Origin of the sequence: Mycobacterium sp. 1165196.3 (genome assembly GCF_001673415.1) — a bacterium.
Classification (GTDB): Bacteria; Actinomycetota; Actinomycetes; order Mycobacteriales; family Mycobacteriaceae; genus Mycobacterium; species Mycobacterium europaeum_A.
Genome location: NZ_LZLU01000085.1, coordinates 1 through 56,783, shown reverse-complemented (window position 1 = coordinate 56,783; position 56,783 = coordinate 1). Strand labels below are relative to the sequence as shown.

Sequence of the window (56,783 nt, the reverse complement as noted above, 5' to 3'; positions counted from 1 at the left end):
CCGGGGTGCCGTACATCGTCTCCATCGGAGACATGACCAGGCGGTTGCGCACGCTCATGGCGCCGATGCGTCCCGGCGCCATGAGGTGGCCGAAGCCGGTCACTGAGCGGACGCGGCTGACAAGTGGTTACCGGTCGGCGTCGGTGAACCGGATGACGCCGCGAATGTTCTTGCCGTCCAGCATGTCCTGGTAGCCGTCGTTGATCTGCTCCAGCTTGTACTGGCGGGTGATCATGTCGTCCAGGTTCAGCTTGCCGGCCTTGTACATCGACAGCAGCTGCGGGATGTCGTACTGCGGATTGCCGCCACCGAAGATGGTGCCCTGCAGGTTCTTCTGCATCAGGGTCAGCATCGCCAGGTTCAGGTTGACGTTGGTGTCCAGCAGGCTGCCGATGGCGGTCAGCACGCAGGTGCCGCCCTTCTGGGTGATGTTCAGGTAGTTGTCGACGTCGGCGCCCTGCAGCTCGCCCACGGTGACCACGACCTTGTGGGCCATCAGGCCGTAGGTGACCTCGGCCATGCCCGCCATCGCCGCGAAGATGTCGGGGTAGACGTGGGTGGCGCCGAACTTCAGCGCCTGGTCGCGCTTCCACTCGACCGGGTCGATCGCGAAGATGTAGCGGGCGCCGGCGTTGACGGCTCCCTGCAGCGCCGCCATGCCCACCCCGCCGACGCCGACGATGGCGACGTCCTGGCCCGGGCGGATGTCAGCGGTGCGGACCGACGAGCCGTAACCGGTGGTGACGCCGCAGCCGACCAGCGCGGCGACCTCGAACGGGACTGACGGGTCGATCTTCACCACCGAGCTGCGGTGCACGACCATGTAGGGGGAGAACGTTCCCAGCAGCGTCATGGGGTAGACGTTCTGGCCGCGGGCCTGGATGCGGAAGGTGCCGTCGGACACCGCGGCGCCGCCCAGCAGGCCGGCGCCCAGGTCGCAGAGGTTGCGCATGCCGGCCTGACAGGTCGGACACTGCCCACACGACGGGATGAACGACAGCACGACGTGGTCACCCGGGGCGATGTCGTCCACGCCGGGACCGACCTCGGTGACGATGCCCGCGCCCTCGTGGCCGCCGAGCACCGGGAAACCGGCCATCGGGATGCCCCCGGTGACCAGGTGATGGTCGGAGTGGCACATGCCCGCCGCTTCCATCTGGATCTTGACCTCATGGGCTTGCGGGTCGCCGATCTCGATTTCCTCGATAGACCAGGGCTGGTTGAACTCCCAGATCAGTGCGCCTTTTGTCTTCACGATGGTCCTGACCCCATTTCGCCTTTGAATTGATCAGAGCTGACCGGCCCCTTCATGCCGGCCAGCTAGGTGACGAGTGCCACAGGCACCCTTGTCGCGTCAGCATAGCGCGTGCAACAAATCAAATGCTTGGTTGGCTCCCCCTCACCAGATGGGGACGGGAGCCTCGCCAAGCGGGTAGTAGCCGGGCAGCTTTTCCCCGGCGACGCTGCGCTCGATGCGCTTCTGCATGCCGTCGCTCAGATCCCCGGACTCGATGAGCTTGCCGAACATGTACGCGACGTGGCCGAAGTCGAAGAAGTCGCGCTGCCACTCGATGAGCCGGTCCTCGTTGAGTCGGAACCAGCTGCCCCCGATGCCGTAGATCTCGTCCCGGGTGCCGTCGTTCTTGTTGACGATCTGCTTCCAGAAGCCGACGATCTCGCCCTGCTTCTCGTCGATGAGCACCTTCTGGTATTCGTACACCCAGTTCTCCAGCCCCTCCATCTCCAGGCCGAGCGCGATGTCGCGGATCTCGTCGATCCCGACGCACATCACGTCCTCTTTGGGGCCGATGTTCCAGCCGTAGGTGGCGTCTTGGGTGTAGAAGTCGGCCAACGGCCGCCAGTCACCGGCCTTTTCGCAGTCCTTGTTGGCCTGCAGCCAGCGGTCGACCCATGCCTCGAGGTCTTCGCGTGAGTGTGACGTCTTGGAAGTCATGGGTCCTCAGTCTTCTTTCTCTTTGATGAACAGTGCTTGCGTGGGACACATATCGACCGCGCGCTCGACCTCGTCGCGGGCGTCCTCGGGCGGTTCGGGGTCGACGATCTCGACCTTGCCCCGCTTGGGCACCCGGAAGTAGTCCGGCGCCTCCAGTTCGCACATGGCGTGGCCCTGACACAAATCCAGATCCGCTTCGATCCTGAATCCGCCCATTGGACTTACTCCCTTACGCGCTGCGCTTGCGGTAGCGCACCTTGGCCGGGCGCGCGAGCTGCACCACCATCTTGGAGTGATCGTTGTGATAGCTGTCTGCCGGCTGAGCCATCTCAAATTCATACTCGCGCAACAGGACCGAGAAGATCGCCTTGATCTGCATCTGGGCGAACGCGGCGCCGACGCAGCGGTGCCGGCCCGCGCCGAAGGGAATCCAGGTCCACCGGTTGACGATGTCGGCCTGCTCGGGCTTGTTGTAGCGGTCGGGCTTGAACGCGTCCGGGTCGGGAAAGTCCTCGGGGATCCGGTTGGAGATCGCCGGGGAGGCCGCGACGTAATCACCGGTGTGAATGGGAAAGCCCTCGACCTCGAACTCGCCCTTGGCGACGCGCATCAGGATGATCAGCGGCGGGTGCAGGCGCAAGGTTTCCTTGACCACGTTGTCCAGCTTTGGAATCGAGCGCAGCGCATGGAAACTCACCTCCTGGCCGTCGGCGTAGAGCTCCTCGAGCTCGGCCAGCACCTCGGCGTACACCTCGGGATGGCGGATCAACTCGATCAACGTCCAGGCCGAGGTCCCCGAACTGGTGTGGTGCCCGGCGAACATCAGCGAGATGAACATCCCGGTGACCTCGTCGGCGGAGAACCGGGGCCGGCCGTCCTCGTCCTTGATCGAGACCAGCACGTCGAGCATGTCGCGGTCGGCCTTGTCCTTCGGCGGGTTGGCCAGCCGCTGATCCATGATTTCTTGCACCAGCGCAACCAGTTTCACGCGCGCCTCGTCGCGGCGCCGGAAGCTGTCGATCGGCAGGTAGGGGTCGACGTAGCACAGCGGGTCGGTGCCGCGTTCCAGCTCGTGGTAGTACTCGGCGAACCGGTGGTCGAGCTGCTCACGAAACTTCAGCCCGATCAGACACGCGGTCGAGGTGTAGATGGTCAGCTCGGCGAAGAAGTCGAGCAGCTCGATCTCGCCCTCGTCGCCCCAGTCGGCGATCATCTTCTTGACTTCGCCCTCGATGGTGGCCGCGTGCCCCTTCATCTGCTCGCCGCGCAGCGCCGAGTTGTGCAGCATCTCCTTGCGCCGCTCCGGGCTGGCGTCGAACACGACGCCCTTGCCGAAGATCGGCGTCATGAACGGATACGCCTCGGCCTGGTCGAGGTCCTCGTCGGCGGAGCGGAAGAAGAACTCGTTGGCGCCGGCACCGGACAGCAGGATGACGTGCTTGTCGACCAGTTGGAACCAGCCGACGTCCCCGCATTCCTCGCGGACGCGCTTCATCAAACCGATTGGGTCGGTGCGGAATTCCTCGAGGTGGCCGTGCTCTTCCTCGCCGCCGGAAACCCGGGGCACCGTAGCTGTTGTGGTCATGACGGCATCCCCTCTTCGCCGAGCGCGAGTTTCTGGCGGTCTTTATTGTCGGCCAGCGGTGCTTCGGGCTGAAGCTCCATGTTGGCGATGAAGCCACCGCGCGGCGTCTCGGCGACGAACGTGATGGCGCGTCCCAAGTCCGCCGCGCGCAGGAAGTAGTCGTGGCGGGCCTGGCCCCACTTGGCCCAGTCCTCCAGCGCCGGCCCGATCTTCTCGGCCGGCAGGCTCCAGCCCATCGACGTCTTCGTGGGGCCGGGGTGCACGATCGAGGCCCGCACGCCGGTGCCCTCGAGTTCCATCTGGAAGTTGGTGACCATCGCGACCAGCGCGGCCTTGGCCGCGCCGTAGGCGCCCATGTGCGGGCGCTGACGCAGGGCAACATCGGATCCGACGAAGATCAGGTCGCCGCGCTGTCGCTCGAGCATGCCGGGCAGCACCGCGGTGGCCAACCGGTTGGCGCCGACCAGGTGGATCTGCAGCTGCGACTCGAATTCGTCGGTAGTGATCTCGGCGAGCTTGCCGAAGTAGGTGTCACCCGCTCCGGCCACCAGCACCTCGATGTCGCCGAGCGCATCGGTCGACTGTGCCACAAAGGATTTCACCGAGTTCGGGTCGGTGACGTCCAGATGGAATCCCACCGCCTCGCCACCGTCGGCGTTGATCTTTCCGACGATGTCCTCGAGCTTCTCCACCCGGCGGGCGCCCAGCGCGACCGGGAAGCCGTGCGCCGCGAGCTCGATGGCGGTGGCCTCTCCGATGCCGGAGGAAGCGCCGGCCACGATCGCGGGCCGGCGTTCGGGCAAGGGTTCAAAGCGGGGCATTCAGCGGACCTCCACGCTCATTGGTAGGTGAGCGAATCCGCGGACATTGCTCGAGTGGACGCGGACGGCGTTGGCCTCGTCCACCTCGTAGCCGCGGATTCGCTTGAACAACTCGGTGAGCGCAACCCGGGCTTCCATCCGCGCTAGATGCGCGCCCAGGCAAAAGTGTGCGCCGCTACCGAAACTCAATAGTTTGGGCCCGATTTCGCGCCCGATGAGGTAGTCGTCAGGGTTGTCGAAGACCCGCTCGTCGCGATGCCCGGACCCGGGCAACAGCAGCAGGACGTCGCCCTCGGGAATGGTGGTGTCATACAGGGTGAGCTCCCCGGACACGGTACGAGCCAGGATCTGGCTAGAGGTGTCGTAGCGCAGGGTCTCCTCCACCCACAGCGGCACCCGCGTCAGGTCCTCGTAGACCGGCGTCAGTTGATCCGGGTTCTTGTGACCCCAAAACGCGGCATTGGCAAGCAGTTTGGTGGTGGTCTCGTTGCCGGCGATCACCATCAGGAACATGAAGCCGAGGACCTCGTCGTCGGTGAGCCGGTCGCCGTCGATCTCGGCCTCCAGCAGCGCGGAGGTCAGGTCGTCGGTCAGCTGCTCGCGCCGCTCGGCCACCATCTGCTGGTAGTAGACGATCAGGTTGAGGGAGGCTTCGACGGCCTCCGGCGGCACGTCGGTGACGCCCTCCTCGCGGTGCATCACCCCGTCGGCCCAGGCCCGGACCTGATCCCGATCCGGCTCGGGGACACCCATCAGCTCGGAGATGACGTCCATCGGCAGCTTGCCGGCGAACTCGTCGACGTAGTCGACGGTGCCGCCTTGCGCCTTTTCCATCATGGTGTCGAGATGCTGCGTCGCGATCTCGGTGACCCGCGGCTCGAGTTCGCGAATCCGCCTGGGCGTGAAGCCCTTTGAGACCAGAGTGCGCAGCCGCAGGTGGGCCGGGTCGTCCATCGCCAGGAAGCTCATCGTCTTGCTGGCGTGCGGCCCGCGCGACGCCGGATCCAGCGAGACGCCGAACTTGTTGGAAAGCGTTGTGCTGTTGCGGAATCCCTGCAGCACGTCCTGGTGGCGCGACAACGCCCAGAACTTCAGCTCGTCGTTGCGATACAGCGGGGCCTCGTCGCGCAGCCGCTGGTAATACGGGTACGGATCTTCGTGGAAGTCGTAGTCGTAGGGGTCGAGGACCAGCTCGTGGTCGCCCACATGGACGGTCATTTAGGTTCGTGTCTCCTGGTTTGTCTCGCCGGGGCCGGGCAAGATCAGATTCACCACATAGGCCAATTGGTCGGCAATCTGGTGATAGGTGAACTGGCCACTGGCCGCCTGGACCAGTGCGCCGAAGAACATCATTTCGAGCGCGGTCACGGTGTTAGGGTCGGCCCCGGGGCCGATGGCGGTCGCGATGCGGCGGTGGATCTCGGCGCCGATGCGGTCGCGCACCGCACCCACCGCGGGATCGGTCCCGCCGCCGAGCAAGGCCGTCGTGCATGCGGCGCCGACCTCCGGCTCGTCGGCGACCACCAGCGCCAGGTGCCGCAACACCTTGTCCACCCGGACCGGCATCGGGTCGTTGACGTCGGTGAAGAACGGAACCTGGCGCACCAGGTCCAGATAGACCTCGGCGATCAGGTGGTTCTTCGACGAGAAGTAGGTGTACGCGGTCGCCGGTGCGACCTTGGCCCGCGCCGCGACCGCCCGCACCGTCAGGTCGGCGTAGGACTTCTCCCGCAGGGTTTCGATGCCCGCCGCGAGCACCTTGCGGAACGTCTCCTCCTGGCGACGGTTGCGCGCCGGCTGACCGGCCTGGCGGTCGCCGCCGGAGGTGATCGTCACCAGTGCATCGCTGGACACATGTCCAAGCTAGAGGATCGGATCGGCGCGAGGCAACCCCGCAGCCGAAATACGCAGCGTAATACCCATTTCAACCCTCTCGGCGAGGGATGCCCGAGATCGGCTCTTGCACCGCCGACGGCCTGGCGGCTATGGTTCGATCGGACAATATCGGACAGCTGTCCACTAGATTGGCGTGCCGGGTTGGCGCACACAGACGGGAGCGGAACATGGCCTTGTTGGCCGACGGCGTGAGTGAACTGTTCATCGACGGCAAGCTGTCGGCCGGCGGCGCCGGCAACTTCCCCACGGTGAACCCGGCGATCGAGGAAGTGCTGGGCGTCGCCGCAAACGCGGACGCCGGCGACCTGGACCGCGCGATCGACGCCGCGCGGCGCGCCTTCGACGAGACCGACTGGTCCCGCAACACCGAATTGCGGGTGCGCTGCATCCGGCAGCTGCGCGACGCGATGCGCGACCACATCGAAGAGTTGCGCGACATCACCATCGCCGAGGTCGGCGCCCCGCGGATGCTCACTTCGGCCGCGCAACTGGAGGGACCGGTCGGTGACCTGAGCTTCGCCGCCGACACCGCCGAGTCCTACGAGTGGAACCAAGACCTCGGCCAGGCGTCGCCGATGGGCATCCCGACCCGGCGCACGATCGCGCGCGAAGCCGTCGGCGTCGTCGGCGCCATCACGCCGTGGAACTTCCCGCACCAGATCAACCTCGCCAAACTGGGGCCAGCGCTGGCCGCCGGCAACACCGTGGTGCTCAAGCCCGCACCGGACACGCCCTGGTGTGCCGCGGTGCTCGGTGAGATCATCGCCGAACACACCGACTTCCCGCCCGGCGTCGTCAACATCATCACGTCCGACGACCACCGGGTCGGCGCACTGCTCTCGAAAGACCCTCGGGTGGATATGGTTTCATTTACCGGGTCGACCGCGACGGGCCGCAGCGTCATGAGCGACGCCGCCGCCACCATCAAGCGGGTTTTCCTGGAGCTCGGCGGCAAGTCGGCGTTCGTCGTTCTCGAGGATGCCGACCTGGGCGGGGCGTGCTCGATGTCGGCGTTCACCGCGGCCATGCACGCCGGGCAGGGGTGCGCCATCACGACGCGGCTGGTGGTGCCGCGAGCCCGCTACGACGAGGCCGTCGCGATCGCGGCGGGCACCATGGGCTCGATCAAGCCCGGCGACCCCAACGACTCCGGAACCGTTTGCGGGCCGGTGATTTCGGCGCGGCAGCGGGAGCGGGTGCAAAGCTACCTCGACCTGGCGATCGCCGAGGGCGGGACGTTCGCCTGCGGCGGCGGCCGCCCGGCGGACAAGGACCGCGGCTTCTTCATCGAACCGACCGTGATCGCCGGCCTGACCAACGACGCCCGGCCTGCCCGTGAGGAGATTTTCGGACCGGTGCTCACCGTGATCGCCTACGACGGCGAAGACGATGCGCTGCGCATCGCGAACGACTCGCCATACGGCCTGTCCGGCACCGTGTTCAGCGCCGACCCGGAACGCGCGGCCAACTTCGCGTCGCGGATGCGGGTAGGCACCGTCAATGTCAACGGCGGTGTCTGGTACTCCGCCGACGCGCCGTTCGGCGGATACAAGCAATCCGGTAACGGCCGTGAAATGGGCGTGGCCGGCTTCGAGGAATACCTGGAAGTCAAAACCATCGCCACCGCTGTGCAGTGACCGCGCCATTAGGCGACCGAGAGGAAAACATGCGATTCGAGAACAAAGTCGGCATCGTCACCGGGTCCGGTGGCGGCATCGGGCAGGCGTACGCCGAGGCGCTGGCCCGCGAGGGCGCGGCGGTGGTGGTCGCCGACATCAACGCCGAAGCCGCCGATGCGGTCGCCAAACAGATTGTCGCCGACGGTGGAACGGCCATCAGCATTCCGGTCGACGTGTCCGACCCGGCGTCGGCCAAGGAGATGGCCGACCGCACGCTCGCGGAATTCGGCGGCATCGACTATCTGGTCAACAACGCCGCGATCTTCGGTGGCATGAAGCTGGACTTCCTGCTCACCATCGATCCTGAGTACTACCGCAAGTTCATGAGCGTGAACCTGGACGGCGCGCTGTGGTGCACGCGCGCGGTGTACAAGAAGATGGCCAAGCGTGGCGGCGGCGCGATCGTCAACCAATCATCCACCGCCGCATGGCTTTACGCGAACTACTACGGCCTGGCCAAGGTCGGAATCAACGGCCTGACCCAGCAGCTGTCCCGCGAACTGGGTGGCCAGAAGATCCGGATCAACGCGATCGCCCCCGGCCCCATCGACACCGAGGCCAATCGGACCACCACCCCGAAGGAGATGGTCGACGACATCGTCAAGGGCCTGCCGCTGTCGCGGATGGGCACGCCCGAGGACCTGGTCGGCATGTGCCTGTTCCTGCTCTCCGACGAGGCCTCGTGGATCACAGGACAGATCTTCAATGTCGACGGCGGACAGATAATCCGGTCGTGACGGGAGGCGATGCCAGATGACTGATCAGCTGAAGCTTGGCTACATCGGCCTGGGCAACATGGGCGCGCCGATGGCCACCAAGATGACCGAATGGCCGGGCGGAATAACGGTTTACGACATCCGGACCGAGGCGATGACCCCGCTGGTGGAAAAGGGCGCCGGCCTGGCCGACAGCGTCGCCGACGTCGCGGGCGCCGACCTCATCCACATCACCGTGCTCAACGACGCCCAGGTGCGCGAGGTGGTCGGCGAGCTGGCCGCGCACGCCAAGCCCGGCACCGTCATCGCGATCCACTCGACCATCAGCGACACCACGGCCGTCGAGCTCGCCGCCGAGCACAAGCCGCACGGCATCCATATCGTCGACGCGCCGGTCAGCGGTGGCGCGGCCGCCGCGGCGAAGGGTGAACTCGCCACCATGGTGGGCGCCGAGCGGGAGGTGTACGAGCGGATCAAGCCGGCCTTCAAACATTGGGCATCGGTGGTCATCCACGCCGGTGAGCCCGGGGCGGGCACCCGAATGAAGCTGGCCCGCAACATGTTGACGTTCACCTCGTACGCCGCGGCCTGCGAGGCCATGAAACTCGCCGAGGCCGCCGGCCTGGACCTGCAGGCGCTGGGCCGGGTGGTGCGCCACACCGACGCGCTGACCAGCGGCCCGGGTGCGATCATCGTCCGCGGCAACATGAAAGACCTTGAACCGGACAACTTCTTGTACCAGTCCTTCCTGCACGCCCGCGAGCTGGGGGAGAAGGACCTGAGCCTGGCGTTGGCTCTCGGCGAATCGGTGTCGGTCGATCTGCCGCTCGCCCAGCTGGCCTACCAGCGGTTGGCCGCGGGCCTCGGGGTACCACACACGGAGAAAGAGGCGTAATGGACGAGCTGCGCAGCAAGGGCCTCGCGAAGATGAACGAGGTCTACGGCTGGGAGATGCCGAACATCGAGGGCGACGCGTACTTCGACCTGACCGTCGACCACCTGTTCGGCAACATCTGGACGCGACCGGGATTGTCGATGCGCGACAAGCGCATCATGACGCTGACCGCGGTGACCGCGATCGGGAACCGCGACCTGGCCGAGATCCAGATCAACGCCGCGCTTCTCAACGGCGAGCTCACCGAGAACGAGCTCAAGGAGATGGCGGTCTTCCTCACCCACTACCTCGGCTTCCCGCTGGGTTCGGCGCTCAACGGCGCCGTCGACGCCGTGGTGGCCAAACGCAAGAAGGCCGCGGCGAAGGGCGCCGGGGAGGACAAGAAGGGCAACGTCGACGCCGCGCTGAAGATGCACTCGGGCAACAAGGACGACTAAGCGTGGCGTGAAGCCTCTTGTGCAAGTTGCACTCTCGAGCTGATACCCAGCTTGGAGTAGACGTGGCTCAGATGCGTCTGCACCGTTCGCGCGGACACGAACAGCCGGCCGGCGATGGCTTTGTTCGGCAGCCCCTCGCTGACCAGCCTCACCACGTTGATTTCGGCGGGGGTCAGTGAATCCCATCCCGTTGCCGGTCGCTTGCGCTCGCCGCGCCCGCGTTGCGCGTAAGCGATCGCCTCCTCGATCGACAGCGCCGCGCCCTCGGCCCATGCCGCGCGGAAGTCGTTCTCGCCCATGACCTTGCGCAGCGCTGCCACCGACGTGTCATAGGCGGCGTCGTAGATCTTGAAGCGCACATACCCGGTGCGGCCGCGAACCGCATCTGCGGCGCCGAAGAGGCGACCGGCTTCTCGGTTCGCCCCGGCGCTCGCCGCAAGGATGGCCAGGCATTCGAGGACGTCGGGGACCACGTAATACCCCTTCAGGTCCCCGGCGCCGGTGAGCGCATCACGCGCATCACGCGCCGCCTGCTCAACATCGTTTTGCGCGATCGCGATTCGCGCCCGCTTTGCCAGCGCGAGCAGCAGGTGCATGCCGGGGGCGATGGTGACGGCATCGTCGGCCAAGCGGCGGGCCACCGTCAGGTCACCCCGCGCGAGGGCAACGTCCGCGAGTGGGATGACGTTGACCGCGGCCAGTTCGGGTTGGGCCTTCATGCGCTCCCACGCCGCCTCGCCGGCGGCGGCCGCTGCTTCCACGTCGCCCGCGGCCAGGTTTGCCACCGCCAGCGCGGCATAGGCGAAGCCCTGATTGAACGCGCTGAAATCCGCGGCGGCTTCGACCGCCGCGGTGGCCGCGGCCCTGGCCTCGTCCGGGTCGCCCGCGAAGGCGAGATAGTGGCCCAGGCTGACGAGGCTTGACATCCGCCATGTTTCGTCGTGCGCCGCCTCGGCCTCCGCGACCAGGGCCCGGAATTGCGCTACGGCTCCGGTGAGATCGGCTTCCCACTGCTGCGCCAAGCCAATACACCACCGGCACGCGCGGGAGGTGTAGCCATCACCGATCGCGTCGGCGATGTCACGCCCTTCTTCGCCGGCCGCACGCGCCGCGATCGCGTCACCCTTGCCGGTAACCGCGGCGAACGCTTGGAACGCCAGGATTTGGCTCAGGCTCCTGTCATCGCCCACGGCGCGGGCCAGTCCGAGCGCTTCGTCAAAGTACGAACTGGCAGCAGCCGCGTCAAAGGCGGCGATGATGCCGCAACCGGCGAGCGCGCGAACCAGCAGCGCCGGATCGTCGATCTCGCGGGCGAGTGCCAGGGCCTCCAATGCCTTGTCCATGTTGTCGTGAATGGTCTGCGCGCCCTCGAGAGTGGCGTTATCTGCAAGCGCGCGGGCGCGGACGGCAGGCGGCACCTCCGCGTTGCGCGCCGCCGCGTCGGCGAGCGCCGCTTCGAACCAGGCCGTCCCCTCCCGAACACGGCCGCGAGTGGTCCAAAGCGGTTGCAACGCCGATGCGAGGCGCAGCGCCTCGGAGATCTCGCCACTCTCCCGGCACCACGCGAACGCTGCGCGCAGATTGTCCATCTCTGTTGCCGCGCGCTCGACCCTGCTCTGATAGCCGGTGCGGCCGGGCTCGTCGAGCAGGGCGGCCATTGAGGTGTAGTGGTCGCGGTGGCGCGCGCGCACGGCGTCGGCTTCGCCGGACTCGCCGAGCTTTTCCAGCGCGTACTGACGAACCGTCTCCAGCATCCGGTATCGGGTTCCGAAGCCGCCGTCTTCTGCCGCAATGAGCGATTTGTCGATGAGCAGCGTGAGCTGGTCGAGAATTTGGTAGCTCTCGACGTCGGTGTCACCGCAAACCTGTTGTGCTGCATCGAGTTCGAAACCGCCGTGGAATACGGCTGCCCGGCGGAACAGGACGCGTTCCGGCTCGGTCAACAGAGCGTGCGACCAGTCGACGGACGCCCGCAACGTCTGCTGGCGGCGCACGGCGGTGCGCGCGCCGCCGGTCAGCAGGCGGAAACGGTCGTGCAGGCTGTCGAGGATCTGCGCCAATGACAGCGCGCGGACCCGCGCGGCCGCCAACTCGATCGCCAAGGGTATGCCGTCGAGGCGCTCGCAGATCTCCGCTACGGTGGCAGAGTTCTGTTCGGTCACAACGAAATCAGGCCGCACTTGGTGCGCGCGGTCGGTAAACAACGTGATCGCCTCGTCAGTCAGCGACAGGGAGGGCACCCCCCAGGCGACTTCGCCGACCACCCGGATCGGCTCGCGGCTCGTGGCGAGAACAGTCACTTGGGGGCACGCCCCCAGCAGCGCCTCGGTCAGCGTGGCGCACGCGTCGATCAGGTGCTCGCAGTTGTCCAAGACGACGAGGATGCGCCGCCCGCCGATGGCCCGGGTAACCGTGTTCATCGTCGAAAGCCCTGCTTGGTCTGGCAGCCCCAACGCCCGCGTCACGGCGACCGGTACGACGGCGGGATCGGTGATCGGCGCCAGATCGACGTACCACACGCCGTCGGTGAACTCGGTGTCCATCCGGTCCGCGATCTGTACTGCTAGACGCGTCTTGCCCACACCGCCCGCGCCGGTCAGCGTCACCAACCGGTTGCCCACGACGATTTCCCGCACGGCCTCGATTTCCGCGCCGCGTCCGACGAAACTCGTGAACTGCGCCGGAAGGTGTTGTTTCCCAGCGCTTTTCGATGCGCGAAGCGGTGGGAAGTCGTTGTGCAGGTCGGCGTGGCAGAGCTGCGTTACGCGTTCGGGCCGGGGCAGATCCCGCAATGGGTGCGTGCCGAGGTCGAGCAGCCACGCTTCGGTGCCAACCGCGTCGGCGAGCAGGTCGGCTGTGGTCGCCGACAGCACCGTCTGGCCCCCATGGGCGAGATCGCGCAGCCGTGCCGCGCGGTTGATGGTCGGCCCGATGTAGTTTGCTTCGTCGCGCAGTTGCACTTCGCCGGTGTGCAGTCCGATCCGCAGACGGATCGGCGTCAGCGGTGTGCGCTGCAACTGCAGAGCAAAGGCGGCGGCGTCGCTGGCACGGGCGAAGGCGACCACGAAGCTGTCGCCCTCGCCCTGCTCCACCGGGCGCACCCCGCTGTGCCGGGCAACCAGGTCCGATACCGCCCGATCCAACCGTGCGATCGCGGCGCTCATCTGCTCGGGCTGGGTCTGCCAGAGCCGCGTCGAGCCCTCGACGTCTGCGAGCAGCAACGTCACCGTTCCGGTCGGGAGCTCGGTTACGCCCAAGTCGCTCCAGTTCAATGGTGGCGTGTCCACGCGTTGGTCCGTCTCAGCCATGTTAGCCAGCTTGAGCTGGTTGGAGGCGGCAAACATCGGCACAAAGACGTAGAAAGCCACTCGGTCGTCCGCCCGCGCGCCTAGGCCCTTTGGCGGATGTTCCTTCACTCGCCGCGATCCATAGTGAGGTCACCAACGAATGGAGGCGACACATGAACAGCCAGGCAAGTCTTGCCGCAAACCATGCCGGAATCGATGCCCACTTCACCACGGGCGTATTACATGGCCACTACGACAGCCGCTTCGAGGATCTCGTCGCCGCGCTGGCTGACGAGGTCACCACAGGTGGCGAGTTGGGCGCCGCCATCGCTGTCGATATCGGCGGCGAGCTCGTGGTCGACATCTGGGGCGGGTATGCCGATCGAGCGAAAACCCGGGAATGGTCTCACGACACAATCGTCAACGTCTTCTCCAGCACCAAGAATGTGACCGCGCTGGCGGCGCTGATGCTGATCGACCGCGGCCTGCTCGACCCGTTCGCCCCCGTCGCCAAGTACTGGCCCGAGTTCGCCGCCAACGGCAAGGAGCGCATCGAGGTGCGCCACGTCCTCAGTCACACCTCGGGGGTGTCCGGGTGGGAGATGCCTTTCAGCCTCGAGGACATTTACGACTGGGACAAGTCCACGTCGCAACTCGCCGCCCAGGCGCCTTGGTGGCCGCCGGGGACCGCCTCGGGCTACCACGCGATCACCATCGGTCACCTCGTCGGTGAACTCGTCCGCCGCGTCACCGGTTCGACGCTGAAAGACTTTGTGCGCGAGCAGATCAGCGGACCGCTCGGCGCCGATTTTCAGATCGGTGCTCGGCCCGAGGATGACGAGCGCATCGCCGAGCTCGTTCCGCCACCGCCGCTGGACGTGCCCCTCGACGCGGTGCCCGACGACCATCCGATGCGCAAGACGTTCGCCGCCGTGCCACCCACCTCAGCGGCCGCGCTGGCCGCGGAGACCACCGCATGGCGCCGCGCGGAGATCGGCTCGGCCAACGGGCATGGCAACGCCCGCTCGTTGGTGCGCTCATTGTCGCCGATCTCGTTGGGCGGCAGCGTAAACGGCGTGCGGCTGCTTAGGCCCGAGACGATCGACCTGATCTTCGAGGAGCAGGCCAACTGCACCGACCTGGTGCTGGCCATGCCCGCACGATGGGGCATCGGCTTCGCGCTACCGCATCGGGAGGCGGTGCCGGACATGCCCGATGAACGAGTCTGCTACTGGGGCGGCTGGGGCGGCTCAATGGCGGTCATGAATCCCTACTGCCGCACCACATTCGCCTACGTCATGAACAAGATGGGGCAAGTCACTCCAGCCGGAACGGAGCGGACCAGGATGTACACCCGCCTGATCTATCAGGCACTTTCGATGACCTCGTCGCCGATTCAGTACGGCTGAACGCCTTCGGGCATCACGTATTCCGAGATCGGCGCGGTGACCCCGTTGACGGTCGTTCCGCCGTTGATGATGCCCGGAGCCATCTCCAGCATGTTGTGCGGGAAGCCGAAGCTCGGCTTGGTCAGGGCGTCGAGCCGGGCCAGCTCGTCGGCGCCGAGGGTCACGTCGACGGCGCGGACGTTGTCCTCGAGCTGGGAGAGCCGGCGCGCGCCGATGATGACGGACGAGACGGCACGCTGTGCGCGCACCCAGGCCAGCGCGACGCTGGCGACGTTGGTCTCGTGTGCCTTCGCGATGGCCTCGAGTTCGTCGATGACGGCGTAGGTCTTCTCGTTGAGGAAGGCGTCGACCAGGGCGCCGCGGTCGGCGTTGTGCCGGCCGCTGTTGGCTCGGGTGTACTTACCGCTCAGCACGCCGCTCTTCAGCGGCGACCACGGGGTGATGCCGAGCCCGAATTCGGCCGCCATCGGCACCAGGTCCTGTTCGATGGCGCGCTCCAGCAGCGAGTACTCGACCTGCAGCCCGACGAACGCAGACCAGCCGCGGAAACCGGCGATCAGGTTGGCCCGGGCGATCTTCCACGCCGGGGTGTCCGAGACGCCGATGTAGCGCACCTTGCCGGCCCGGACGAGGTCCTCGAGCGCCGCCATCGTCTCCTCGATGGGGGTGTTGGCGTCCCAGATGTGCAGCCAGTACAGGTCGATGTAGTCGGTTTGCAAGCGCCGCAACGAGTTATCGCAGGCGTTGATCAGCGACTTGCGGCCCGAGCCGCCGCCGTTGGGATCACCCGGATACAGGTTGCCGCTGAACTTGGTCGCGATCACCAGCCGATCGCGACGGGCGGGGTGGCGCCCGACGTGGTCGCCGATGATCTTCTCGGAGTGGCTCCGGGTGTAGAAGTTGGCGGTGTCGATGAAGTTGCCGCCGAGTTCGAGGTAGCGGTCGATGATCTGTTGGGACTCTTCCACACTGGTGCCCCAGCCGAGGTCTTCGCCGAATGTCATCGCGCCCAGGCACAAGGGGCTGACGCGCAGACCGGATCGCCCGAGTGTCACATATTCATCCAGCGGCATGCTGCCCACTTCCTGGTAAGTTGTTCGACCATGCGGTTGTTCAAAACAAAACTAGTTCATACCTGAACGATCTGGCAAGTCGATGTCTGCGGTCGATGCGGCCAAGATCTGGTCACTGAACTACCGGGTGCTGCTCTCGGTCATCTCGTGCGCCGAGGCCGACATCTGCGCGCTGGGCCTCGAGTCCAAGGAACTCTTCCTGCTCGCCGAGATCGACGAGCACCCCTACCCGGCCGCGCTGGCGGCGGCGTTGAGCATGCCCAAGGCGACGGTGACGCTGTACCTGAAGCGGCTCGAGGCGGCGGGCTTCGTGCGTCGCGAGATCGACCCGTCCGATCTGCGCCGGCACCGGCTGCTGCTCACCCCGGCCGGGCGTCAGGCGGCCAAACACGGCCTGAGATTGCTCTCCGACGAGTTCGACAAGCGCCTCGGGCGCCTCACCGCCGCACAGCGCAACGACCTCAAGGCGCTGCTCGAGAAAATCCTTTAGAGACTGTGGGTGCGCGCCGCAGCACCAGCTAGTCTGACGTGTCGTGCGTGTCCTGGTGATTGGTTCCGGTGCCCGTGAGCATGCGTTGCTGCTGGCGCTTCGCAAAGATCCCCAGGTCACGGGGTTGGCGGTCGCTCCCGGCAACGCCGGCACCGCGCGGCTGGCCGACCAGCACGAGGTCGATATCACCTCGGCGGACGACGTCGTCGCCCTGGCGCGCGAGGTCCGCGCCGACCTGGTGGTCATCGGTCCCGAGGTGCCGCTGGTGCTCGGGGTGGCCGACGCGGTGCGAGCCGCCGGCATTGTCTGCTTCGGCCCCAGCAAGGACGCCGCCCGCATCGAAGGCTCCAAGGCCTTCGCCAAGGAGGTCATGGCCGCGGCTGGGGTGCGCACCGCAACCAGCGAAATCGTCGATAACCCGGCGCATTTAGACGCTGCCCTGCAGCGGTTCGGCCCGCCGGCGGGGGATGCGGCCTGGGTGGTCAAGGACGACCGCCTGGCGGCGGGCAAGGGCGTGGTGGTGACCGCGGATCGCGCCGTCGCCCGCGCGCACGCCGCCGGGCTCCTCGAGGCGGGACACCCGGTGCTGCTGGAGTCCTATCTGGACGGCCCGGAGGTGTCGCTGTTCTGCGTGGTCGACGGCGAAACCGTGGTGCCGCTGCTGCCGGCGCAGGATTTCAAGCGCGTCGGCGATGGCGACACCGGGCCCAACACCGGCGGGATGGGCGCCTACGCCCCGGTGCCGTGGCTGCCCGACGAGGTGTACCGCGACGTCGTCAGCAACATCGTCGAACCCGTTGCGGCGGAGATGGTTGCGCGCGGCAGCGCGTTCAGCGGATTGCTGTATGCCGGGCTCGCGATCACCTCCAACGGCCCCGCGGTGGTCGAATTCAACTGCCGCTTCGGCGATCCCGAGACGCAGGCGGTGCTAGCCCTGCTCGAATCACCGCTCGGCCAGTTGTTGTACGCGGCCGGCAGCGGCAACTTGGCGGACTTCGGCGAGCTGCGCTGGCACGACGGCGCCGCCGTGACGGTGGTGGTGGCGGCGGAGAGCTACCCCGGCCGTCCGCGGGTGGGTGACGTGATCGTCGGCTCGGAAGCCGACGGGGTGCTGCACGCCGGGACGGCCCGGCGCGACGACGGGGAAATCGTCTCCTCGGGTGGCCGGGTGCTGTCGGTGGTGGGCACCGGCGCGGACCTGGCCGCCGCGCGATCCATGGCCTACGAAGTCGTTCGTTCGATCCGGTTGCCGGGCAGTCATTTCCGCAGCGACATCGCCCAGCTGGCCGCCGAGGGCAAGATCCGCGTCTAGAAGGCGGCGGCCTGACCGTCCCGACGCGGATCGCTGGCCGCGATATAGCCGCCGTCGAGGCGCCAGATCGCCTGGCAGCTGCCGAATTGGTTGTAGTCGTCGACGGCGACCAGGTCGTGCCCGCGGCGGCGCAACTCGTCGAGCGTTGCGACCGGGAACCCCGTTTCGCAGCTGACCTGCATGCCCTCCACCCACCGGAACCGCGGGCCGTCGCACGCCGCCTGGGGGTTCTGCCCGTGGTCGGCGATGCGCACCATCACCTGCACGTGCCCCTGGGGCTGCATCATTCCGCCCATCACCCCGAAGCTCAGCACCGGTTCGCCGTCTTTGGTCACAAACCCCGGGATGATGGTGTGGTAGGGGCGCTTGTTCGGGGCCACTGCGTTCGGATGCCCTTGGGCGGCAGTGAAATTCGCGCCCCGATTTTGCAGCGAGATCCCGGTGCCCGGCACCACCACGCCCGAGCCGAACCCCATGTAGTTCGACTGGATCATCGACACCATCATCCCCGCGGCGTCGGCGGCGGTCAGGTAGACGGTTCCACCCGCCGGGGCGCCGGCGGATGCCGGCCTGGCCCGTCGGCGGTCGATCAGTGCCGCGCGCTGCTTCAGGTACTCCTGGTCCAACAGGCGCTCGGGCGACAGCGGCATGTGCTCGATGTCGGCGACATACGCCTGGGCGTCGGCGAACGCCAGCTTCACCGCCTCGATCTGCAGGTGCACGCTGTCCGCGGAATCGACCGGCAGCGAGGCCAAGTCGAAGTGTTCCAGGATGCCCAGGGCGATCAGCGCGACGATGCCCTGGCCGTTGGGTGGTATCTCGTGCACCGTGTATCCGCGGTAGCCGCCGTCGACCGTGCCCACCCAGTCGGCGCGGTGGGCCGCCAGATCGTCGGCCCGCATGGCCCCGCCGTGCGCCAGTGCGTGCGCCTCGAGCCTGGCGGCCAGTTCGCCACGGTAGAACGCCTCTCCGTTGGTCGCGGCGATCGTTTCCAGCGTGGCCGCATGGTCGGGCAGGCTGAATCGCTCGCCGGGCCTGGGCGCCCGCCCGCCGGGCAGAAACGCCTGGGCGAACCCCGGCTGGTCTTCGAACAGCGGCACCTGGGCGGCCCACTGCTGCGCGACCGTCGGTGAAACCAGAAAGCCGTTGCGGCCGTAAGCTATTGCTGGTTCGAACAGCCGCTCGAACGGGAGCGTGCCGAACTTCGCGTGCAGTTCGGTCCAGGCCGACACCGCGCCGGGCACGGTCACCGAATTCCAGCCGAGGATCGGAACGTCCTGCCCGCCAAAGTATTCCGGTGTCCAGGCGGCCGGTGAGCGACCCGAGGCGTTCAACCCGTGCAATCGCGCGCCGTCCCACACGATGGCGAAGGCGTCCGAACCAATGCCGTTGGACACCGGCTCCACAATCGTCAGGGTGATGGCTGTGGCGATGGCCGCGTCGACCGCGCTGCCGCCCTGGGCGAGCATCCGCAGGCCCGCCTGGGCGGCGAGCGGTTGCGACGTGCACACAACGTTTTCCGCCAGGATGGGCTTGCGTGGCCAGGCGTACGGCAGGGTCCAGTCGAAAGGTGCGGTCACCTCCGCGAGCGTATCTCCTTACGCCGTCAGCAGCGGTGCCATCCAGGTCAGCTCGGCGGGCAACTGCGAGCTCCAGAACGCGCCGTCGTGCCCGCCGGGCGAGAAGCCGCCGGCCGGCGGGTTGGGCAGCTGCGCGATGAACTGCTTCGTCGCCGAGTAGAACGGATCGCTGTCGCCGCAATCGATTCGGATCGGGATCGAGGCCAGCGCGGGCATGCCGAACACCGAATTCGCGGCGAAATCATCGGGCCCGTCGAACGCCCCCGGCGCCGCGGCACCCGAGGACATCCACAGGGCCGGGCTCACCGCACAGATCGCCGCGGTACGGGCTGGCCCCAGCCGGCCGCCCAGCAGCAGCGCGCCATAGCCGCCCATCGACCAGCCCAGGAACGCCACCCGCGAGGTGTCCAGATTCTGGTTTCCCAGCATCGGGATGAGCTCGTCGAGCACCATGGCGCCGCTGTCCTCGCCGGACGACCGCTTGTGCCAGTAGCCGCCGCCACCGTCGACGGCGACCACCGCGAACGGCGGCAGTCCGGCGTCGACGGCCTGCGCCAAACCGTGTTCGACGCCACCGGCCATCACCGTGGACGCGTCACTGCCCTTGCCGTGCAGCGCGATCACCGGCCGCAGCGGCTTGGTCTGGCCCGGCGGGCGGGCGATGGCCCAGTTGGTGTTGGCCCCGCCGCGGGCGGCGGAGGCGAAGGAACCGGTCACCATGGTGGGGGCGGGCGCCGCCGGCGGAGCCGGATCGCGGGGCGGGCCGGGCGACGGGGCCAACGGCATCCCGGTGCCGGCCGTCGATACCGGCACGGCGCGAGATGTCCGCGGTTCTAACAGGATGTCGAACCCGTAGGCGCCAACCGCGCCGAGGGCCGCGCCGGCGCCGAGGCCGAGCAGGGCGCGTCGGCTCAAGTCGGGCATGCGGGCCATTATGCCCCGGCCGTTTGGCCGAAATGGCAATGCAGTACCACTTTGGCTGGCACGATGGCTACTCGTGACAGCAGCGGTTACTCCAAAAGGAGAACGTCGACGGTATGCGCTCGTCAGCGCCGCCGCCGAGCTGCTGGCCGAGGGCGGGTTCGAAGCGGTGCGGCACCGGGCGGTGGCGCGGCGGGCCGGATTGCCGTTGGCTTCCACCACTTACTACTTCTCGTCCCTCGACGATCTGATCGCACGCGCCGTCGAACACATCGCGATGATCGAGGTGGCGCAGTTGCGGTCGCGGGTCAGCGCCATGTCGCGCCGGCGCCGCGGACCGGAGACCATCGCCGAGGTGTTGGCGGACCTGCTCGTCGGCGACGTGTCCGGACCGGGCCTGACCGATCAGCTGATCTCGCGCTACGAGCGGCACATCGCGTGCACCCGGCTGCCCGCGCTGCGCGAGACCATGCGTCGCAGCCTGCGCCAGCGCGCCGAAGCGGTGGCCGAGGCGATCGAGCGCTCGGGCCGATCGGTGCACATCGAACTGGTGTGCACGTTGATCTGCGCGGTCGATGGCTCGGTGGTGTCGGCCCTGGTGGAGGGGCGCGACCCGCGCGCGGCGGCGCAGGGCGCGGTGGTCGACCTCATCGAGGTGCTCGCGCCGATCGATCAGCGGCCCGTGCAGATCTGAGCGCCCGTTACGCGTGGGTCGGGTCCACCGGCAGCGACGGCGTCACGATGTAGCCGGTGTCGAGGTCGCCGTAAATGGTCACGTCCTGCGGGCGGCGCTGCGCGTACAACGCCACGTAGGCACAGACCACGGCATCGACCGGGTCTTCGGCGCGGCGCAGTTCGCTCTTGCGTTGCGCGGTCGTGACGGCCCGGCGCAGCGCGACCCAGCCGTCGTGCCCGGCCACGCGTAGCGGCACCGGGGCCCGCGCCAGCCGCTCGACGCCGTCCATGAGCAACAACAGCTCGGACCTGAGCCGCTCGACGGTGCGGCCGGGCTTCGCCTTGTATTTCAGGGTGCGCTCGAGGCGAAACAGCGTGACGGTGGCCGCGTGGGGGTAGACCTCGATGGCCCGGCGCGCGGCCGGTGATCGCGGGTCCGCGTCCAGGCCGAGCGCCGCGGCCAGCCGGCCCGCGCGGGGGCCGTCGACGAACTCGGGTTTGCCGGTATTGCAGGGGTGCGCGCCAGCCTCGTACCTGCGGAAATCGCGGTTGAGCGCCGCCTCGGCGGGACGCTGCCCGGTCGGATTGTTCACCACCAGCGGCGCATCGAAGGCGACCACGCAGTCGCCGCGGACGTAGGGAAGCAGGGCGGCCAGGATCTCGTCGTCGTCGCGGACCGCGCACACCCTCACCAGGGCGCCGCCGGAGTCGACGACGGCGACGCCGGTCGGGTTGCGACCCGCCCAGGCGAGGTCGACGCCGGCGAAGTACATCCGCATAGGCTATGGCCGCGACCGTAAGCTGTGTGTTCGTGAGGACCAAGTGAGCATTCCGAATGTGCTGGCCACCCGGTACGCCAGTGCCGAGATGGTCGCGATCTGGTCGCCGGAGGCCAAGGTCATCGGCGAGCGCCGGCTATGGCTGGCCGTGCTGCGCGCGCAGGCCGAACTGGGCGTCGCGGTGCCTCCCGAGGCGATCACCGACTACGAGCGGGTGATCGAGGACGTCGACCTGGCCTCGATCGCGGACCGCGAACGGGTGCTGCGCCACGACGTCAAGGCGCGCATCGAGGAGTTCAACGCGCTGGCCGGTCACGAGCACGTGCACAAGGGCATGACCAGTCGTGATCTGACCGAGAACGTGGAGCAGCTGCAGATCCGGCGCTCGCTGGAACTGGTCTTCGCGCACGGCGTGGCGGTCGCGGCGCGGCTGGCCGAGCGGGCGGTGGCGTATCGCGACCTGGTGATGGCCGGGCGCAGCCACAACGTCGCCGCGCAGGCCACCACGCTCGGCAAGAGGTTCGCCTCGGCGGCCCAGGAGACCTTGATCGCGTTGACCAGGCTGCGCGAGCTGATCGACCGTTACCCGCTGCGCGGCATCAAGGGCCCGATGGGCACCTCGCAGGACATGCTCGACCTGCTGGACGGCGACGCGGCCAAGCTCTCCGAGCTCGAGCGGCGCGTCGCCGAATTCCTGGGCTTCGCAACGGTATTGACCAGCGTCGGGCAGGTGTATCCGCGTTCGCTGGACCACGACGTGCTCTCCGCGCTGGTGCAGCTGGGCGCCGGACCGTCGTCGCTGGCGCACACCATCCGGCTGATGGCCGGCCATGAACTGGTCACCGAGGGATTCGCGCCGGGGCAGGTCGGTTCGTCGGCGATGCCGCACAAGATGAACACACGCAGCTGCGAACGGGTCAACGGTCTGCAGGTGGTGCTGCGCGGTTACGCGTCGATGACCGCCGAACTGGCGGGTGCGCAGTGGAACGAGGGTGACGTGTTCTGCTCGGTGGTGCGCCGAGTCGCGTTGCCGGACAGCTTCTTTGCCATCGACGGCCAGATCGAGACCTTCCTGACGGTGCTCGACGAGTTCGGCGCCTATCCGGCGGTGATCGACCGCGAGCTGGACCGCTATCTGCCGTTCCTGGCCACCACCAAGGTGTTGATCGCCGCGGTGCGCGCCGGCGTGGGCCGCGAGGCCGCCCACCACGTGATCCGCGAACACGCCGTGGCCACCGCGCTGGCCATGCGCGAGCACGGCGCCGAGCCCGACCTGCTGGACCGGCTGGCCGCCGACGATCGGCTGCCGCTAGACCGGGCGGCGCTGGACGCGGCGCTGGCCGACAAGAAGGCCTTCACCGGCGCCGCGGGTGACCAGGTGGACGAGGTGGCGGCGCAGGTGGACGCGCTGGTGAACCGCTACCCGGACGCGGCCAAGTACGCCCCGGGTGCGATCCTGTGACGCTGGCCGGCGCGCTCGCTTCGATCGACTTCACCGATCTGGACAACTTCGCCAACGGTTTTCCGCACGAGCTGTTCGCCATCCATCGGCGAGAGGCGCCGGTGTACTGGCACGCACCGACCGACAACACCCCCGATGGTGAGGGCTTCTGGTCCGTCGCCACCTACGCGGAAACGCTTGAGGTGCTCAAGGATCCGGTGACCTACTCCTCGGTCACCGGTGGCGCCAGGCCCTATGGCGGGACGCTGCTGCAGGATCTGGCGATCGCCGGCCAGGTGCTCAACATGATGGACGATCCGCGGCATTCGCAGATTCGGCGACTGGTCAGCTCCGGCCTGACGCCGCGGATGATCCGCCTGGTAGAGGACGACCTGCGGGGCAGGGCGCGCCGGCTGCTGGACGCGGTGGTCCCGGGTGAGCCGTTCGACTTCCTGGTCGACATCGCCGCCGAGCTGCCGATGCAGATGATCTGCATCCTGCTGGGAGTCCCTGAATCCGAACGGCATTGGTTATTCGAGGCCATCGAGCCGCAGTTCGATTTCGGGGGTTCGCGCAAGGCTTCCCTGTCGCAGCTCTCGGTCTCCGAAAGAGACGCGGCGGCCGGGTCGCGGATGTACGAATACGGTCAGCAGCTGATCGCGTCCAAGCGTGCAAACCCGACCGATGACATGTTGTCGGTGGTGGCCAACGCGATGCTCGATGACGCTGAGGGATCGGCCCTGTCCGACCTCGAGCTGTACCTGTTCTTCAGTCTGCTGTTCAGCGCCGGCGCGGAGACCACCCGCAACGCGGTCGCGGGCGGCCTACTGGCGCTGGCCGACCACCCGCACCAAATGCGGTCGCTGCGCGGCGATCTCGGGGCGCTGCCCACGGCCGTCGAGGAGATGGTGCGGTGGACGTCGCCGTCGCCCTCCAAGCGGCGCACCGCCACCCGCGACGTCACCCTCGGCGGTGAGTCGATCGAGGCGGGGCAGAAGATACAGATCTGGGAAGGCTCGGCGAATCGCGACGCCGGCGTGTTCGAGCGTGCCGACGAATTCGACATCGCCCGAAAGCCCAATCCGCACTTGGGTTTCGGCCAGGGTGTGCACTATTGCCTGGGCGCCAACCTGGCCCGGCTGGAGCTGCGGGTGCTGTTCGAAGAGCTGCTGTCCCGGTTCGGCGGGGCGCGGGTCGTCCGGCCGGTCGAATGGGCCCGCAGCAACCGGCACACCGGCATTCGGCACCTCGTCGTGGAGCTTCACGAGGAGCCGTGACGATCCGGTTCGCCGATGTCGAGCCCTCACCCGATGTGTTCGCGGCGGTGATGGCGACGGGAATCTTGTCGATCGGCGCGCACAATCACGGCTACCGGTTGATCAGCGACACCATGGGCGTCATCGCCACCCTGGCGCTGTTGTTGCTGGTCGCCCTGGTCGTGGCGAAGGCCTGCGAACCGGGCCAGGGGCTGGGCTGGGATCTGACCGATCCCGACGTCACCCTGCGGCTGATCACCTTCGTGGCCGCCTGCGCGGTGATCGACACGCGCTTGTCGTCCAACGTGTGGGTGGCGCGGGCGCTCGGCGTGGTCGGCTTGACATCCTGGCTGGTACTGATCCTGTTCAGCGCGCGAAACATGTTGGCCCACCGGTGGCCGGAGTTGCGCGACCGGGCCCACGGCGCATGGCAACTGGGCAGCGTGGGCACCTCGGGTCTGGCGATCGTGATCGCGCGGGCGGCCCGACAGACCGGCCATCACTGGTGGCTGGCGGTGGCCGTGGCCGGCTGGGTGGCGGCGCTGTGCATCTACGGCCTGATGACCTGGCTGACGATGTGGCGGGTGGTCAACGAACGGCAGGACCGGGACGGCTTCGAACCCGACACGTGGATCCTGATGGGCGGCATGGCGATTGCGACGTTGGCCGGCGACACCATCCACGCGGTCGCTCCCGGCTGGCTGGCCGGGCCGGTGCGTGCGGTCACCGTCGTGACGTGGGTGACGGCCACCCTGTGGATACCGCCGCTGATCTACTTCGCGCTGCACCGCATCAGGCGGCACCCCAACATGCTGCAGTTCGCCGGTGTGTGGTGGGCGTTCGTTTTCCCGTTGGGCATGTACTCCGCGGCCAGCTTCGCCATGGCCATCGAGATCGGGCAGCGGTCGCTGCTCACCGTTTCGCTGGTGTTCTTCTGGGATGCGTTGGCCGCATGGATCATTGTGGTCGTCGCCGGGCTGCTGCTGTTAGCGCGGGCGATGCTGCTACGCCCCGCGGATCGCGATGCCGGCCGACCGTAATTCGAGCGCGACCAGCGCGCCGATGGTGACCGGATCCTCGCGGCGCCACCCGCCGACCGGGTCCGCGCTCACGGCGATCAACTTCCGGGCCGGCCGGTTGGTCAGCGCCCGCAGCGCCAGCAACTGCGCCCCGGCCGGCGTCGCGGCCAGAGCGGTCACCGTCAACTTGCGCCGAAAGAATCGAAGCCGCAGAAAAAACCACGGGAGCACCGCGATGAGGATCGGGACCGCGACGACGGCCATCGCCAGCAGCACCGCGAGCCAGCTCGCCGCGCTGTCCAGATCGTGGCCCGCGCCCGCGATGTCCAGCGCGGCATGGCTCGCGGAGTTGAGCGGCTTGCTGACCGTGTCGCCCACCACCGGAATGTGCTGCGCCTCGTGGCCGGCGGACGCGAGGTTGCCGGCGATGCCCTTCGCGCCGCTCTCGACCTGCCGCCCGGCGTCGGCGATGGTGGCGATGGCGTCGTAGACGGCCAGCCCGACGAGCAGCCACAGCAGGGTCCACACGACGACGGCGAGATCGCTGAACAGCTGGACGGCCAGCCGGCCGGGTCGGGTTGAGTAGGGCAGAAACCGCGGTGTCATAGCCCCGATCCCAGCACAAACCCGGTTTGCAGGTGCCCGATAGGCTGACCGGATGCCCGCACTGTCCGACTATCAGCACCTGGCCAGCGGCAAGGTCCGCGAGCTGTATCGCGTCGACGACGAGCACCTGCTGCTGGTCGCCACCGACCGGATCTCGGCCTACGACTTCGTCCTGGACAGCACCATCCCGGACAAGGGCCGCATCCTGACCGCGATGAGCGTCTTCTTCTTCGGCCTCGTGGACGCGCCCAACCATCTGGCCGGGCCGCCCGACGATCCGCGCATCCCCGACGAGGTCCTGGGCCGCGCGCTGGTGGTGCGTGAGCTCGAAATGCTTCCGGTGGAATGCGTGGCGCGCGGCTACCTGACCGGCTCGGGATTGCTGGACTACCAGGCGACCGGAAAGGTCTGCGGCATCCCGCTGCCGCCCGGATTGGTCGAAGCCAGCAGGTTCGCTGAACCGCTGTTCACTCCGGCGACGAAAGCCGCACTGGGCGACCACGACGAGAACATCTCCTTCGCGCGGGTGATCGAGCTGGTCGGCGCCGTGCCCGCCAACCAGCTGCGCGACCGCACCCTACAGATCTACGTTCAGGCCGCCGATCACGCGCTCCGGAAGGGAATCATCATCGCGGACACCAAGTTCGAGTTCGGCACCGACCACGACGGCAACCTGCTACTGGCCGACGAGATCTTCACCCCGGATTCGTCGCGGTACTGGCCGGCCGACGAGTACCAGGTCGGCGTCGTCCAGAACAGCTTCGACAAACAGTTCGTCCGCAACTGGCTGACCGGCCCCGAGTCCGGCTGGGACCGCCACGGTTCCCAGCCCCCGCCGCCGCTACCGGAGGACATCATCGCGGCCACCCGCGGGCGCTATATCGAGGCCTACGAACGCATTTCCGGATTGAGCTTCGCCGACTGGATCGGTCCCAGCGCATGACCGAAACCCAACGAAACGGGTCGGTGCCCCCCGTCGCCAAGCGGGTGGAGACTCGGCGCGAGCATCACGGCGACGTCTTCATCGACCCGTATGAGTGGCTGCGCGAAAAGACCAATCCCGAAGTCATCGCCCATCTCGAGGCGGAAAACGCCTACGTCGATCAGATGACCGCGCACCTCGAGCCGCTGCGGCAGCAGATCTTCGCCGAGATCAAGGCGCGCACCAAGGAGACGGATCTGTCGGTGCCCACCCGGCAGGGCCAGTGGTGGTACTACGCGCGCACCTACGAAGGCAAGCAGTACCGCGTCCAGTGCCGTTGTCCGATAAGCGGACCCGACGACTGGGACCCGCCGATCCTGGACGAGGACACCGAGATCCCCGGCGAGCAGATCCTGCTCGACTCCAACGCCGAGGCGCAGGGCCACGAATTCTTCTCCCTGGGCGCCGCGACGGTCAGCCTGGACGGGAACCTGCTGGCCTATTCGGTCGATACCCTGGGTGATGAGCGGTACACGTTGCGGTTCAAGGACTTACGCACCGGCGAGCTGTACCCGGACGAGATCGCCGACATCGGGGCGGGCGCCACCTGGGCCGCCGACAACCGCACCGTGTACTACCTGACCCTGGATGCCGCCCACCGTCCCGACAAGGTGTGGCGGTATCGGGCGGGCTCGGGTGCCGAACCGGAGCTGGTGTATCACGAAGCCGACGAAAAGTACTGGCTGGGCGTGGGTCTCACGCGCAGCGAGGCCTACGTCTTCATCGCCTCGGGATCCTCGATCACCTCGGAGTATCGCTACGCCGACGCCGCCGATCCGCAGGCATCGTTCACGGTCGTGCTGCCGCGCCGCGAGGGTGTCGAGTACGCGGTGGAGCACGCGGTCATCGGCGGGCAGGACCGGTTCCTGATCCTGCACAACGACGGCGCGGTCAACTTCACTCTGGCCGAGGCGCCGGTCAGCGATCCGACACAGCAGCGCACCCTGATCCCGCACCGCGACGACGTCCGGCTCGACGGGGTGGACGCTTTCGCCGGCCACCTCGTCGTCGGCTATCGCCGGGAGGCGCTGCCCCGGCTGCAGCTGTGGCCCATCAACGCCGACGGCACCTACGGCCGGCCCGAAGAGTTTTCCTTCGACTCCGAGCTGATGTCGTCCGGGCTGGCCGGCAATCCCAACTGGGCTGCGCCCAAGCTGCGGATCAGGGCCGGATCCCTGGTGATCCCGGCGCGTGTGTATGACATCGACCTGGCCACCGGTGAGCGCACGCTGCTGCGCGAGCAACCCGTGCTCGGCGACTATCGGCCCGACGACTATGTGGAGCGCCGTGACTGGGCGGTCGCCGACGACGGAACCCGGGTCCCGGTGTCGATCGTGCACCGCGCCGACATCGAATTCCCGGCGCCCGCATTGCTTTACGGCTACGGCGCCTACGAGCTGTGCACCGACCCGAGCTTCTCCATCGCCCGGCTGTCGCTGCTGGACCGCGGCATGGTATTCGCGATCGCCCACGTGCGTGGGGGCGGTGAAATGGGCCGGCTGTGGTACGAGCACGGCAAGCTGCTGGAGAAGAAGAACACCTTCACCGACTTCGTCGCCGTCGCAAGGCATTTGGTGGACTCCGGTGTCACCCGGCCTCGTCAGCTGGTCGCGTTGGGGGGTAGCGCCGGCGGTTTGTTGATGGGCGCGGTGGCCAACCTGGCGCCGGAGCTCTTCGCCGGAATTCTCGCGCAGGTCCCGTTCGTCGACCCGCTGACCACCATCTTGGACCCCTCCTTGCCGCTGACCGTCACCGAATGGGACGAATGGGGAAACCCATTGGCGGACAAGGACGTCTACTCCTACATGAAGTCCTATTCACCGTATGAGAACGTAGCGGCCAAGCGGTACCCGGCGATCTTGGCGATGACGTCGCTGAACGATACGAGGGTCTATTACGTCGAGCCGGCCAAGTGGGTCGCGGCGCTGCGACACGCCAACGGCGACGGCAGTCCGGTCCTGTTGAAGACCCAGATGAACGCCGGGCACGGTGGCGTCAGCGGCCGCTACAAGGCGTGGGAGGAGGCGGCGTTCCAATACGCGTGGCTGTTGGATGCCGCCGGGGCCCAGTCGTCGACCTAGGCCGCCGCGCGTCAGTCGCCGACCGGTTTAGCGTGTGGCGTCTTGGGCAGAAACCACGCCGGAACAATCGTGACCAACACCAAAATGAATGACAGCGTGAACACCGTCGTGTAGGCATGCGTGAGGTTGTGCGACAAAATTGTCAAGAGATCCGGTGTCAGGCCCGGTCGCGGGATTTTTGCAGGGTCGAGCGACGCCCCACGCTGGCCAGCGGCATGCTGCACCGACGTCACATTGTTGGCGGCGATTAATTTGTCATTGCGGTTGACCTGGTTGGTCAGAATCACCGCCAACAACGCAACACCCGCTGACCCGCTAACCTGCTGGTTGACCGCCATCAACGTCGTACCCCGTGCGATCTGTTGGGGGGCGAGCGCCTGGATGCCTGCCGCGGAGAGTGGTGTGGTGGTGCAACCGATCCCTAGGCCGGTGACGAGGAGACCAACCAGCAATGTCGGCATATAACGAGCTTCAGTGGCGACGCCGAAGGTGAAGATTCCCAAACCAACCGCGATCACTGGGAGCCCGACCAGCACAATTTTACCCGGCCCGTGTCTATCCATGAATGCGCCGGCGATTGGGAGCGTCAATGCTGCTCCTAGCGCCAGGGGGATCATGTGCATTCCGGACTGCATAGGTGTTTGCTGCAGCACCATCTGGAAATAGCTGGGAAGTAGCACGCCGATGCCAACAAACGCCGCCCCAAATACCAGCAGCGTCACATTCGCCTGAGTGACCACCTTGTTTTTGAATAGATTCAGGTCGATAAGGGGATGATCCGCGTGGAATCGGGCGTGAAAGACAAACGCCGTGATCAACGCCAGACCGATAATCACTGGAGCCAATACGTAACGATCGGCAATGGTGTGACGCGAGGGGATCGACGATATACCGCATAGGAGTATCGCCACCCCGGGCGACAGCAATAACATTCCGATAACGTCCAGGGTTTCCGACGGAGACGGGCGCTCCTTCGGAAATATGAACACCGCTAGGGCGATGACCGCCAACCCGATCGGCAAGTTGACCAGGAAAATCCACTTCCAGCCATACGCGTCGATGAGCCAGCCACCCAATATCGGCCCAGCGATGGGAGCGAGGATGATCGGAATTCCCCCGAGCGCCATCAGGCGACCGACCCGCTGGGGACCCGACTCGCGGGCCATGATCGTGAAGGCGAGTGGTATCAACATACCGCCGCCGATTCCCTGCACTACACGGAACAGGATGAGTAGCCATATATTTGGCGCAACTGCGCACAACAGCGAACCCAACGTGAAGAGCGCAACCGATCCTATGAAGGGTTGTTTGGTGCCGAATCGGTCGGCTGCCCACCCGGTTACCGGGTTCACGGTTGCCAGCGCCAACATGTAGCCGGCGATCGTCCACGAGACGATGGCCTGAGTGGAACCGAACTCATCCATGAAAGTGCGTTGCGCCACGGCGACCACGGTGCTGTCCAGCACACCCATAATGCAGGCCAGGCCACACACCGCCGCAATCCTGAGCAGTGCGAAATCAAGCTTGTCGGGGTACTCACGTCCGCTGTCGTCCGATTGGCCGAAGGCGGCGAAGGGCGCTAGAGCGTCGCGCGCGGTCCCGACCCTTTGCGGAGGCTGGCCGACCATATCGCTATCGGTACCCTTCTTCGGAAGCTTTCAGACGTCTACTTTCTCAGACGTCTTCGGGCAGTCGCTGACTGGTGTATCCGGTTGTCGGCTTACCGACAACGCTGGATGTGGTGGATTCTTGGCGCCTCGGCAGCCTCGCCTATTCCAACAGCCGGCGGTGCCGCCACGCCCGTGCTGAAGGCACGGAATATCCGTGCTGGCTAGTAGATGCGTAACCCAGAATTTCCTTGGTTTCTCCGCTGTCGTCGACTTCCCAGCCGCTTGTGCGAGGGGCGGGCACGCCGAGACGTTTCGCAGTGGTCGACCTCACAGCGTCAGATCGGATTAGCGTCCTCCGCACCGGTGGACCTTGAACTGATTGCCCCGGCATGTAGGCAGCGGTACGACGTTGAGCATAGTGCCGCCGAGCATATCGACATCGGTGCTCTCTTGCGGAGGCTTTTCGGCGTTTGAAGTCGACCCCCGCAGGATGCGTGGACGCATGCGTGTTGCCTAGGAGGCCCGGCGCCTATTAGCGCGTCCCCGCCGTCGAAGGCGAGTGCACCTTGACAACCGGCTGGCGGTCCTACCTGGGCGAACAGCTTATTCGCCGGCGGTTTCGCTCGCGGGTTTTTTGGGCAGAAACCACGCCGGAATGAAGGTGCAAACCACCAGCACGACGGCAATCACGAATACCGCCGTATACGCGTGGGAAAGGTCGTGAGCCACATTGCTCCAAAAGTCCGGGGCGAGCGCCGCACGGGGTATCGCGGTCTGGTCGACCGGCACCCCGTCGACCGCCGCCTTCTGGTTCAGCGCGGCGAGCTTGTTTGCTGCGCGGATGTCGGGGCTCCGATTGAACTGATTCGTCAGGATCATCGACATCAGCGCCGTTCCCACCGAGCCGCCCACCTGGTGGCTGACGCTCATCAGCGTCGTTCCCCGGGCGATCTGGTGGGGCGCCAGCGCCTGCACCGAGGCCACCGACAGCGGCATCATGGTGCAGCCCATGCCCAGGCCCATGATCGCGAGCCCGACCAGCAGCGTCGGCAGATAGTGGGCCTGGGTGGCCACCCCGAAGGCGAAGGCGCTCAGGCCGGCGGTGATCAGCGCGATGCCGACCAGCACGATCTTGCCGGGGCCCTGCCGGTCCACCAGCGGACCGGTCAGCCGCATGGTCAGCATGGCGCCCAGCCCCTGGGGGATCATGTGCACGCCCGCCTGCATCGGCGTGTGGTGCAGCACCTGTTGAAAATAGCTCGGCAGCAGCAGGCCGGCGCCGAAGAACGCCCCGGCGAACACCAGCATCGTCACGTTGGCGTGGGTGAGCACGGGATTGCGGAACAGCCGCAGGTCGATCAGGGGATGATCGGCGTGCTGCCAGGCGTGCGCGACGAAGCCCGCGATCAACGCCAGGCCGATCGTCGCCGGTATCACCACGTGGCGGTCGGCCACGGTGCCCCGGCCCGGGACGGAGGACACCGCGAACAGGAACATCGCCAGGCCCGGCGACAGCAGCAGCACGCCGATGGCGTCGAAGGTTTCCGAGCGCGCGGGATGATCGCGCGGGAACACGATGGCGGCGAGTGCGACCGTGAGAAATCCGATCGGCACGTTGATCAGAAAGATCCACCGCCAGCTCGACGTGTCGATCAGCCAGCCGCCCAGGATCGGCCCGCCGATCGGGGCGAGCAGCATCGGGATGCTCAGGATCGACATCAGGCGCCCCAGCCGGCCCGGGCCCGCTTCGCGGGTCAGGATCATGAATCCCAACGGCAGCAGCATGCCGCCGCCGATTCCCTGTACCATGCGAAAGACGATGAGCTGCAAGATGTTCGACGCGATCGCGCACAGCAAGGAGCCCAGGATGAAGGCCACCACCGAACCGATGAAGAGGCGCTTGGTGCCGAACCGGTCGGCGGCCCACCCGGTTATCGGGATCACGGTCGCCAGGGCGAGCGTGTAGCCGGTCATCGTCCAGGCCACGACGGCCTGCGAGGAGGCGAACTGATCGATGAAGGTTCGTTGGGCGACGCTGACGACCGTGACGTCCAGGATCGCCATCACCGTGGCCAGGATGCACACGCCGGAGATCCGCAACAGCGCGGCATCGAGCTTGTCGGGATATACCCGTTCCTCGACGCCCGGCTGCCCGGTCGGGTGGTGGGACGGCGGCGTCTTTGCCGCCGCGTACGACGCCTCATCCATGGCGTTGCTTAGCATATCGAACTGATCACCTGGCCCGACGTTTGCGGCCTGCGCGGGTTCGCCCTACCGCCGAAATCAGTGAGCACGCATGGGCGCCTGCATATCGCCTGCTGTCTGCGTGTCCTTCACCGTTCCGACACTTGGGATCGGCAAACTGCTGGTGTGTCTGGAAAATTGATCGTCTCGGTCTCGGGGATCGGTGAACGCACCCTGCCCGACGTCGAGGCGTTCTGCACGCAAATGGATGCCCGCAAGGTGCCGGTGTCGTTACTGGTGGCTCCCCGCCTGTCCGGCGACTACCGGCTCGACCGCGACCCGGGAACCGTCGAGTGGCTGACCACCCGTCGCGCGGGCGGTGACGCCATCGTGTTGCACGGCTACGACGACGCGGTCACGAAGAAGCGCCGCGGCGAATTCGCGATCCTGCGGGCGCACGAGGCCAACCTGCGATTGATGGCCGCCGACCGGGTGCTCGAGCACCTCGGGCTGCGCACCCGCCTGTTCGCCGCACCCGGCTGGGTGGTGTCGCCTGGCGTTGTGAAAGCGTTGCCGGACAACGGGTTCCGCTTGCTGGCCGATCTGCACGGGATCACCGACCTGGTCCGTCACAGCACCGTGCGCGCCCGGGTGCTCGGCATCGGCGAAGGCTTCCTCACCGAGCCGTGGTGGTGCCGGATGGTGGTGCTGTCCGCCGAACGGATCGCTCGGCGCGGCGGCGTTGTGCGGGTTGCGGTCGCGGCACGTCACCTTCGCAAACCCGGGCCGCTGCAGGCGATGGTGGACGCGGTCGACCTGGCGTTGATGCACGGCTGCACCCCCGGCGTGTACCGCTGGGACCAGGCCAGGGCCGTGCTCGACGCCGCCTGAGGCAGCGACCGCCTGACCTGCTCGTCGGGGCACTACCCTGGTCCGACATGAGCGATTCTTCGGTTTCGGGGTTCCACGCCGATGCCATCGTCGTCGGGGCGGGACTGGCCGGCCTGGTCGCGGCTTGCGAACTGGTGGATCGCGGCTTGCGGGTGCTCATCGTCGACCAGGAGAACAGCGCCAACCTGGGCGGGCAGGCGTTCTGGTCTTTCGGTGGGCTGTTCTTCGTCGACAGCCCCGAGCAGCGCCGGTTGGGAATTCGCGACAGCCATGAATTGGCGCTGCAGGACTGGCTGGGCACGGCGGCGTTCGACCGGCCCGAGGATTATTGGCCACGCCAATGGGCGCACGCCTACGTCGATTTCGCCGCGGGGGAGAAGCGCAGTTGGTTGCGTTCGCGGGGGCTCAAGCTTTTCCCGTTGGTCGGCTGGGCGGAGCGCGGCGGGTATGGCGCACAGGGGCACGGCAATTCGGTTCCCCGCTTCCACATCACCTGGGGTACCGGGCCCGCGTTGGTGGAGATTTTCGCCCGTCAGTTGCGCGACCGCTCAGCCGTGCGGTTCGCGCATCGCCATCAGGTCGACGAGCTGATCGTCGAGGGTGAGGCGGTGACGGGCGTGCGGGGCACCGTGCTGGAGCCCTCCGCCACGCCGAGGGGCGTCGCGTCGTCGCGAAAAGCGTTAGGACAGTTCGAATTCCGTGCCGACGCGGTTATCGTCACCAGTGGCGGCATCGGGGCCAATCACGAACTGGTGCGCAAGAATTGGCCCAAGCGGATGGGCCGCGTCCCCGAGCAACTGCTGAGCGGGGTGCCGGCCCATGTCGACGGCCGGATGATCGGCATTGCGCAGCGGGCCGGGGCGCGGGTGATCAACCCCGACCGCATGTGGCACTACGTCGAGGGCATCACCAACTACGACCCCATCTGGCCGCTGCACGGCATCCGCATCATCCCCGGCCCGTCGTCACTGTGGCTCGATGCGAACGGCAATCGGTTGCCGGTGCCGCTCTATCCGGGCTTCGACACGCTGGGCACCTTGGAATACATCACCCAATCGGGGTTCGACTACACCTGGTTTGTGTTGAACGCCAAGATCATTGAGAAGGAGTTCGCGCTCTCCGGCCAGGAGCAGAATCCCGATCTGACCGGGCAGAGCATAAAGGAGCTGCTGCGCAACCGGGCCAGTTCCGGGCCGCCCGGACCGGTCCAGGCGTTTGTCGACCGGGGCGTGGACTTCGTCAGCGCGAACTCATTGCGCGACTTGGTGTCCGCCATGAACAAGCTGCCCGATGTGCAGCCGCTGGACTACGCGACGGTGGAGGCCGAGGTCACGGCGCGGGACCGGGAGGTCGCCAACAAGTACAGCAAGGATGGACAGATCACGGCGATCCGCGCCGCCCGAACCTATCTGGGTGATCGGCTGGGACGGGTGGTGGCCCCGCACCGGCTGACCGATCCCAAGGCGGGGCCGATGATCGCGGTCAAGCTGCACATCCTGACCAGAAAAACATTGGGCGGCATCGAAACCGACCTGGCCTCGCGGGTGCTGAAGGCCGACGGCACGCCCCTGACCGGGCTGTACGCCGCCGGCGAGGTGGCCGGATTCGGGGGCGGCGGCGTGCACGGCTACCGCGCGCTTGAGGGCACCTTCCTGGGCGGCTGCATCTTCTCCGGCCGCGCCGCCGGCCGCGGCGCCGCCGACGACATCACCTAGCGGGGCGGCGCCAACCGGCCGCTAGAACGTGACGGCGTCTTCTTCGGGGAGCACCTGGAAGTCGGTGCTGGTCATCTCGGTGAGCCGGCCGTAGTAGATGCCCCGCGCGTCCGGGGCGATGATCCCCTGGTGAATCGGGACGGCGCGCTGGGGGGCCACCGCGCGCAGGTAATCGACCGCCTCGGACACCTTCATCCACGGCGCGGCCGCGGGCGTCGCCAAGACGTCCACCGGTTCGTCGGGCACGAACAGCGCGTCCCCGGGATGCATCAACCGGGCGCGATGGTCGGCATCGCCCACCAAGAACGAAATGTTCTCTATCACAGGGATTTCCGGGTGGATGACCGCGTGCTTGCCGCCGACAGCGCGGACGGTCAGCTCACCGATGTGCAGCTCGTCGCCGACATGGACCTCCCGGCAGGGCGCGCCCAGTTGCGCGGTGGTCTGTGGGTCCGCGTAAAGCGCCGCGTCCGGGTTACCCTCGAGCAACGCCGGCAGCCGTTTGGCGTCGACATGGTCGGGATGCTGATGGGTGATCAAGATGGCGGTCAAGCCGGTGATTCCCTCGAAGCCGTGCGCGAAGGTACCGGGGTCGAAGAGCAGGCGGGTGTGGTCGAACTCGGCAAGTAGGCACGAATGGCCGAAATGCGTCAGTTGCATATCTACGATTGTGCCTTGATGGACAAGCTGCCGATGCGCGTGATCCTGGCCACGATGCTGGTCGCCGGCGGTTTCGCGGTCGCTCTAGTGGTCGTCATTCCTGCGCACGCCGAACCCGAGACTTGCCCGGGGCTGTGCGACCGGATCCCGAACACCGCGTGGATCGATCAGCACGCCGTGCCGCTGGACGCGGTGTATCACTGGCCCGCGCTGGCCGGCCAGGCGGTGCAGACGACCGGTTCGGCGCCGGGGCCCCATTTCCGGTTCGAGGAGCTGTGCGCGGCGCCGGCGATGCCGCAGGACCCCCGCGACTCGGCCGTCGCGGCTCGCGCGACGGTCCAGCATCCCGACGGGCAGTGGCAACTGCAGGCCCAGGTCCTGCACTGGCGTGGGGACACCGCCCGCGGTGGTGCGACCGTGGCCACGGCGTTCAGCAATGCCGTCGCCGCGCTGCGCGCCTGCCAGCAGCGCGCACCGCAGGAGTCTCCGTCGCTGACCAGCGACGAAACGACCCGGATGGCCGCCGTGATCAGCGGCCCGGTGGTGATGCACACCTATCTGTTCGCCCACCCGGCCAGCAGCACGATCAGCGAGGTCACGCTCTGGTCAACGGCGCCGCCGCAAGTGTCCTGGCCGGCCATGGGCGACGATGCGGTGCTGGGCGCGATGAGCGCACCGCTGTGCGAGGCCTACATTGCCTCGTGCCTGTAACCCCGAGCTGCGCTTTCGCCGGTAGAGTTGGCGCCGAAACGCCAACTTCTCAGGAGGACCGCCGGTGGCCCGGGTGATCGTGAGCGTGATGCCCAAAGCGGAGATTCTCGACCCGCAGGGTCAGGCGATTGTCGGTGCGCTCGGTCGCCTCGGACATCCGGGAATCTCGGAAGTGCGGCAGGGCAAACGTTTTGAGCTCGAAGTCGACGACAGCGTCGATGATTCGGCGCTCGCCGAGATTGCGGAATCGCTGCTGGCGAACACCGTGATCGAAGACTGGACCATCAGCCGGGAGACACAGTGACGGCACGCATCGGCATCATTACCTTTCCCGGCACGCTCGACGACGTCGACGCCGCCCGGGCCGCGCGCCGCGTCGGGGCGGAGCCGGTCAGCCTCTGGCACGCCGACGCCGATCTCAAGAGCGTCGACGCCGTGGTGGTGCCCGGCGGTTTCTCCTACGGCGACTATCTGCGGGCCGGTGCGATCGCCAGGTTCGCCCCGGTGATGACCGAGGTGGTGGAGGCCGCACGGGGTGGCCTGCCGGTGTTGGGCATTTGCAACGGTTTTCAGGTGCTCTGCGAGGCGGGGCTGTTGCCCGGGGCGCTGACGCGCAACGTGGGTCTGCACTTCATCTGCCGCGACGTGTGGCTGCGGGTTGCCTCGACCTCGACGGCGTGGACGTCGCGCTTCGAGCCCGACGCCGACCTACTGGTCCCGCTGAAATCCGGCGAGGGACGCTACGTGGCGCCCGCCGAGGTGATCGAGGAGCTCGAGGGCGAGGGGCGGGTGGTGTTCCGCTACCACGAAAACGCCAACGGCTCGCTGCACGACATCGCCGGGGTGAGCTCCGCCAACGGACGCGTGGTGGGTCTGATGCCGCATCCCGAGCACGCCATCGAAGCGCTGACCGGGCCGTCGGATGACGGCCTGGGCCTGTTCTATTCGGTGCTCGACGGCGTGCTCGCCGGCTGAGCGGAAACGCCTGCGGCATCGCGTAATTCGGCAAAGGACGCGCCGATGGCGTCGGTGGCCTCGTGCGGGTCGTGGAAAGTTTGATCGTCGGTGAGCACCGCGACGCCGAGCCGGTCCACGTAACTCCACACGGTGATGTTGACCGGGGCGCCGGGAGACAGCACGCCGGTGGAGTAGATCTCGCTGACGGCCGCGCCACCGAAGTGGCCCCGTTCGCGCGGGCCCACCACGCTGGACACCGCGACGTTCATCAGCTTGTTCGGCGCGTCACGCAGGCCCAGCCATCGAAACGCGGCGGGCGCCAACGCGGTCGGCAGGTAGGCCATCATCTTCCCGTACAGCTCCGGACCCAGGACTTCGTGGTCTTCCTTGGCGATCTTGGTGGCCAGGGCGACCAGTCGGGCCCGTTCCACCGGGTCGGCGACGTGGACCGGCAGCGAGATCATCAGCCCGCTGATCTCGTTACCGGTGATCCGGTCCGACTTGTCGGTGGCCGTCGGCACCGAGGCGATGATGGGGCGATCGGCCGCGCCGTCATAGGCCAGCAGCAGCGTGCGCAACCCGCCGGTCGCCATCGCCAGCACCACGTCGTTCACCGTGATGCCCAAGGCTTTTGCCGTCGCCTTGACCTCGGGCAGCGACAACGAGGTACTGGCGAACCAGCGCCGGGGCGAGACGACGTGGTTGAGGAAGGTCGGCGGTGCGTCGAACGCGTCGGCCAGGTCGGGGTGATCGCCGCGCTCGCGGGACCGGCGGCGCACCCGCATCATCCCGACCGCCGCGTCCCTGAGCAGCCCGGGCAGTTCGCCGATCTGGCGGACGTGGTCGCGCGCCGCCGCGCGCACCAGGTCGGCACTGGACATCGTGACGCCGGCTTCGTCGTTGTCGCGCTCGTCGGTGCGCCCGTCGCGCAGGTCCATCGCGCGGGCCAGCAGGTTGACCGAGGCGACTCCGTCGGCCAGCGCGTGGTGAACCTTGCCGATCAGGGCGAATCGCCCACCGGCCAGCCCCTCGGCGAAATGAAACTCCCACAGCGGACGACTGCGGTCCAGGGGGGTGGATGCCACCTCGCCGATCACCTGATCGAGCTCGCGCCGCCCACCCGGGGCGGGCACCCGCACCCGGCGCAGGTGATAGTCGAGGTCGACCTCGCAATTCTCCTGCCACATCGGGTGATGCAGATGCCACGGGATGTCAACGAGCTTGTAGCGCAACGGTTCCAGCAGATGGAGCCGGCGACGCACGTGGCGGCGGAAGGCCTCGAATCCGAATTCGCCGTCGGCGTCGGTCGGGTCGATGACGGCCACCTTGAGGGTGTGGGTGTGCAGGTTGGGCGTCTCGCTGTAGAGCAGCATCGCGTCCATGCCGTTGAGTCGCTTCACAGGTCACCTCCAGCGGCCCCGGGCGCCGTCAGCCCAGGATCGGGAACCGGCGCTGCCCGGCCAGCCGCTTGAGCGCGGCCTCCATGACGGCGCGTACGTGGGCGTCGACCTCGTCGACGTCGGGGTCGTCGCCGAACTGGGCGGTGATGTCGATCGGCTCCAGAACCTCGGTGACGATCTTTGCCGGCAGGGGCACGTTGGGCGGGAAGATCACGCTGAGCCCGAACGGGAACCCGACGCTGATCGGCAGGATGTCCATCCGCGCCTTGGTTAGCCCCAGCTTGCGGGCGAACCAGTTGCCCCGGGTGAGGAACAGCTGGGTCTCCTGGGCGCCGATGGACACCGTCGGCACGATGGGCACCCCGGCTTCGATGGCGGTCCGCACGTATCCGGTGCGGCCATTGAAGTCGATCGTGTTCGCGCTGAAGGTCGGCCGGTAGGAGTCGTAGTCGCCGCCCGGGAACACCAGTACCACCGCGCCGGAATGCAGGGCGGTGGCGGCGTTTTCGCGGCTGGCCTCGATGACCCCGAGCCGGCGCAGCCAGCCGTCCAGCGGGCCGATGAACAGGCCGTAGTGGCCGAGGGTGTACACCGGCCGGTCGTAGCCGAAGTGTTCGTAGAAGGCGGGGGAGAAGATCAGCACGTCCGGGGTCAGCATCCCCCCCGAGTGGTTGGACACCACCAGGGCGCCACCCGAGGGCGGGACGTTGTCGATGTGTCGCACCTCGGCCCGGTAGTACCGTTTGATGGCCGGCCCGAGCACTCTGGTGACCTGTTCGGTGAAGGCCGGGTCCCATTTGGCGGTTTCGTGGTTGTCCGCCGCGTCCACACCGTTGCCCGTCATGGCTCCCCGCTGTCTGTTCTGCGCTCTTTGCTATTTGTTGCCGGTGTGACGCCGGCCTCAAACCTGGACCCCTGGCTAGCATATGTTACTCTCCATTTAGGAGAATGTCATATCCGTTTGCTGGGGAGCGAGCAGTGGGGGAGCATGTCCGAAAAGGTTCTGGTTACTGGGGGTTTCGGCCTCGTCGGGTCCCAGACGGTGCGGCGACTGGTTGCCGACGGCCATCGGGTCGTCGCGGCCGACCTCGGCACCGCCGCCCAGCGCAAGGCCGCGAACTCGCTGCCGGTGGGCGCCGAGGCGCACTGGGCCGATCTGACCGACCCGGCTCAGGTTGATCGCCTGCTCGCCGACACGTCGCCCTCCGCCATCGTTCACCTGGCCGCGGTGATTCCGCCGGGAATTTATCGCCAGCCTGCGCTGGGCCGCCGCGTCAACGTCGACGCGACAGTCTCGTTGCTGCGCGCGGCGCAATCGCGGCCCCATCCGGTGCGGTTCATCCAGGCGTCCAGCAACGCCGTCTACGGCGCGCGCAACCCCCACCGCCACGCCGAGCTGCTACGCCCGGATTCACCGATCAACCCGGCCGACCTCTACGGCGCCCACAAGGCCGAAGCCGAACGCCACATCCGATCCGCGGATCTCGAGTGGGTCATCTTGCGCCTCGGCGGGGTGATGAGCGTGGAACCGGACGCGATGCCGTTCAGCGTCGATGCGTTGTACTTCGAAAGCGCCCTGCCGACCGATGGTCGCATCCACACCGTCGACGTGCGCGACGTCGCGCGCGCGTTCGCCGCGGCCGTCACCGCCGACGTCGCCGGTGAGACGCTGCTGATCGCCGGTGACGAGTCGCACCGCCTTCGGCAGGGTGAGATCGGCAAGGCGCTGGCGGCCGCGCGTGGTCTGGTCGACGTCTTGCCCGGGGGCCGGCCGGGCGATCCGGACAGCGACGACGGCTGGTTCGTCACCGACTGGATGGATACCGCTCGCGCCCAGCAGGTGCTGGAGTTCCAGCACCACTCGTGGCCGGACATGCTCACCGAGATGCGAGCCACCGCGGGGTGGCGGCGCTACCCGATGCGGCTGATCTCCCCCCTGGCGCGGCGGTTCCTCAAGAGCCGTGCGGCCTACCGGGATGCGCCCGGACGCTACGCAGACCCGTGGGGCGCAATACGCGCCAAGCTGGGTGAGCCGCGCCCGGATGCCCCGTCGGCCGACTAGCTCGGCGGAACTTCAGCCGGCCTCGCGCAGCAGTGACCGTTCCGTCGAAGGCAATTCGACGGAAGGACTCAGTTCCTCGAAGAGCTCGGTTGCATCCGCGATGGTTCGGTCGACGAACGACGCGAAATCGTTGAACGAGACGTCGCTTCGGACCCATTGCGACTTGCGTGCCACCACGCCGATGCGATGCGGATCAGACGAGCCGTGCACGATCGCGGTGACGTGGCGGTCAAGGCGGTTCCACCTGTCGGCGAAGTAAGTCAGCCAGGGGCGGTCGGCCGCCGGGAAGTAGCACCCCGGGCTGACCCGGATGATCAGCACATCGTCATGCGCCGGCGAGACCTCGAAGTGAATGTGCAGGCGCCGCGGAGCGCTGGTGACGAAGAAGTATTCGCCGTCATGGTGGCCACGAAAATAGCGCCGCCCGCGGGTGCGCAAGTAACGTTCGATCAGGTTCGCGCACAGCTGCTCATTCGTCATGAATAGATGTTGCGGCCGACATCTTTGTAGATGCTTGGAGCCAAGCGATGCGGCACCGAAGAATTCGTTGAGAATTCGCTGAGTGGCGGGCTACGCCTGGTCGCGCCGTTCCACGATCCCGGCGCCCGGACCCGGGACCGTACGCGGCAACGTGACCGAAAACCTGTATCGCTCGGGGCGATAGTGGAATTCCACCACCTCGAGCGGCTTGCCGTCATGGCCGTAGCTGGTGCGTACGAGGACCAGCACGGGTGAACCCAGCGGCAGGTTGAGGGCGCCGGCCACCTCCAGCGATGCGCCGGCCGCGTGAATCTCATAGTTGGCCCGCGCGACGGGAATCTCGAGTCGGCGCTCCCACATGGTGTAGGTGCTTTCCATCGCCTGGGCGGTCTGCTCATCGGTCGCGCTCCTCAGCAAGGGCTCCACGGCCTTGCCCAATCCGGTTGGCAGGTAGGCGATCATCAGGGCGAGGGGTTGCTCGCCGTCCCGGAACCGCCTGTGCACACAGAGGACTTTCGACAGGCCGAGAGTTTCAGCGATTCGCTGCGGCGCATCTTCGACTCGGTGCGACAAGACGTCGACGTTCGGTGTGATCCCGGAGCCGGCCAGAACCTCGGTGATGGTCCGCACGCCGGGTCCGAGTTCTTGTTTGACCGGGTTGGCCACGAAGGTGCCCAGGCCCTGCTTTCGCACCAGCCATCCTTGGCGTTCGAGCAGCCCGACGGCCGCGCGCACCGTCACCCGGCTCACGCGGGTGCGGTCGATGAGTTCTCGCTCGGTGGGCAGTCGCGCGCCGCGGGGCAGGCGCTGTTTGACGATCGCCGCCTTGAGGGCCTCGGCGAGCTGGGTGCTGGCCGGCACGCTGCCGCGCGATATCCGCAGATCGGCGGCGTCGAGATCCAGCGCGTCGGGGACCACGAGATGTATTAAAACGTCTCGTCTCGCCGGGGTAAAGGCGGTACTGATCCGGTCGCTACGGCCGGTCGAGATCGATCCGCAGCGTCAGCAGATCGGTGCCCAATGCGCGCACCAGCGAGCTGTTGAACCGCGGCAGGACGGCCAATCGGGCGACCGGGTCATCCTCGGGTAGCAGCACAGCAGTTCCCGATCGCCAGCGGCCGCGAATTCGGATGCGAACCCGGTTGTCGGCCTTGATGTTTCGGACGTAATCCGAGGAGTCGCCGTGGTCGGATACCAGCCAGAACGCTCCTTTTTCGAGCCGTCCTCCCACTGGGGTGCGCCGTGGCCGTCCGCTGACCCGGCCGGTTGTCTCCAGCAGTACCTGGGTGGGCAGACGCCGGGTGACCGGGTTGGCTACGTACCGATGAAAGCGGCTGACCCAGCGGCGTTTGCGGTCGGGGAGGGGTCCGTTCATGCTCATGGCCCCCAGCATTGTCGAGACTGGCGGTCTCGTCAATAGGAGCGCTAGCCTGCAGCTGTGACGGTGAACCGGCGGGCGCATACGGGCAGCCGACGCAATGAAGCGGCGGAGCGGGCAATCCTGGATGCGGCCGCGGACTTGTTAGCCGCCGCGGGCGGAGACGTTCGGATCACTGTGTCCGCCATCGCCGAGCGGGCAGGCGTAGGCAAACAAACGATCTACCGCTGGTGGCCATCGAAAAGCGCGGTGCTGCTCGATGCGATGGTGCACCGGGCGCGGCAAGCCGCACCGATACCCGACACCGGGCGCCTGGACGGCGATCTGCGCGCGTTTCTCAGCTCCACCTTTTCCGCCGCGGCCGTCCATCGCACGCTGCTGATGGGCGCGCTACGTGAGGCGCTGGGCGACGTTGCGACGATGGAGCGGCTGGCGGCCTTCACGGCGGCGCGTCGCGAAGAGTTGGCGTGGATAGTGCACCGGGCCGAAACCCGCGGTGAGATCGCACCGATGGACCGGCCCGAAATCGTGGTCGACCAGGTTTTCGGATTACTCTGGTACCGAATGGCTTTCGCTCACCAGCCGCTCGATGAGCAGGCCGCCGATGATCTGGCGGCCGCGGTGGCGGCCCAGCTTCGCACGACCCGGGAGGATTGACGTGCCGTTCGCCGTCGAGAGGTTCGACCACATCGTCTTGAATTGCCGCGACGTCGAAGCCACCGCCGCATGGTACGTGCGGGTGCTGGGCATGCGGCGTGAGACGTTCGGGCCCTCGCGCAGAACGGCGCTGCGCTTCGGGGAGCAGAAGATCAACCTGCGACCGGTCGGGGCGTTGGTCGACGACCCCGACTGGTTCACCGGGTCCGTCGAGGCGGCCGGTTCCGAGGACCTGTGCTTTGTCACGCGCGCCAGTCCGGATGACGTGCGCGCCCATCTCGGCGCGTGTGGGGTGGAGGTGATCGCCGGACCGGTGACCAAAGTAGGGGCCCTGGGCGAGATGACCTCACACTACTGCCGTGACGTCGACGGAAACCTGATCGAGATCGCCGTCTACTAGGAGTCGGCCAGCGGATACAGCGCGGGAAGGTTGATCACGATCGCTTCCTGGGTGCTGCGGGCGATCACCACCTCGGCGGTGGTGTCGGGGTCGGGGTTTTCCTCCCGGTGGGGCAGGTACGGCGGGATGAAGACGTAATCGCCGGGTGCGGTGGCGATGCGGACTTCCTCGTTGCCATCGTGAAAGACGAACTCCGGGTTGCCACTTCGCACATAGATGGCGGTTTCGGCTTCACCGTGGTGGTGGTTGTCCGAGGCCGATCGCGGCGACGCGTGCGTCTCACCCATCCAGAGCTTCTCCGCGCCGACCGACCGGCCGGACAGGGCGGCGAAGCGCCGCAGCCCCTCGGATTGTGCGGTATCGGAGCTGATCTCGGATGCCTTGATGTGGCGTACCCGGTTGCGTGCGACCGGCGTCGCTGTGTCGTCGAAGTCTGGATGGAACCCGTCTGCGGTGGCCATCGGTCAATTATCGTCCGTGGCGTCCCGATACGCCTCGAGCAGTCTGAGCCACAGCTCGCTGATTGTCGGGAAGCACGGCACCGCATGCCACAGCCGGTCGACCGGCACCTGGCCGGCGACGGCGATGGTCGCCGAGTGTAGGAGCTCGGTCACGCCCGGGCCGACGATGGTCATGCCGAGCAGGTGACCGCGATCCGCCTCCACCACCATCCGCGCGCGGCCCGTGTAGCCGTCGGCGTAAAGCTTGGCCCCCATCACCACGTCGCCGATTTCGACGTCCACCGTGCGGACCCGGTGCCCGGCCCGTTCGGCTTGCGCAGCCGTCAGTCCGACGGCGGCGGCTTCGGGATCGGTGAAGAAGGCCTGCGGCACCGCATGATGGTCGGCGGTCGTCACATGCGCGCCCCACGGTTTGGTGTCCAATGGCTTTCCCGCCGCGCGGGCGCCGATGGCCGCACCGGCAATGCGGCCCTGGTACTTGCCCTGGTGGGTGAGTAGGGCCCGGTGGTTGACGTCGCCGGCCGCGTAAAGCCAGCCATCCTCCGCGGCGCCGTGGACCAGGCAGGTGTCGTCCACCTCGAGCCAGCTGCCCGGTGTCAGTCCCACAGTCTCCAAACCGATGTCGTCGGTCAGCGGGGCGCGTCCGGTGGCGAAGAGCACCTCGTTGACCTCCAACCCGGTGCCGTCGTCCAAGTCGAGGACGACGTGGGATTCGTCCGGTCGGCGCAGCGCGCGAACCGACACCCCCACTCGCACGTCGACGCCGCCCTCGGTGAGGCCCCGCCCGATCAGCTCACCCACGAAGGGCTCCATTCGCGGCAGCAGTCCAGAGCCTCGCACCAGCAGGGTCACCTGGGAGCCTAATCCCTGCCACGCCGTGGCCATTTCGACGCCCACGCCGCCGGCGCCGACGACCGCGAGCCGTTCGGGGACCGCGCTGCTATCGGTGGCCCGCCGGTTGGTCCATGGCCTCGCCTCGGCGAGGCCGGGCAAGTCGGGCAGCGCCGACCGGCTTCCGGTGCAGATGACCACCGCATGCCGTGCCGTCAGTGCCAGCCGTTCGCCGGCGCCGTCGGTGACGACGACGCGGCGCGCGCCGTCCAATCGCCCGTGCCCGCGTATCAGGGTCGCGCCGATCCCACTCACCCAGTCGGCCTGGCTGCTGTCGTCCCAGTCGGTCACGTAACGGTTCCTTCGCCCAAAGACGCCCTCGGCGTTCAGCGGCCCGGTGACCGCATCCCGCGCACCGTCGATTCTGCGGGTGTCGGAAAGCGCAATCACCGGGCGCAGCAACGCTTTACTGGGCACGCATGCCCAATACGAGCATTCACCGCCGACTAGTTCCCGCTCGACCAGAGCAACACGCAGTCCTGCGGCGCGGGCGCGTTCGGCGGCGTTCTGGCCGATCGGCCCGGCGCCGAGGACTACGACGTCGAACGCTGCTGCCCCAGCTGCTGCCATGCTCGACGATCCTTTCGCTTGGTGGCCACGGCGCCGAGGGTGCACGCTGTGTTTTCATCGGAGCTCGATCAGCCGCTCGGCGAGCTCGCGTAGATCTCTGACGACGATGTTCGGCTGCGGCAGGCCGTCGACCGGCAGCGGTGCGTTGCCCCGCCGGGTGATCAGAGCTCCACCGAATCCGACACTCTGCGCACCGATGGTGTCCCACACATGTGCGGCGACCATCATGCAGTCAGCCGGGGCGATCCCGATCGTCTCGCATGCGTACTGATACACGGCGGGTGAGGGCTTGAAGACGCTGCGCGCATCGACGCTCAGTTGGTGTTCGAAGTAGCCCGCTAGCCCCGAACTCTGCAGAGCCGTCGGGCCATCCGGGTTGGGCGGGGAATTACTCAGGGTTGCCAGCCGAAAACCGTTGTCACGCAGCGCCGCAAGCCCCTCGGCGACATCGGAGTGTGCCGGCATGGTGAGCAGTCCTACCTTCAGGCGGGCCAGATCGTCGTCGGTGACGTCCACCCGGTGGATGTCGCCCAACATGCGCAGCACCCCCTGGGCGAGCACCGGAAACGTCACGTAGTGGCCGGCCAGCGTGATGGCCGTCGAGTACATGATCAACTGCGCAAACCATTCCCGCAGGACGCCGTCGTCGCCGAACAACTCGCCGAAAAGCGGTGCGATCGACTCGATATCGAGCAACGTCTCGTTGACGTCGAAGATCAGGACGGACGGTGATGCCATCGCTAGCGCTCGACGTTCTTTCGTTGGGGGATGTCCGGTCGGAGATACCCCACGAGGCACAACACAATCAACGACATCGCCGCCACCGGCCACCACAAAGCGAGCAGCGCCGCCGTCACGAACACCCCGAGGGTGATGAACGACCGCATTTGCAGCATGCGGCGCATCCGCGCTGAAACGTCTTGGTGGGAGGGCCGATCCACCGCTTCCCAGCACAGCGCCAGGTAGGTGATGTTGACCAGGACGAAGACCGCGGCGTACAGCGATACCGGCGCCGGCGCCAGCCTGCTGTCGGCTATCCACTCGGTGGTGAACGGGATCAGTGACACCGAAAACAGGTGCGCGAAGTTCGACCACACCAGCCGCGGGGTCGCTACCTGGGCGTAGTTGAACAGGTGGTGATGGTTGACCCAGACGATCGCTATGAACAGATAGCTGACCACGTAGCTCAGCCCGGTGGGCCACAGCGGAAGCAGGGCGCGAAAGCCATGGGCGCTCGGTGGTCTGAGTTCCAACACCAGGATGGTGATGAGCACGGCGAACACGCCGTCGGAGAATCCGCGCAGCCGTTCAGGACTGGAGTCTCGATCTGCCACCGCTACCTCCCGCTGCCCCATGCCTGACCCGCTGTCAAGCCGACTGATGGTTCCGCTCCTGCACCACCCAGGCATTGCCGTCGGGATCGCGGAAGTCGGCAAAGCTCGCATAGTCACCCCGATGCGGGTCGGTACCCGGGAGGAATCTGCCGCTCCAGCCGCCGTCGGTGTCCTTGTGACGTATCTCGCCGACGGTTATGCCGCGATCAGTCAATTCCGCGCGGCAGGCCTCGATGTCGGAGACCACGAGATAGAGGCCCCGCACCGAGCCACTCGGCGCATCGGTCAGGCTCACACCGAATTGGATCGAGGTGCCCGAGCCTTCGGGCGTCAATTGGATGACCCGGAACTCGGGGGTGGGTGCGTAATCGACGTCGAGGTTGAACCCGACCTGGTCCCGGTAGAACCGTAGCGAGCGATCGGGATCCGCGACGGGTAGGACGACGACTTCCAGGGACGCCCTCATGAGGCGCTCCGGTTCTGTCCTGACACCTCGTCCGTGTCGAGTCCACGGTCGACGCCGTGTGGGATTACGGTCTGGCCGGGTTCGAGCTGAAGTTGCTTACCGTCGAGGTGCACGTCGATCTTGTCGGGTTCGAAGGACACCAGATTGCGGACCCGCGCGACCTCCGTCCAAGCGTCCACATAAGACCATGCCGCGCGCTTGCGGGTTCCGATGTCATAGTAGGAGCAGATTCCCTTGTACGGGCAAAACGTCTGGATATCGTTGGGTTTCAGCGCGGACTCGTCGGTATCTTCGCGCGGCACGTACCATCTGGGCGCAAAGCCTGACTCATACAGCGCCAACGGGCGATAAGTGTCGGCGACCACCCGGTCGCCATCGCGGACAACCAGATGCCTTGCGGTAGAACGAATGTCGATACGGTGATAGGCGTCCGCGGCGTGCCCGACGATCCGTTCCTCTTCCTCGTAGAACGCATCCATGGCGCGCCAGGCAAACGCCACCCGGCCCTCGAGAACGGCGGCATACGCCGGTAGCCCGGTGTGTTCCCACGCGCTGTGATTGGTCTCGCGCCCCGATGCGGAGACGGAGAACCACTGGGTGGCCCCGAGATCGCGGTGTTGCGTCACCCGGTCCTCGGCGCGCAGCGTTTCGTCTTCGATGTCAGCGCGGGGAAAGTAGGCGACTGGATATCGGCCCGGTTCGTGTAGCAGGATCACGTCTTCGCTGTCGACTATCCATCTGTCCGCGAAGCGTACTTTCATCCGTCGCCGCAGCGGCTCGGCGAAGAGCAGCCGCGCCGGCAGTGGCTGCTCGGTCAGGAAATGCCCCACCGATCCCGTCGCAAGCGGGCCTTGCTGCCATGCGAGCCCCATGATCGTGTCCCTTCGTCGCGAAAACTTTTCGGCGTCCGCGGTCACGTCACTGCATGACGACGACCATCTTCCCGCCGGCTTCTCCCGCCTCCATCACGCGGTGCGCCTCTCGGATCTGCTCGAAAGAGAAGGTGTGTGACGGCTTCGCATCCAGTTCGCCGTCGGCAACCTGCCGGGCGATGTCTTGCAGGGGTACGTCTGAGAGCGGAAAGCCCGGTGTCCCAAAGACGAAGCTCCCGAAGAAGTTCCAGTTCACGCCGCTGGCCATGCGCAGCAGCGGGTTGAAATCGCCAATCGGGTCGAGTCCGCCCAACCATCCGGCCAGGCACGCCGTGCCGCCGCGCCGCAACATGTCGAGGGAGTCGAGGATGGTGCTGTTGCCCACCAGGTCCAGGACCGCGTCAATGTCTTTGGTTTCGGGGATGTGGGAGGCCAGGTCGCGCCTTTCCAGTTCGACGCGCGAAGCGCCTAACTTTTCCAGCATCGGCAAGCGATCGCTGCTTCGCGCCGTGGCGATGACCCGCGCGCCGGCGGTGACCGCCATCTTGAGTGCGGCTTGGCCGAATGAGGAGGTCGCGCCCCGTAAAACCAACGTTTGTCCGGATCTCAGGTCGAGGTTGCGGAACAGGCATGTCCAGGCGACCGCGTAGGTCTCGGGCAGGGCGGCCAAATCCGACCAGGGCAGGTCCGACTCAATGAGGGCGACATTGGCGGCGCGAACCCGCGTGTACTCGGCGTAGCTGCCGTTGATGGTGCGCCCCAGCCCGCCCATCAGCGCCGCCACCTTGGCTCCGACCGGGAATTCGCCGCCCGGGCACGAGTCGACGATGCCGACGCATTCGATCCCGCTGACCTCGGCCGCCTCAGCCCATTCACCGCGACGCATGTGCATCTCGGCGTGGTTGATGCCGAAACCCTTTACCGCAATGACGACTTCGCCATCTTTCGGCAGGGGCTTGGGGATGTCGGTGTAGACCAGACTGTCCAGACCGCCAAACTTTTCCAAGATGATCGCCCGCATGGTTTCGCCGCCGGGTTGCTCGCGTACGACCGCCGGTGCGGTTGGCAGCTGAGGTGACTCGAGCACGGACATCGGCTGCCTCTTTCACCATCGTTGGCGGCGACGGCGCCCGGCGGCGCGACGCAAATATTGGGCCAACTGACCCATTATTATGGGCGTCCACACCGACCATGTCCAGCGAAAGGTCAATACTCAGGCCTCGCGCCGACCGCGAGACGACACGGCTCGACGCTTACGCCGCGGCGGGTGCGCCGCAAAGGAGCGCACATAGTCGACCGCGGCATTGACGGCGACCCGCAGCGGTTGCGGATCGCCGGTGACGTGGGTGAGCATCGCGCCGCCCTGGTGCGCGGCGACCAGCGATACGGCCAGATGCCGCGCGTCGGCCTCCGGGCGCAAATCTCCGCGCTCGCGCATCGACTCCAGTCCGGCCCGAAACAGGTCGATCCATTGGTCGTATCCCGCGGCCAGGTCATCGTGGACCTCGCGGTCGCCCTCGATCAGCTCACCGGCCAGGGACCCATAAACGCAACCGCCGACGCGGTACACGGCGTCGATGTCGGCCACGCAGGCATCGGCCCACGCCCGCAGGGCATCTAGGCTGTCGAGTCCGGCGAACTGTGGCCGAGTGTGAAAGTCCCGCACGTCATTACGGCGCGCATCGATGACGTGGCGGGTCAGGTCGCGCTTATCGCCGAAGTAGTGCGAGATCTGGGATCCACTCACAGCGGCGGCGCGGCGAACCTGGTCGACGCTCGTGTTGGCGACGCCCCGCTCGAACATCAGCCGGGCGGCGACCTCGATGATGCGCGCGCGTGTCGCCAGTCCCTTGCGGGTGAAGCGCGATGGGTTGCGTTCGGTCACTTCACCACCTTCGGCACCAATCGCTCAGCCGGCCCGTCGCGCCGGGCGACGCGCGCTGGACCGGCGCGGCGGACGGGGTGCGCGCTCGGCGGGGTCGGTGGCGAACAGACGCAAATAGTTGATTGCGAAGCGAATGGCGTCGGCGTGGGGCCACTCCTCTCGGTAAGTGAAGGTCAGCACGCCACCGCCCTGGTGCGCGGCGACGATCACCAACGCCAGCTGATGTGGATCGGCATCGCGAACCAGCAATCCGTCGTCTTTCATCCGCGCAATCGCCTGTTCCAGCAAGTCAATCCACTGCCGGTACCCGGCCGCCAACGCCTCGCGCGTGGCGTCGTCTGACTTCGCCAACTGGGCGGTGAGCGCGTGATAGGTGGGGGTGCCGAAATAGCCGATGCGCCGCAGGTAGCGCATGTTCAGGTCGATCCACCGCTCGAAGTCGTCAAACGAACCCAGGCCGCGAAGTGTGGGCTGGCGGTGAAAGTCCAAGACGACGCCGATCTGGCGCCTGATCACCGCGCGGATGAGCGTCGCCTTATCGGCGAAATAGTGGGCGAGCTGTGAGCCGCTGACGGAAGCCGCCCGGCGAACGCCGTCCATGTTGAACGCGGACAGGCCCTTTGTGACGATCAGCTCGGCGGCGGCCTGCACGATCCGGTCGCGGGTGGCACGCCCCTTGGCGGTCAACCGTTGTTCACCATGAACATCGGGATGGGCCATCGCGTCAGGCTAACCTGGTAGCGCCCCCATTTATGGGATCTCCAGCCCATACATCGGCTCAGGCGCGGCCTTGCCTGGCGAGGAAGTTCCGGATCAGGTGCGCGACGTCGTCGCACGCCGACTCCAGCAGAAAGTGTCCGCCGTCGAGCAGATGGATCTCGGCGTCGGGCAGGTCGTCGGCGAACGCCTCGGCGCCGGCCGGGCCGAAGATCTCGTCGCCGCGGCCCCAGACGGCCAGCAGCGGCACCCGGGTGGCCCGGAAGTAGTCGTGCAGGCGCGGATAAAGGGGCGCATTGGTGGCGTAGTCGCGAAACAGCTTGAGCTGCACCAGGTCATTGCCCGGACGGGAGATCAGGGCGTAGTCGTGTTGCCAGGATTCGGGATCGATCAGCGTCTCGTCGGCCACGCCGGTCACGTACTGCCAACGGGTGGCCTCCAGGGTGAGGAACTGGCGCACGGCCGCCTCGGTACCCGCCGTCTGCTCCTGTTGGTATGCCTGCACGACCTTCCAGAAGCTCTCGACGAATCCCGCGTCATACCCATTGCCGTTCTGGCTGATGATCGCGGTGATCGCGGCCGGGTCGCGCAACGCGAGTCGCCAGCCGATCGGCGCGCCGTAGTCCTGGACGTACATGGCGTACCGGTCGACGCCCAGGGTCCGCAGCAGGTTTGCGGTCAGACCGGTCAGCGCGTCGAAGGTGTAGTCGAAGTCGTCGACCGGTGGCGCGTCGGACAGCCCGAAGCCCAAGTGATCCGGCGCGATGACATGGTAAGCGTCGGCCAGGGTCGGGATCAGGTGACGGAACATGTACGAGCTGGTGGGAAAGCCGTGCAGGAGGAGCACCGTGGGACCGGCCGGGTCTCCTGCCTCGCGGTAGAAGAGTCGATGGCCGTCGACCGTGGCGTAGCGATGGTGAACAGCAGGCATGACGTTCCTCCTGACTCAGCGCATTTCACCGTGGTACGCCGCCGCGGCGTCCGACGGAAAATCCGCGAACCCATCTCAAGTTTCTGGGTTATCCGACCCATTATGCACCGCCGCCGAGGTGAGCGACAGCCCTGCGGAGCCGATGTATTGCCGTGCGGACTGGCCTGCCATATTCTGGGCCAATCATCCCAGTTGGGCTCGCTACGGATACGAGCTGGTTCGAGGTGACATGGTCGACAGGCTTGTTTCGGTGAACGTGGGCATGCCCAAGAACGTCGAATGGCGCGACAAAACCGTCTACACGGGGATATGGAAGGCCCCGGTCGAGGGACCGGTCATGGTGCGCCGCCGCAACGTCGACGGTGACGGTCAGGGCGACCTCGCCGGTCACGGTGGTGAACAACGCGCGGTGATGGTGTATCAGAGCGAGTCCTACGACTTCTGGAAGAGCTACCTGAAGCGCGACGACTTGCGAGCCGGGCACTTCGGGGAAAACTTCACGGTCACCGGGCTCGCCGACGACGACGTCTGCATCGGCGACCGCTATCGCATCGGTGACGCCGAGTTCGAGGTGACCCAGCCGCGCGTCACCTGCTTTCGGGTCGGCCTTCGCCTCGACGAGCCCGACATGCCCAATCTGCTGGTGGCCCAGCATCGCCCGGGGTTCTACTTCCGCGTGATCGCCGAGGGCCTCGTGCGAGCCGGTGACGACATCGTGCGGACCCGCCGCGGCCGCCACGAACTCAGCGTCGCCGCTGTGGACGCGCTGCTTTATCTACCCGACCGCAACGTCGAGACGCTGCGCAAGGCCGTCGACATTCCGGCGCTGAGCCCGGGTTGGCAGCAGTCGTTTCACGAGCTGTTGGCCGCTCACGATGGCGCCACTTCCGCGGTGGCGCCGCCCATCGGAGTCGAACCGGGGTGGCAGGGCTTTCGTAGCTTGCGGGTCACCGAAACCTGCTGGGAGAGTCCAGAAGTGCTCTCGATCCGGCTCGAGGCCGACGACCAGGCTCCGCTGCCACCGGCGCTGCCCGGGCAGTACTTGACGATCAAGATCGCCGGCGCCGGCGAGCCCGCGCCGCTGCGCAGCTATTCCCTGTCGGACGACTCCTCCGCCGGCTATTACCGCATCAGCGTCAAGCGCGAGGACCACGGCGTGGTGAGCCGGTGGTTGCACACCCACATCAAGCCGGGGTCGGTAATCGCGGCGGCCGCTCCCCGCGGCGACTTCTACCTGACCGAAGACACCGGCCCGGTCGTCCTCTTCTCCGCCGGAATCGGCGCGACGCCGGTGCTGGCAATGCTGCACGCCCTGTCCGCGGCCGGAAGCCGGCGCGACATCTGGTGGTTACACACCACCCGCAACCGCGAGACGCAGGTGTTCGCAGCCGAAGTCGAGACGCTCATCGGATCGCTACCGCACGCCCGGCAGCGGGTCTTCCTTACCGAAACGCAGGGCCGGCTGCGCCGGGAGTCCATCGCGGAACTGGGCCTGCCGACCGACGCCACCGTTTACCTTTGCGGTCCAACCCAATTCATGACAGACATGCGCGACGCCTTGGCCGGCATGGGATTCGACCCGTCCCGGATCCACACCGAGCTGTTCGGCGCGCTGCCCGCGATCAACCCGGGAGTTGTCGAGACGGGCGAGCGCAAGCCGCCCCACTTGCCCGCCGGCCCACTGGGTGTCGGACCGGCGATCACCTTCACACGCAGCGGATTAACGGTCAACTGGTCACCCGCGTACCGCAGCATCCTCGATCTCGCCGAAGCATGCGACGTGCCAACCCGCTTCTCCTGCCGCAGCGGCGTGTGTCACGTGTGCGTCACCGGAATCGTCTCCGGCGCAACCACTTACGTTCAGCGGCCGCTGGATCCGCCGGGTGACGGGTCGGTACTGATCTGCTCGGCGGCGCCGGAAACCGACGTGGTGCTCGATCTGTAGTGCTCAGGCGACGATTGCTTGCTGCCCTCCGGTCGCATGCAAGACTGCGCCGTTGACGTAGCTGGCCTCCGGCGAGGCGAGAAAGACTACGGCACTGGCGATTTCGCTCGCGTCGGCCACCCGCTTCAGCGCCGTGATGGCCGCGATGGTCTCGAGGGCGCCCGGAAGCGCCGCGGCCCCAGGCGTTTCCGTCGGCCCAGCAGCCACCGCGTTCACCCGCACGCCCGACTCGCCGAATTCATCGGCCCATACGCGGGTCAGCTGCTCCAAGCCGGCTTTGGTGGCTCCGTAGATCCCCGCCCCGCGCGTTGCGAACGACGCTGCGAGGGTGCTCACGTTCACCACCGCACCGTGGCCCCGGGCGGCCATGGCCGGCACCAACTTCTGCACCAGGATGTAGGGGGCGTGCAGGTTGACGTTCACGTGTTCGTCGAAGGTCGCGTCGTCGGTGTCGGCGGTCGGCCCGAATTCATAGATACCGGCGTTGTTGACCAGGATGTCCACCGGCCCGGCCTCGGTGGCCAATCGCCGCACCTCGTCGGCGACGTTGAGATCCGCCGCGACGAAACGAGCTGTACCACCGGCATTTTCGATGTCGCGGACGGTTTTTGCGCCGCGTTCGGCGTTGCGGCCCTGCACCACGACCTCGGCGCCGCGACGTGCAAGCTGCAGTGCGATTTCCCGGCCGATACCCGATGTAGCACCGGTCACCAACGCGGTCGAGCCGGCCAATGATGTTGCCATCGAAATCCTGCCTCCAGGAGAGAAGTTCAATTGCTCTCCCGATAAGCAGCGGTTGGTCGGCGTTTATTCCTAGGGGTTCAGCGGGACGGACGCCTCGGCGGTGTAGCACAGGAAGGTCAGCGTCTCCTGCAGGTACAGCTGCACGGTGTCCGCGTCGTGGCTGGTGTATCCGATCGACACGTCGGTGCCGAGCTGCAGGTCGAAGTCGCCGCCGCGGGTGGTCAGCACGAACGCGCCGTCGATGGCCGGTGCCCAGATGATGTCTCCGGGAACCAGTCGGTCGATGTGTTCGAGGATCGGATATCCGTGTTCGGTGGTCTCGCTGACCCGGGTGTAGACGTCGGCGGACAGCAGCACCGAGTACGGGCCGTCCACACCGGCCAGCCGGAGTTCGGAGATCGCCTGGGTGATGACGTCGGGGATCTCGCGCGGATCGGCCGGCAGGGTCAGCGATTTGTTCGAGCTGGCCGAGCGGATGCCCTCGATCGACGCCGCGGCGTACCCCTCGAAGATGGCCCGGTCTTCCACGAACGCCAGCTTCTTGGCGGCCTCCTTGACCGGATCCCAGTCGGAGTCGTTGGCGCCGCGCTCGACGTTGTCGATCTCGTAACGAGACAGGGTGAACGGAACCCGCAGGCGGACAAGGGGTTTGCTCTCCCGCAGATGAGCCTCCACACCCTCGGTGGGCGACGCCACGTTGGCGAGCCGACCGGTGCTGACGGCGGCGGCGACCGGTCCGCCCGGCTCGCTGACGTCGACGACCCGGCGCCCGGCGATGTGTCGCTTGAAGGTGCGGGTCGCCTCCGTTTCGATCTCGTGCCAGGCGGCGTCGGTGACCGGTGCCAGGTCGCGGTAGAGGTTGTTCATAAGGAGGTTCCTTTCAGGCTGCCGATCGAAAGTGAGCCGTTCTGTGCAACAGGCGTTTCCGCCACCGGCGCTGCGGGCAGCGGCGGTGGATCATCGAGAAAGTCCAGGGTGGGGGAGAAGAACAATCCGCCGGTTACGGCGGTGGAGAAGTCGAGGATGCGGTCGGTGTTGCCCGGGGGATCGCCGAGGAACATGTTGCGCAACATTCGTTCGGTGACTTGGGGTGTCCGCGAATAGCCGATGAAGTAGGTGCCGTATTCGCTCTTGCCGAGTTCGCCGAACGGCATGTTGTGGCGCACGATTTTCAGTTCCGTGCCGTCGTCGTCGGTGATCACGTTGAGCGCGATGTGGGAGTTGGCCGGCTTCACATCGTCGTCGAGTTCGATGTCGTCCAGCTTGGTCCGGCCGATCACCCGCTCCTGCTCGGTGACCGAGATCGAATGCCACGACGACATGTCGTGCACGTACTTCTGCACGTGCACATAGCAAGAGCCGGCGAAGTCGGGATCCTCGTCGCCGATCGCGGTGGCACTTTCGGCCAGCGCGCCGTCCGGGTTCTCGGTGCCGTCAACGAATCCGAGCAAGTCGCGGTTGTCGAAGTAGCGGAAGCCATGCACCTCGTCGACCACGGTGACCGCGCCGGCCATCGATTTGAGGATCCGGTCGGCCAGCTCGAAGCAGACGTCCAAGCTCTCGGCCCTGATATGGAACAACAGGTCCCCGGGGGTGGCGGGGGCGGTGTGCCGCGGTCCATTCAGCTCGGTGAACCGGTGCAGTTCGGCGGGCCGCGGTCCGGAGAACAGGCGGTCCCACGCGTCGGAGCCGATCGAGGCGATCGCCGACAACCGCTTCTGCGGTTCGCGGAAGCCGATCGCGCGCACCAGTCCCGGAATCTCGGGCAGCGCGTCGTGCACCGTCGCCTCTCCGCCGTCGTCGATGGTGACCACCAGGAAGATCGCCGCGGGCGTCAACGGCGCGAGGATCGGTTGCGGCTGGACGGGGGGCACTCTGAGGACCCTAGCGTGGCGACGGTGAGCGCCGAAAGCGGAGCGAGCAAGGAGCGCGCAATCGGACCTAGCGTGGCGTCCGTGACCGCCAAAA

At 67.0% G+C, this 56,783-nt stretch carries 57 protein-coding genes (1 of these 57 running past the window's edge); 22 read left to right on the top strand and 35 right to left on the bottom strand.

Annotated features, from left to right (window positions below):
- The 8 genes from A5659_RS08865 to A5659_RS08830 form a co-directional block, all read right to left on the bottom strand.
- Positions 1–103 carry the 5' end (the start) of an FAD-dependent oxidoreductase gene (locus tag A5659_RS08865; RefSeq protein WP_067180445.1) on the bottom strand. It extends 1,952 nt beyond the left edge of the window, so only the first 103 of its 2,055 coding nucleotides appear in the window; its start codon is at positions 101–103; its stop codon lies beyond the left edge, outside the window.
- Between the two features lie 24 nt (positions 104–127).
- Positions 128–1,255 carry an NDMA-dependent alcohol dehydrogenase gene (locus A5659_RS08860; RefSeq protein WP_066863983.1) on the bottom strand — a complete coding sequence of 376 codons (1,128 nt, stop codon included), beginning with the start codon at positions 1,253–1,255 and terminating at the stop codon, positions 128–130.
- A 144-nt stretch (positions 1,256–1,399) separates the two neighbouring features.
- A complete protein-coding gene (locus A5659_RS08855; RefSeq protein WP_066863980.1) occupies positions 1,400–1,954 on the bottom strand; it encodes a hypothetical protein in 555 nt (184 codons plus the stop codon).
- 6 nt (positions 1,955–1,960) lie between these two features.
- Positions 1,961–2,170, bottom strand: a complete 210-nt coding sequence (locus A5659_RS08850) for a ferredoxin (protein ID WP_066863977.1) — start codon at positions 2,168–2,170, stop codon at positions 1,961–1,963.
- A gap of 13 nt (positions 2,171–2,183) precedes the next feature.
- Positions 2,184–3,539: a cytochrome P450 gene (locus A5659_RS08845; RefSeq protein ID WP_066863974.1), complete on the bottom strand. Its 1,356-nt coding sequence runs from the start codon at positions 3,537–3,539 to the stop codon at positions 2,184–2,186.
- Entirely contained in the window at positions 3,536–4,360 is an 825-nt protein-coding gene (locus A5659_RS08840; protein WP_066863971.1) for an SDR family oxidoreductase, read from the bottom strand. The genes A5659_RS08845 and A5659_RS08840 overlap by 4 nt, the downstream gene beginning before the upstream one ends.
- A complete protein-coding gene (locus A5659_RS08835; protein WP_066863969.1) occupies positions 4,361–5,578 on the bottom strand; it encodes a cytochrome P450 in 1,218 nt (405 codons plus the stop codon).
- Positions 5,579–6,214 (bottom strand): TetR/AcrR family transcriptional regulator, encoded by a 636-nt coding sequence (locus tag A5659_RS08830; protein ID WP_066863966.1) that lies wholly within the window; start codon positions 6,212–6,214, stop codon positions 5,579–5,581. It lies immediately after the preceding gene.
- A 209-nt stretch (positions 6,215–6,423) separates the two neighbouring features.
- On the opposite strand from A5659_RS08830, the gene A5659_RS08825 reads away from it, so the two are divergent.
- The 4 genes from A5659_RS08825 to A5659_RS08810 are packed head-to-tail and all read left to right on the top strand — an operon-like array spanning position 6,424 to position 9,983.
- A complete protein-coding gene (locus tag A5659_RS08825; protein ID WP_067180435.1) occupies positions 6,424–7,893 on the top strand; it encodes an aldehyde dehydrogenase in 1,470 nt (489 codons plus the stop codon).
- 29 nt (positions 7,894–7,922) lie between these two features.
- Positions 7,923–8,672 (top strand): SDR family oxidoreductase, encoded by a 750-nt coding sequence (locus tag A5659_RS08820; RefSeq protein ID WP_066880269.1) that lies wholly within the window; start codon positions 7,923–7,925, stop codon positions 8,670–8,672.
- A 16-nt stretch (positions 8,673–8,688) separates the two neighbouring features.
- Positions 8,689–9,546 carry an NAD(P)-dependent oxidoreductase gene (locus tag A5659_RS08815; protein WP_066880271.1) on the top strand — a complete coding sequence of 286 codons (858 nt, stop codon included), beginning with the start codon at positions 8,689–8,691 and terminating at the stop codon, positions 9,544–9,546.
- Entirely contained in the window at positions 9,546–9,983 is a 438-nt protein-coding gene (locus A5659_RS08810) for a carboxymuconolactone decarboxylase family protein (protein ID WP_066863955.1), read from the top strand. Before A5659_RS08815 ends, A5659_RS08810 begins: the two co-directional genes overlap by 1 nt.
- On the opposite strand, the gene A5659_RS08805 is transcribed toward A5659_RS08810, so the two are convergent.
- On the bottom strand, positions 9,980–13,291 hold the full coding sequence (locus tag A5659_RS08805) for a LuxR C-terminal-related transcriptional regulator (protein WP_067180467.1): 3,312 nt from the start codon (positions 13,289–13,291) through the stop codon (positions 9,980–9,982). The genes A5659_RS08810 and A5659_RS08805 overlap by 4 nt on opposite strands.
- Positions 13,292–13,443: 152 nt before the next feature.
- On the opposite strand from A5659_RS08805, the gene A5659_RS08800 reads away from it, so the two are divergent.
- Positions 13,444–14,679: a serine hydrolase domain-containing protein gene (locus A5659_RS08800; RefSeq protein WP_082972537.1), complete on the top strand. Its 1,236-nt coding sequence runs from the start codon at positions 13,444–13,446 to the stop codon at positions 14,677–14,679.
- Here the strand turns inward: A5659_RS08800 and A5659_RS08795 are convergent.
- A complete protein-coding gene (locus A5659_RS08795; RefSeq protein ID WP_067180433.1) occupies positions 14,667–15,761 on the bottom strand; it encodes an aldo/keto reductase in 1,095 nt (364 codons plus the stop codon). The two genes, A5659_RS08800 and A5659_RS08795, sit on opposite strands and share 13 nt — an antisense overlap.
- A gap of 73 nt (positions 15,762–15,834) precedes the next feature.
- Here A5659_RS08795 and A5659_RS08790 point away from each other — a divergent pair, with 73 nt between their 5' ends.
- A complete protein-coding gene (locus tag A5659_RS08790; RefSeq protein WP_066880275.1) occupies positions 15,835–16,242 on the top strand; it encodes a MarR family winged helix-turn-helix transcriptional regulator in 408 nt (135 codons plus the stop codon).
- A 43-nt stretch (positions 16,243–16,285) separates the two neighbouring features.
- Positions 16,286–17,554: a phosphoribosylamine--glycine ligase gene (gene purD / locus A5659_RS08785; protein ID WP_066863946.1), complete on the top strand. Its 1,269-nt coding sequence runs from the start codon at positions 16,286–16,288 to the stop codon at positions 17,552–17,554.
- Here purD and A5659_RS08780 read toward each other — a convergent pair.
- Together A5659_RS08780 and A5659_RS08775 are read right to left on the bottom strand one after the other, a co-directional pair.
- Entirely contained in the window at positions 17,551–19,134 is a 1,584-nt protein-coding gene (locus tag A5659_RS08780) for a gamma-glutamyltransferase family protein (RefSeq protein WP_067180431.1), read from the bottom strand. The two genes, purD and A5659_RS08780, sit on opposite strands and share 4 nt — an antisense overlap.
- 18 nt (positions 19,135–19,152) lie before the next feature.
- Positions 19,153–20,070, bottom strand: a complete 918-nt coding sequence (locus tag A5659_RS08775; RefSeq protein WP_067019375.1) for an alpha/beta hydrolase-fold protein — start codon at positions 20,068–20,070, stop codon at positions 19,153–19,155.
- Between the two features lie 61 nt (positions 20,071–20,131).
- On the opposite strand from A5659_RS08775, the gene A5659_RS08770 reads away from it, so the two are divergent.
- Entirely contained in the window at positions 20,132–20,749 is a 618-nt protein-coding gene (locus A5659_RS08770; protein ID WP_067019366.1) for a TetR/AcrR family transcriptional regulator, read from the top strand.
- Between the two features lie 7 nt (positions 20,750–20,756).
- Here A5659_RS08770 and A5659_RS08765 read toward each other — a convergent pair whose 3' ends face one another.
- Positions 20,757–21,503: a DUF429 domain-containing protein gene (locus tag A5659_RS08765; RefSeq protein WP_067180428.1), complete on the bottom strand. Its 747-nt coding sequence runs from the start codon at positions 21,501–21,503 to the stop codon at positions 20,757–20,759.
- A gap of 49 nt (positions 21,504–21,552) precedes the next feature.
- Here A5659_RS08765 and purB point away from each other — a divergent pair, with 49 nt between their 5' ends.
- The 3 genes from purB to A5659_RS08750 are packed head-to-tail and all read left to right on the top strand — an operon-like array spanning position 21,553 to position 25,246.
- Positions 21,553–22,971, top strand: a complete 1,419-nt coding sequence (gene purB, locus A5659_RS08760) for an adenylosuccinate lyase (protein WP_066872203.1) — start codon at positions 21,553–21,555, stop codon at positions 22,969–22,971.
- The gene (locus tag A5659_RS08755; RefSeq protein ID WP_066872207.1) at positions 22,968–24,227 is read left to right on the top strand and encodes a cytochrome P450; all 1,260 of its coding nucleotides are present in this window, start codon (positions 22,968–22,970) and stop codon (positions 24,225–24,227) included. The genes purB and A5659_RS08755 overlap by 4 nt, the downstream gene beginning before the upstream one ends.
- Complete coding sequence (locus A5659_RS08750; protein WP_067180426.1) at positions 24,224–25,246, top strand: tellurite resistance/C4-dicarboxylate transporter family protein; 1,023 nt, start codon at positions 24,224–24,226, stop codon at positions 25,244–25,246. The genes A5659_RS08755 and A5659_RS08750 overlap by 4 nt, the downstream gene beginning before the upstream one ends.
- Here A5659_RS08750 and A5659_RS08745 read toward each other — a convergent pair.
- Positions 25,211–25,831, bottom strand: a complete 621-nt coding sequence (locus A5659_RS08745) for a hypothetical protein (protein ID WP_066872213.1) — start codon at positions 25,829–25,831, stop codon at positions 25,211–25,213. The genes A5659_RS08750 and A5659_RS08745 overlap by 36 nt on opposite strands.
- A 52-nt stretch (positions 25,832–25,883) precedes the next feature.
- Here A5659_RS08745 and A5659_RS08740 point away from each other — a divergent pair, with 52 nt between their 5' ends.
- Positions 25,884–26,774, top strand: a complete 891-nt coding sequence (locus A5659_RS08740) for a phosphoribosylaminoimidazolesuccinocarboxamide synthase (RefSeq protein WP_066880407.1) — start codon at positions 25,884–25,886, stop codon at positions 26,772–26,774.
- Positions 26,771–28,894, top strand: coding sequence for a S9 family peptidase (locus A5659_RS08735; RefSeq protein ID WP_067180423.1), 2,124 nt, complete (start codon positions 26,771–26,773; stop codon positions 28,892–28,894). Before A5659_RS08740 ends, A5659_RS08735 begins: the two co-directional genes overlap by 4 nt.
- Positions 28,895–28,905: 11 nt before the next feature.
- Here the strand turns inward: A5659_RS08735 and A5659_RS08730 are convergent, their stop codons facing one another.
- Both A5659_RS08730 and A5659_RS08725 read right to left on the bottom strand, forming a co-directional pair.
- Complete coding sequence (locus A5659_RS08730; RefSeq protein ID WP_067180421.1) at positions 28,906–30,522, bottom strand: DHA2 family efflux MFS transporter permease subunit; 1,617 nt, start codon at positions 30,520–30,522, stop codon at positions 28,906–28,908.
- A 585-nt stretch (positions 30,523–31,107) separates the two neighbouring features.
- On the bottom strand, positions 31,108–32,727 hold the full coding sequence (locus A5659_RS08725; RefSeq protein ID WP_066865394.1) for a DHA2 family efflux MFS transporter permease subunit: 1,620 nt from the start codon (positions 32,725–32,727) through the stop codon (positions 31,108–31,110).
- 147 nt (positions 32,728–32,874) lie between these two features.
- On the opposite strand from A5659_RS08725, the gene A5659_RS08720 reads away from it, so the two are divergent.
- Together A5659_RS08720 and A5659_RS08715 are read left to right on the top strand one after the other, a co-directional pair.
- On the top strand, positions 32,875–33,579 hold the full coding sequence (locus tag A5659_RS08720) for a DUF2334 domain-containing protein (protein WP_066865397.1): 705 nt from the start codon (positions 32,875–32,877) through the stop codon (positions 33,577–33,579).
- A 47-nt stretch (positions 33,580–33,626) separates the two neighbouring features.
- Positions 33,627–35,294: an FAD-binding dehydrogenase gene (locus A5659_RS08715; RefSeq protein ID WP_067180418.1), complete on the top strand. Its 1,668-nt coding sequence runs from the start codon at positions 33,627–33,629 to the stop codon at positions 35,292–35,294.
- A 21-nt stretch (positions 35,295–35,315) separates the two neighbouring features.
- Here A5659_RS08715 and A5659_RS08710 read toward each other — a convergent pair whose 3' ends face one another.
- Positions 35,316–35,954, bottom strand: a complete 639-nt coding sequence (locus A5659_RS08710; RefSeq protein WP_066865403.1) for an MBL fold metallo-hydrolase — start codon at positions 35,952–35,954, stop codon at positions 35,316–35,318.
- Here A5659_RS08710 and A5659_RS08705 point away from each other — a divergent pair.
- From A5659_RS08705 to purQ, 3 genes are all read left to right on the top strand, one after another.
- Positions 35,931–36,665, top strand: a complete 735-nt coding sequence (locus tag A5659_RS08705) for an ATPase (RefSeq protein ID WP_197497953.1) — start codon at positions 35,931–35,933, stop codon at positions 36,663–36,665. The genes A5659_RS08710 and A5659_RS08705 overlap by 24 nt on opposite strands.
- A 64-nt stretch (positions 36,666–36,729) precedes the next feature.
- Complete coding sequence (gene purS / locus A5659_RS08700) at positions 36,730–36,969, top strand: phosphoribosylformylglycinamidine synthase subunit PurS (protein WP_044487430.1); 240 nt, start codon at positions 36,730–36,732, stop codon at positions 36,967–36,969.
- A complete protein-coding gene (gene purQ, locus A5659_RS08695) occupies positions 36,966–37,640 on the top strand; it encodes a phosphoribosylformylglycinamidine synthase subunit PurQ (RefSeq protein WP_066878808.1) in 675 nt (224 codons plus the stop codon). Before purS ends, purQ begins: the two co-directional genes overlap by 4 nt.
- Here the strand turns inward: purQ and A5659_RS08690 are convergent.
- Together A5659_RS08690 and A5659_RS08685 are read right to left on the bottom strand one after the other, a co-directional pair.
- Entirely contained in the window at positions 37,607–39,022 is a 1,416-nt protein-coding gene (locus A5659_RS08690; RefSeq protein ID WP_197497952.1) for a wax ester/triacylglycerol synthase family O-acyltransferase, read from the bottom strand. The genes purQ and A5659_RS08690 overlap by 34 nt on opposite strands.
- 28 nt (positions 39,023–39,050) lie before the next feature.
- Entirely contained in the window at positions 39,051–39,866 is an 816-nt protein-coding gene (locus A5659_RS08685; RefSeq protein ID WP_066865412.1) for a lysophospholipid acyltransferase family protein, read from the bottom strand.
- 144 nt (positions 39,867–40,010) lie between these two features.
- Here A5659_RS08685 and A5659_RS08680 point away from each other — a divergent pair, with 144 nt between their 5' ends.
- A complete protein-coding gene (locus A5659_RS08680) occupies positions 40,011–41,084 on the top strand; it encodes an NAD(P)-dependent oxidoreductase (protein ID WP_067180412.1) in 1,074 nt (357 codons plus the stop codon).
- 12 nt (positions 41,085–41,096) lie between these two features.
- On the opposite strand, the gene A5659_RS08675 is transcribed toward A5659_RS08680, so the two are convergent.
- From A5659_RS08675 to A5659_RS08665, 3 genes are all read right to left on the bottom strand, one after another.
- A complete protein-coding gene (locus A5659_RS08675) occupies positions 41,097–41,564 on the bottom strand; it encodes a YbjN domain-containing protein (protein ID WP_066878813.1) in 468 nt (155 codons plus the stop codon).
- Positions 41,565–41,654: 90 nt separating this feature from the next.
- Positions 41,655–42,482 carry a GntR family transcriptional regulator gene (locus A5659_RS08670; RefSeq protein ID WP_067180409.1) on the bottom strand — a complete coding sequence of 276 codons (828 nt, stop codon included), beginning with the start codon at positions 42,480–42,482 and terminating at the stop codon, positions 41,655–41,657.
- Positions 42,483–42,537: 55 nt separating this feature from the next.
- Complete coding sequence (locus tag A5659_RS08665) at positions 42,538–42,945, bottom strand: nitroreductase/quinone reductase family protein (protein WP_067180407.1); 408 nt, start codon at positions 42,943–42,945, stop codon at positions 42,538–42,540.
- A 63-nt stretch (positions 42,946–43,008) separates the two neighbouring features.
- Here A5659_RS08665 and A5659_RS08660 point away from each other — a divergent pair, with 63 nt between their 5' ends.
- Together A5659_RS08660 and A5659_RS08655 are read left to right on the top strand one after the other, a co-directional pair.
- Entirely contained in the window at positions 43,009–43,599 is a 591-nt protein-coding gene (locus A5659_RS08660) for a TetR/AcrR family transcriptional regulator (RefSeq protein WP_067180461.1), read from the top strand.
- Position 43,600: 1 nt separating this feature from the next.
- The gene (locus tag A5659_RS08655; RefSeq protein ID WP_067180405.1) at positions 43,601–43,999 is read left to right on the top strand and encodes a VOC family protein; all 399 of its coding nucleotides are present in this window, start codon (positions 43,601–43,603) and stop codon (positions 43,997–43,999) included.
- Here A5659_RS08655 and A5659_RS08650 read toward each other — a convergent pair.
- The 10 genes from A5659_RS08650 to A5659_RS08605 form a co-directional block, all read right to left on the bottom strand.
- Entirely contained in the window at positions 43,996–44,460 is a 465-nt protein-coding gene (locus A5659_RS08650) for a cupin domain-containing protein (RefSeq protein ID WP_067180400.1), read from the bottom strand. The genes A5659_RS08655 and A5659_RS08650 overlap by 4 nt on opposite strands.
- 3 nt (positions 44,461–44,463) lie before the next feature.
- Positions 44,464–45,921, bottom strand: coding sequence for an NAD(P)/FAD-dependent oxidoreductase (locus tag A5659_RS08645; protein ID WP_066865429.1), 1,458 nt, complete (start codon positions 45,919–45,921; stop codon positions 44,464–44,466).
- A 54-nt stretch (positions 45,922–45,975) separates the two neighbouring features.
- The gene (locus A5659_RS08640; protein ID WP_067180398.1) at positions 45,976–46,659 is read right to left on the bottom strand and encodes a haloacid dehalogenase type II; all 684 of its coding nucleotides are present in this window, start codon (positions 46,657–46,659) and stop codon (positions 45,976–45,978) included.
- A 2-nt stretch (positions 46,660–46,661) separates the two neighbouring features.
- Complete coding sequence (locus A5659_RS08635) at positions 46,662–47,255, bottom strand: TMEM175 family protein (protein ID WP_231997781.1); 594 nt, start codon at positions 47,253–47,255, stop codon at positions 46,662–46,664.
- A 34-nt stretch (positions 47,256–47,289) separates the two neighbouring features.
- On the bottom strand, positions 47,290–47,721 hold the full coding sequence (locus A5659_RS08630; protein WP_067180394.1) for a VOC family protein: 432 nt from the start codon (positions 47,719–47,721) through the stop codon (positions 47,290–47,292).
- Positions 47,718–48,593 carry a DUF427 domain-containing protein gene (locus tag A5659_RS08625; RefSeq protein ID WP_067180458.1) on the bottom strand — a complete coding sequence of 292 codons (876 nt, stop codon included), beginning with the start codon at positions 48,591–48,593 and terminating at the stop codon, positions 47,718–47,720. The genes A5659_RS08630 and A5659_RS08625 overlap by 4 nt, the downstream gene beginning before the upstream one ends.
- A 46-nt stretch (positions 48,594–48,639) precedes the next feature.
- Positions 48,640–49,686, bottom strand: coding sequence for a zinc-binding alcohol dehydrogenase family protein (locus tag A5659_RS08620; RefSeq protein ID WP_067180386.1), 1,047 nt, complete (start codon positions 49,684–49,686; stop codon positions 48,640–48,642).
- A 120-nt stretch (positions 49,687–49,806) separates the two neighbouring features.
- Complete coding sequence (locus tag A5659_RS08615) at positions 49,807–50,478, bottom strand: TetR/AcrR family transcriptional regulator (protein ID WP_066865445.1); 672 nt, start codon at positions 50,476–50,478, stop codon at positions 49,807–49,809.
- A gap of 24 nt (positions 50,479–50,502) precedes the next feature.
- Entirely contained in the window at positions 50,503–51,198 is a 696-nt protein-coding gene (locus tag A5659_RS08610; protein ID WP_066865450.1) for a TetR/AcrR family transcriptional regulator, read from the bottom strand.
- A gap of 58 nt (positions 51,199–51,256) precedes the next feature.
- On the bottom strand, positions 51,257–52,126 hold the full coding sequence (locus A5659_RS08605; protein ID WP_067180384.1) for an alpha/beta fold hydrolase: 870 nt from the start codon (positions 52,124–52,126) through the stop codon (positions 51,257–51,259).
- Positions 52,127–52,355: 229 nt separating this feature from the next.
- On the opposite strand from A5659_RS08605, the gene A5659_RS08600 reads away from it, so the two are divergent.
- Positions 52,356–54,071: an MOSC and FAD-binding oxidoreductase domain-containing protein gene (locus A5659_RS08600; RefSeq protein ID WP_067180382.1), complete on the top strand. Its 1,716-nt coding sequence runs from the start codon at positions 52,356–52,358 to the stop codon at positions 54,069–54,071.
- A 3-nt stretch (positions 54,072–54,074) separates the two neighbouring features.
- On the opposite strand, the gene A5659_RS08595 is transcribed toward A5659_RS08600, so the two are convergent.
- The 3 genes from A5659_RS08595 to A5659_RS08585 all read right to left on the bottom strand — a co-directional run bounded on the left by A5659_RS08595 (position 54,075) and on the right by A5659_RS08585 (position 56,689).
- Positions 54,075–54,815, bottom strand: a complete 741-nt coding sequence (locus tag A5659_RS08595) for an SDR family NAD(P)-dependent oxidoreductase (protein ID WP_067022066.1) — start codon at positions 54,813–54,815, stop codon at positions 54,075–54,077.
- Positions 54,816–54,884: 69 nt separating this feature from the next.
- The gene (locus tag A5659_RS08590; RefSeq protein WP_066865461.1) at positions 54,885–55,682 is read right to left on the bottom strand and encodes a family 1 encapsulin nanocompartment shell protein; all 798 of its coding nucleotides are present in this window, start codon (positions 55,680–55,682) and stop codon (positions 54,885–54,887) included.
- The gene (locus A5659_RS08585; RefSeq protein ID WP_066877026.1) at positions 55,679–56,689 is read right to left on the bottom strand and encodes a Dyp-type peroxidase; all 1,011 of its coding nucleotides are present in this window, start codon (positions 56,687–56,689) and stop codon (positions 55,679–55,681) included. Before A5659_RS08585 ends, A5659_RS08590 begins: the two co-directional genes overlap by 4 nt.
- Positions 56,690–56,783: the final 94 nt, after the last annotated feature.

Coding starts and splice junctions, on each gene's coding strand:
- A5659_RS08650 (WP_067180400.1), bottom strand. CDS start 44,460: ATGGCCACCGCAGACGGGTTCCATCCAGACTTCGACGACACAGCGACG.
- A5659_RS08590 (WP_066865461.1), bottom strand. CDS start 55,682: ATGAACAACCTCTACCGCGACCTGGCACCGGTCACCGACGCCGCCTGG.
- A5659_RS08725 (WP_066865394.1), bottom strand. CDS start 32,727: ATGCTAAGCAACGCCATGGATGAGGCGTCGTACGCGGCGGCAAAGACG.
- A5659_RS08680 (WP_067180412.1), top strand. CDS start 40,011: ATGTCCGAAAAGGTTCTGGTTACTGGGGGTTTCGGCCTCGTCGGGTCC.
- A5659_RS08735 (WP_067180423.1), top strand. CDS start 26,771: ATGACCGAAACCCAACGAAACGGGTCGGTGCCCCCCGTCGCCAAGCGG.
- A5659_RS08765 (WP_067180428.1), bottom strand. CDS start 21,503: ATGTACTTCGCCGGCGTCGACCTCGCCTGGGCGGGTCGCAACCCGACC.
- A5659_RS08625 (WP_067180458.1), bottom strand. CDS start 48,593: ATGGGGCTCGCATGGCAGCAAGGCCCGCTTGCGACGGGATCGGTGGGG.
- A5659_RS08610 (WP_066865450.1), bottom strand. CDS start 51,198: ATGGCCCATCCCGATGTTCATGGTGAACAACGGTTGACCGCCAAGGGG.
- A5659_RS08620 (WP_067180386.1), bottom strand. CDS start 49,686: ATGTCCGTGCTCGAGTCACCTCAGCTGCCAACCGCACCGGCGGTCGTA.
- A5659_RS08640 (WP_067180398.1), bottom strand. CDS start 46,659: ATGGCATCACCGTCCGTCCTGATCTTCGACGTCAACGAGACGTTGCTC.
- A5659_RS08845 (WP_066863974.1), bottom strand. CDS start 3,539: ATGACCACAACAGCTACGGTGCCCCGGGTTTCCGGCGGCGAGGAAGAG.
- A5659_RS08790 (WP_066880275.1), top strand. CDS start 15,835: ATGTCTGCGGTCGATGCGGCCAAGATCTGGTCACTGAACTACCGGGTG.
- A5659_RS08715 (WP_067180418.1), top strand. CDS start 33,627: ATGAGCGATTCTTCGGTTTCGGGGTTCCACGCCGATGCCATCGTCGTC.
- A5659_RS08820 (WP_066880269.1), top strand. CDS start 7,923: ATGCGATTCGAGAACAAAGTCGGCATCGTCACCGGGTCCGGTGGCGGC.
- A5659_RS08710 (WP_066865403.1), bottom strand. CDS start 35,954: ATGCAACTGACGCATTTCGGCCATTCGTGCCTACTTGCCGAGTTCGAC.
- A5659_RS08645 (WP_066865429.1), bottom strand. CDS start 45,921: ATGGCAGCAGCTGGGGCAGCAGCGTTCGACGTCGTAGTCCTCGGCGCC.
- A5659_RS08840 (WP_066863971.1), bottom strand. CDS start 4,360: ATGCCCCGCTTTGAACCCTTGCCCGAACGCCGGCCCGCGATCGTGGCC.
- A5659_RS08815 (WP_066880271.1), top strand. CDS start 8,689: ATGACTGATCAGCTGAAGCTTGGCTACATCGGCCTGGGCAACATGGGC.
- A5659_RS08800 (WP_082972537.1), top strand. CDS start 13,444: ATGAACAGCCAGGCAAGTCTTGCCGCAAACCATGCCGGAATCGATGCC.
- A5659_RS08850 (WP_066863977.1), bottom strand. CDS start 2,170: ATGGGCGGATTCAGGATCGAAGCGGATCTGGATTTGTGTCAGGGCCAC.
- A5659_RS08605 (WP_067180384.1), bottom strand. CDS start 52,126: ATGCCTGCTGTTCACCATCGCTACGCCACGGTCGACGGCCATCGACTC.
- A5659_RS08665 (WP_067180407.1), bottom strand. CDS start 42,945: ATGAGCATGAACGGACCCCTCCCCGACCGCAAACGCCGCTGGGTCAGC.
- A5659_RS08705 (WP_197497953.1), top strand. CDS start 35,931: ATGGCCGAAATGCGTCAGTTGCATATCTACGATTGTGCCTTGATGGAC.
- A5659_RS08600 (WP_067180382.1), top strand. CDS start 52,356: ATGGTCGACAGGCTTGTTTCGGTGAACGTGGGCATGCCCAAGAACGTC.
- A5659_RS08730 (WP_067180421.1), bottom strand. CDS start 30,522: ATGGTCGGCCAGCCTCCGCAAAGGGTCGGGACCGCGCGCGACGCTCTA.
- A5659_RS08685 (WP_066865412.1), bottom strand. CDS start 39,866: ATGACGGGCAACGGTGTGGACGCGGCGGACAACCACGAAACCGCCAAA.
- A5659_RS08740 (WP_066880407.1), top strand. CDS start 25,884: ATGCCCGCACTGTCCGACTATCAGCACCTGGCCAGCGGCAAGGTCCGC.
- A5659_RS08825 (WP_067180435.1), top strand. CDS start 6,424: ATGGCCTTGTTGGCCGACGGCGTGAGTGAACTGTTCATCGACGGCAAG.
- A5659_RS08630 (WP_067180394.1), bottom strand. CDS start 47,721: ATGAGGGCGTCCCTGGAAGTCGTCGTCCTACCCGTCGCGGATCCCGAT.
- A5659_RS08835 (WP_066863969.1), bottom strand. CDS start 5,578: ATGACCGTCCATGTGGGCGACCACGAGCTGGTCCTCGACCCCTACGAC.
- A5659_RS08810 (WP_066863955.1), top strand. CDS start 9,546: ATGGACGAGCTGCGCAGCAAGGGCCTCGCGAAGATGAACGAGGTCTAC.
- A5659_RS08855 (WP_066863980.1), bottom strand. CDS start 1,954: ATGACTTCCAAGACGTCACACTCACGCGAAGACCTCGAGGCATGGGTC.
- A5659_RS08745 (WP_066872213.1), bottom strand. CDS start 25,831: ATGACACCGCGGTTTCTGCCCTACTCAACCCGACCCGGCCGGCTGGCC.
- A5659_RS08595 (WP_067022066.1), bottom strand. CDS start 54,815: ATGGCAACATCATTGGCCGGCTCGACCGCGTTGGTGACCGGTGCTACA.
- A5659_RS08675 (WP_066878813.1), bottom strand. CDS start 41,564: ATGACGAATGAGCAGCTGTGCGCGAACCTGATCGAACGTTACTTGCGC.
- A5659_RS08805 (WP_067180467.1), bottom strand. CDS start 13,291: ATGGCTGAGACGGACCAACGCGTGGACACGCCACCATTGAACTGGAGC.